General features: G+C 40.8%; 38 protein-coding genes, 1 other RNA gene and 1 pseudogene. 29 read left to right on the top strand and 11 right to left on the bottom strand.

Annotated elements, in window-relative coordinates; translation table 11 throughout:
• Nucleotides 1-70 precede the first annotated feature (70 nt).
• The 3 genes from ACLPIE_RS20385 to ampD all read right to left on the bottom strand — a co-directional run bounded on the left by ACLPIE_RS20385 (nucleotide 71) and on the right by ampD (nucleotide 1,926).
• Nucleotides 71-607 carry an ATPase, T2SS/T4P/T4SS family gene (locus ACLPIE_RS20385; protein ID WP_430263531.1) on the bottom strand — a complete coding sequence of 179 codons (537 nt, stop codon included), beginning with the start codon at nucleotides 605-607 and terminating at the stop codon, nucleotides 71-73.
• 78 nt (nucleotides 608-685) lie between these two features.
• On the bottom strand, nucleotides 686-1,111 hold the full coding sequence (ppdD, locus tag ACLPIE_RS20380; protein ID WP_430263530.1) for a prepilin peptidase-dependent pilin: 426 nt from the start codon (nucleotides 1,109-1,111) through the stop codon (nucleotides 686-688).
• Between the two features lie 272 nt (nucleotides 1,112-1,383).
• Entirely contained in the window at nucleotides 1,384-1,926 is a 543-nt protein-coding gene (gene ampD / locus ACLPIE_RS20375; protein ID WP_430263529.1) for a 1,6-anhydro-N-acetylmuramyl-L-alanine amidase AmpD, read from the bottom strand.
• 107 nt (nucleotides 1,927-2,033) lie between these two features.
• On the opposite strand from ampD, the gene nadC reads away from it, so the two are divergent.
• From nadC to ACLPIE_RS20320, 11 genes are all read left to right on the top strand, one after another.
• Nucleotides 2,034-2,936, top strand: a complete 903-nt coding sequence (gene nadC, locus ACLPIE_RS20370; RefSeq protein WP_430263528.1) for a carboxylating nicotinate-nucleotide diphosphorylase — start codon at nucleotides 2,034-2,036, stop codon at nucleotides 2,934-2,936.
• A 585-nt stretch (nucleotides 2,937-3,521) separates the two neighbouring features.
• Nucleotides 3,522-4,292, top strand: a complete 771-nt coding sequence (gene pdhR, locus ACLPIE_RS20365) for a pyruvate dehydrogenase complex transcriptional repressor PdhR (protein ID WP_430263527.1) — start codon at nucleotides 3,522-3,524, stop codon at nucleotides 4,290-4,292.
• Nucleotides 4,293-4,460: 168 nt separating this feature from the next.
• On the top strand, nucleotides 4,461-7,127 hold the full coding sequence (gene aceE / locus ACLPIE_RS20360; protein ID WP_430263526.1) for a pyruvate dehydrogenase (acetyl-transferring), homodimeric type: 2,667 nt from the start codon (nucleotides 4,461-4,463) through the stop codon (nucleotides 7,125-7,127).
• Nucleotides 7,128-7,140: 13 nt separating this feature from the next.
• Nucleotides 7,141-9,006 (top strand): pyruvate dehydrogenase complex dihydrolipoyllysine-residue acetyltransferase, encoded by a 1,866-nt coding sequence (aceF, locus tag ACLPIE_RS20355; RefSeq protein WP_430263525.1) that lies wholly within the window; start codon nucleotides 7,141-7,143, stop codon nucleotides 9,004-9,006.
• Nucleotides 9,007-9,210: 204 nt separating this feature from the next.
• Complete coding sequence (gene lpdA / locus ACLPIE_RS20350; RefSeq protein ID WP_430263524.1) at nucleotides 9,211-10,638, top strand: dihydrolipoyl dehydrogenase; 1,428 nt, start codon at nucleotides 9,211-9,213, stop codon at nucleotides 10,636-10,638.
• Nucleotides 10,639-11,453: 815 nt separating this feature from the next.
• Nucleotides 11,454-11,708, top strand: a complete 255-nt coding sequence (locus ACLPIE_RS20345) for a VOC family protein (RefSeq protein WP_430263523.1) — start codon at nucleotides 11,454-11,456, stop codon at nucleotides 11,706-11,708.
• A gap of 440 nt (nucleotides 11,709-12,148) precedes the next feature.
• A complete protein-coding gene (gene acnB / locus ACLPIE_RS20340; RefSeq protein ID WP_430263522.1) occupies nucleotides 12,149-14,746 on the top strand; it encodes a bifunctional aconitate hydratase 2/2-methylisocitrate dehydratase in 2,598 nt (865 codons plus the stop codon).
• Between the two features lie 282 nt (nucleotides 14,747-15,028).
• Nucleotides 15,029-15,394 (top strand): YacL family protein, encoded by a 366-nt coding sequence (locus ACLPIE_RS20335; protein ID WP_430263521.1) that lies wholly within the window; start codon nucleotides 15,029-15,031, stop codon nucleotides 15,392-15,394.
• A gap of 141 nt (nucleotides 15,395-15,535) precedes the next feature.
• Nucleotides 15,536-16,408, top strand: a complete 873-nt coding sequence (gene mscS / locus ACLPIE_RS20330) for a small-conductance mechanosensitive channel MscS (protein WP_430263520.1) — start codon at nucleotides 15,536-15,538, stop codon at nucleotides 16,406-16,408.
• 207 nt (nucleotides 16,409-16,615) lie between these two features.
• Nucleotides 16,616-17,251, top strand: a complete 636-nt coding sequence (gene argO, locus ACLPIE_RS20325; protein ID WP_430263519.1) for an arginine exporter ArgO — start codon at nucleotides 16,616-16,618, stop codon at nucleotides 17,249-17,251.
• 152 nt (nucleotides 17,252-17,403) lie between these two features.
• Nucleotides 17,404-18,138, top strand: a complete 735-nt coding sequence (locus ACLPIE_RS20320; protein ID WP_430263518.1) for an oxidative stress defense protein — start codon at nucleotides 17,404-17,406, stop codon at nucleotides 18,136-18,138.
• Here the strand turns inward: ACLPIE_RS20320 and ACLPIE_RS20315 are convergent.
• Nucleotides 18,135-19,049 carry a LysR family transcriptional regulator ArgP gene (locus ACLPIE_RS20315; protein ID WP_430263517.1) on the bottom strand — a complete coding sequence of 305 codons (915 nt, stop codon included), beginning with the start codon at nucleotides 19,047-19,049 and terminating at the stop codon, nucleotides 18,135-18,137. The two genes, ACLPIE_RS20320 and ACLPIE_RS20315, sit on opposite strands and share 4 nt — an antisense overlap.
• A gap of 204 nt (nucleotides 19,050-19,253) precedes the next feature.
• Here ACLPIE_RS20315 and rpiA point away from each other — a divergent pair, with 204 nt between their 5' ends.
• Entirely contained in the window at nucleotides 19,254-19,916 is a 663-nt protein-coding gene (rpiA, locus tag ACLPIE_RS20310; RefSeq protein WP_430263516.1) for a ribose-5-phosphate isomerase RpiA, read from the top strand.
• A 462-nt stretch (nucleotides 19,917-20,378) separates the two neighbouring features.
• Nucleotides 20,379-21,629 (top strand): phosphoglycerate dehydrogenase, encoded by a 1,251-nt coding sequence (gene serA / locus ACLPIE_RS20305; protein ID WP_430263515.1) that lies wholly within the window; start codon nucleotides 20,379-20,381, stop codon nucleotides 21,627-21,629.
• Between the two features lie 41 nt (nucleotides 21,630-21,670).
• Here the strand turns inward: serA and ACLPIE_RS20300 are convergent, their stop codons facing one another.
• The 3 genes from ACLPIE_RS20300 to zapA form a co-directional block, all read right to left on the bottom strand.
• Complete coding sequence (locus ACLPIE_RS20300) at nucleotides 21,671-22,261, bottom strand: 5-formyltetrahydrofolate cyclo-ligase (RefSeq protein ID WP_430263514.1); 591 nt, start codon at nucleotides 22,259-22,261, stop codon at nucleotides 21,671-21,673.
• Nucleotides 22,262-22,386: 125 nt separating this feature from the next.
• Nucleotides 22,387-22,568, bottom strand: a non-coding RNA gene (ssrS, locus tag ACLPIE_RS20295) — 6S RNA.
• 111 nt (nucleotides 22,569-22,679) lie between these two features.
• Nucleotides 22,680-23,009, bottom strand: a complete 330-nt coding sequence (gene zapA / locus ACLPIE_RS20290) for a cell division protein ZapA (protein ID WP_430263513.1) — start codon at nucleotides 23,007-23,009, stop codon at nucleotides 22,680-22,682.
• 140 nt (nucleotides 23,010-23,149) lie between these two features.
• Here zapA and ACLPIE_RS20285 point away from each other — a divergent pair, with 140 nt between their 5' ends.
• The 7 genes from ACLPIE_RS20285 (at nucleotide 23,150) to gcvP (ending at nucleotide 32,843) form a co-directional block, all read left to right on the top strand.
• Entirely contained in the window at nucleotides 23,150-23,728 is a 579-nt protein-coding gene (locus tag ACLPIE_RS20285) for a YecA/YgfB family protein (RefSeq protein WP_430263512.1), read from the top strand.
• A 131-nt stretch (nucleotides 23,729-23,859) separates the two neighbouring features.
• The gene (gene pepP, locus ACLPIE_RS20280) at nucleotides 23,860-25,182 is read left to right on the top strand and encodes a Xaa-Pro aminopeptidase (RefSeq protein ID WP_430263511.1); all 1,323 of its coding nucleotides are present in this window, start codon (nucleotides 23,860-23,862) and stop codon (nucleotides 25,180-25,182) included.
• Between the two features lie 33 nt (nucleotides 25,183-25,215).
• Nucleotides 25,216-26,394 (top strand): 2-octaprenyl-6-methoxyphenyl hydroxylase, encoded by a 1,179-nt coding sequence (gene ubiH / locus ACLPIE_RS20275; protein WP_430263510.1) that lies wholly within the window; start codon nucleotides 25,216-25,218, stop codon nucleotides 26,392-26,394.
• Nucleotides 26,395-26,420: 26 nt separating this feature from the next.
• Entirely contained in the window at nucleotides 26,421-27,650 is a 1,230-nt protein-coding gene (gene ubiI, locus ACLPIE_RS20270) for an FAD-dependent 2-octaprenylphenol hydroxylase (protein ID WP_430263509.1), read from the top strand.
• 493 nt (nucleotides 27,651-28,143) lie between these two features.
• Nucleotides 28,144-29,238, top strand: coding sequence for a glycine cleavage system aminomethyltransferase GcvT (gene gcvT / locus ACLPIE_RS20265; RefSeq protein ID WP_430263508.1), 1,095 nt, complete (start codon nucleotides 28,144-28,146; stop codon nucleotides 29,236-29,238).
• Nucleotides 29,239-29,283: 45 nt separating this feature from the next.
• Nucleotides 29,284-29,676, top strand: coding sequence for a glycine cleavage system protein GcvH (gene gcvH / locus ACLPIE_RS20260; RefSeq protein WP_430263507.1), 393 nt, complete (start codon nucleotides 29,284-29,286; stop codon nucleotides 29,674-29,676).
• A gap of 290 nt (nucleotides 29,677-29,966) precedes the next feature.
• Nucleotides 29,967-32,843 carry an aminomethyl-transferring glycine dehydrogenase gene (gene gcvP / locus ACLPIE_RS20255; RefSeq protein ID WP_430263506.1) on the top strand — a complete coding sequence of 959 codons (2,877 nt, stop codon included), beginning with the start codon at nucleotides 29,967-29,969 and terminating at the stop codon, nucleotides 32,841-32,843.
• Nucleotides 32,844-32,953: 110 nt separating this feature from the next.
• Here the strand turns inward: gcvP and ACLPIE_RS20250 are convergent, their stop codons facing one another.
• From ACLPIE_RS20250 to ygfZ, 3 genes are all read right to left on the bottom strand, one after another.
• Nucleotides 32,954-33,850: a YncE family protein gene (locus tag ACLPIE_RS20250; RefSeq protein ID WP_430263505.1), complete on the bottom strand. Its 897-nt coding sequence runs from the start codon at nucleotides 33,848-33,850 to the stop codon at nucleotides 32,954-32,956.
• Nucleotides 33,851-34,117: 267 nt separating this feature from the next.
• Entirely contained in the window at nucleotides 34,118-34,738 is a 621-nt protein-coding gene (locus ACLPIE_RS20245) for an HD domain-containing protein (RefSeq protein WP_430263504.1), read from the bottom strand.
• 12 nt (nucleotides 34,739-34,750) lie between these two features.
• Nucleotides 34,751-35,734, bottom strand: coding sequence for a tRNA-modifying protein YgfZ (ygfZ, locus tag ACLPIE_RS20240; RefSeq protein ID WP_430263503.1), 984 nt, complete (start codon nucleotides 35,732-35,734; stop codon nucleotides 34,751-34,753).
• A 249-nt stretch (nucleotides 35,735-35,983) separates the two neighbouring features.
• On the opposite strand from ygfZ, the gene sdhE reads away from it, so the two are divergent.
• Both sdhE and ACLPIE_RS20230 read left to right on the top strand, forming a co-directional pair.
• Nucleotides 35,984-36,250, top strand: a complete 267-nt coding sequence (gene sdhE, locus ACLPIE_RS20235; protein ID WP_430263502.1) for an FAD assembly factor SdhE — start codon at nucleotides 35,984-35,986, stop codon at nucleotides 36,248-36,250.
• On the top strand, nucleotides 36,231-36,641 hold the full coding sequence (locus ACLPIE_RS20230; protein WP_430263501.1) for a protein YgfX: 411 nt from the start codon (nucleotides 36,231-36,233) through the stop codon (nucleotides 36,639-36,641). Before sdhE ends, ACLPIE_RS20230 begins: the two co-directional genes overlap by 20 nt.
• A gap of 85 nt (nucleotides 36,642-36,726) precedes the next feature.
• Here the strand turns inward: ACLPIE_RS20230 and fldB are convergent, their stop codons facing one another.
• Nucleotides 36,727-37,245 (bottom strand): flavodoxin FldB, encoded by a 519-nt coding sequence (fldB, locus tag ACLPIE_RS20225; RefSeq protein WP_430263500.1) that lies wholly within the window; start codon nucleotides 37,243-37,245, stop codon nucleotides 36,727-36,729.
• 115 nt (nucleotides 37,246-37,360) lie between these two features.
• On the opposite strand from fldB, the gene xerD reads away from it, so the two are divergent.
• From xerD to ACLPIE_RS20190, 7 genes and pseudogenes are all read left to right on the top strand, one after another.
• Nucleotides 37,361-38,263 carry a site-specific tyrosine recombinase XerD gene (xerD, locus tag ACLPIE_RS20220; protein WP_430263499.1) on the top strand — a complete coding sequence of 301 codons (903 nt, stop codon included), beginning with the start codon at nucleotides 37,361-37,363 and terminating at the stop codon, nucleotides 38,261-38,263.
• A gap of 21 nt (nucleotides 38,264-38,284) precedes the next feature.
• Nucleotides 38,285-38,989: a bifunctional protein-disulfide isomerase/oxidoreductase DsbC gene (dsbC, locus tag ACLPIE_RS20215; protein WP_430263498.1), complete on the top strand. Its 705-nt coding sequence runs from the start codon at nucleotides 38,285-38,287 to the stop codon at nucleotides 38,987-38,989.
• A gap of 9 nt (nucleotides 38,990-38,998) precedes the next feature.
• On the top strand, nucleotides 38,999-40,732 hold the full coding sequence (recJ, locus tag ACLPIE_RS20210) for a single-stranded-DNA-specific exonuclease RecJ (RefSeq protein WP_430263497.1): 1,734 nt from the start codon (nucleotides 38,999-39,001) through the stop codon (nucleotides 40,730-40,732).
• 119 nt (nucleotides 40,733-40,851) lie between these two features.
• Nucleotides 40,852-41,953 (top strand): peptide chain release factor 2 gene (prfB, locus tag ACLPIE_RS20205; protein WP_430263496.1). Its coding sequence is split into 2 segments (ribosomal slippage): nucleotides 40,852-40,929 and nucleotides 40,931-41,953, totalling 1,101 coding nucleotides; the frame shifts between segments, so codons are not numbered across the junction.
• 7 nt (nucleotides 41,954-41,960) lie between these two features.
• A complete protein-coding gene (gene lysS / locus ACLPIE_RS20200; protein WP_430263495.1) occupies nucleotides 41,961-43,478 on the top strand; it encodes a lysine--tRNA ligase in 1,518 nt (505 codons plus the stop codon).
• 855 nt (nucleotides 43,479-44,333) lie between these two features.
• Nucleotides 44,334-44,921, top strand: coding sequence for a hypothetical protein (locus tag ACLPIE_RS20195; RefSeq protein ID WP_430263494.1), 588 nt, complete (start codon nucleotides 44,334-44,336; stop codon nucleotides 44,919-44,921).
• 20 nt (nucleotides 44,922-44,941) lie between these two features.
• A pseudogene (locus ACLPIE_RS20190) lies at nucleotides 44,942-46,523 on the top strand (hypothetical protein); the annotation flags it as partial.

Genomic DNA, 46,523 nt, shown 5'->3' with positions numbered 1-46,523 from the left:
TTAGATTATTGAGGATCAAAGCAAGAGGTTATCGAAATCAAGAACGATTTAAAACAGCAGTGATGTTTCACTATGGTAATTTAGATATGGGATTTTGAGTCTGACCACCATGATCGGGGAAGACCCAGTTCTGTCCATCAAAATACCACCCGAACTGCCCATCTTGTGGCCGTCTTTTTTCTGCAATGTTCATTTTTGCGAGTATTTTTATCCTAGCAATAATTTCATTGCTTATTTCGCAGGGTGGTGAGGGAATAAAATAAAGTTTCCCATCAACACGTAGCCTGATTTTAATCCCCTGTTTTGTCGGTTCAATATGTATATCTGATGAGCGTTTATGTATGGCTGTTTTTAGTAGATTATCAACAAAATCAACTGCGGGTGATGCATTGTTTAACTGTTCGAGCACTTTAGGTTGATAATCAACAGTTTCTTCTTGTACTTCATGAATTGCTTTATTGAAATAATGGTCAATTTTTTCTTTTGGCCAAATATCGTAACAAACAGGAACACTCGCGATAAACTTTAAAGTAGCAATTAAATTATCATCAGGTTTTTTTGCTGTTGCAATGGAAAGCCGCTTTTGATTGTAATCAACAATAATCATATAGTGTCTATCACATATATTTTTTAGTTCTTTAAAAATAAATTGGATTTCTTTTGATGAGTTCATGGTTTTCCTTAATTAAAAGGTAAATGTCTTTTCACATAATAATTTTAATTTTGCATTATTTTTGCTGTCGCAAATAACATTCCATTGGAATGGATTGTTATTTTCAGGAATAGTAGGTGTTAATGTGACATCAAGATTTGACAATGACTTGCTTCCGGTAAATTTAATAATGCCAGATTTCACATCTAGTTTACTGATGTATTTACCCGTTGTTCCATTTGGAATATTATCAGTGCCACTATTGCACTGTGATAAACTACCTTGATTAAAGCTACATATTTCGACGCTATTTTTATAAGGAAGTACCATTTGTAGTACATCGGTAATAGCCGCTTTTTGCATGTACCCTTGATATCCTGGGATCGCTACTGCACTGAGTATTGATATAATTGCGATGACAACCATAACTTCGATAAGAGAAAAGCCTTTCTGATTCATAATACAAACCTCCGTTGTTAAGTGAGCTTTTATCATATTTCTATTTTTTAACTAAACTTAGCTATTAACATTGTTGATACAAAGCGCTTTGTAAAATCAATTTGCAATTAAAATATATTACATATTTTTTGCGAAGGGCTTCACAGAGGTGTCGGTAATTTAAAGTATTGTTTGGATTATTTTATTAAATAGTAGAGAATTGATTTTTTAATCATAATGTAATTAAGCGCTAATAATTTATAATTTCTATTAGCGCTTAATAAATAAACTGATTATTTGTATATTTGGTTTTTATAACGTTGCCAATCAAAAAATGGGCCAGGGTCTGTTTTTCGGCCTGGGGCAATATCGCTGTGGCCAGTAATGTTGCTTTTAATTAATGGGTATTCGGTAATAAGTAATTGAGTTAAATGACTTAGGGACTGATATTGTTCTTCAGTAAATGGCTCAAAATCGGTTCCTTCAAGTTCAATACCAATAGAGAAATCATTACATTTGTCTTTACCTTGGTAGTTAGATTGGCCTGCGTGCCAAGCTCGCAAATGAAAAGGAACATATTGGATAATGCTGCCATCACGGCGGATTAGGCAGTGGGCGGAAACGCGAAGGTGTTTGATCTCGTCAAAAAATGGATGATCTTCAGGGTTCAAAGTACCTGTAAATAGCTGATTAATATAAGAACCACCGAATTGACCTGGGGGCAGGCTAATATTATGAATGACCAAAAGAGAAGGTATAGTATCTGTCGGGCGCTCATCATGATGTGGCGAAGGGATATGAGTCACATTATTTAGCCAACCATTATGTATTTTCATATCATTATCCATAGTATTCTCTTTTCTTTTTTTTGTTAACACTCGTGATTTGCAAACGAAAAGATTAGCATAGATAAGACAAAACGAGTGTATATTTGGAGCTAAAAATGGCGATACGACGTTATGATGAACAGCGAAGACGAGAAATTCTTCTTGAACGATTAGATGTTGATATCCCTTTTATGGTGGGTATCGCTTTAAAAGAGGATTTAGGTCAATCTATTGATTATAAAAAAGATATTACAGGCCAGTTGTTGAATGCAAACACACAAGCTAGTGCTCGGATTATTACTCGGGAGCATGGCGTATTCTGTGGAAAACAATGGTTAGATGAAGTATTTCGTCAACTTGGTGGTCAAGTTAAAGTTGATTGGAAAGTTCGAGATGGCGAAGCGGTTACGCCTAACCAAGTGTTATGTGAGATGAATGGTCCATCACAAGTCCTCTTGACGGGGGAGCGTACTGCTTTGAATTTTATTCAAACCCTTTCTTCCGTTTCAACCGTGACTGCTGAATATGTGAAGCAAACTTTAGGCACAAGGGCGAAATTACTTGATACGCGTAAAACTATACCAGGCTTGAGGTCAGCTTTAAAATACGCAGTATTAATGGGAGGCGGGTTTAATCATCGCTTAGGTTTGTCTGATGCATATTTAATAAAAGAGAATCATATTATATCGGCAGGTTCAGTAGAACGCGCTGTTGAATTAGCTCGCGAGGCTCACCCAGATGTTCCAATCGAAATTGAAGTTGAAAGTTTAGATGAATTATTACTGGCTTTAAAAGCACAAGCCGACATCATTATGTTAGATAATTTTACCCCAATTATGATGAAAGAGGCTGTGGTGTTAACCGCGGGGAGAGCGGCACTTGAGGTTTCAGGGAATGTCACATTAGAAACGATAAAAGAATTCGCAGAAACAGGGGTTGATTTTATTTCTGTTGGCGCATTAACCAAGCATATTAAAGCTATGGATTTATCTATGCGTTTTATTGATAGAAACGTGTAATTTGATCGAGGTTAAAAAATAGGAGCGCAAAAAGTATTTTGTTGCTCCTTAGTCACCTAACCTATGACTTTGCTTTTTCTTATTCACTCATAAATTGAAATATTGTAGTGCTATTTTGTTTTCTATATCCACGTAATTCTATGATAACAAAGTAAATTTTCATGCTTTTTTATCTATATTGATTTCAGTTAAGTTTGGTTTTGTTTCCGTAACAAAAAAACAACATATTGATAGTCTTGCATCGTAAGATATTCATTTTAATTGATTAGTTGATTTTAAAGTCTATTTTTATGAATATAAATTCATTTAATTTAATGCTTTATCGCTTCAGTTTTTAATTTTTAGCATAAAAATTCGATTTTAATGTTAAAGCAGTTTGCATTAAATTGCTTATTTGGTTATCAATTTATGCTAAATTTTAAAAAAAATTGTTAAGATTTGCAGGATTTTATGATTTAGCGCAAGGTCTTTATGGACAGATAGTGAATACTTTGTTACTTTATTAATCCATAAATAAATTGGTATTACCAATTAACACTGGGTAATACGTAATCAATAATTACTCACTCATGAATATGGCAGATTATGACTTACGGTAAAATTCGCCAACCAAAGTTATCAGATGTAATAGAGCAGCGTCTTGAACATCTTATTTTCGAAGGGACGTTACGCCCTGGCGAAAAGCTGCCTCCTGAGCGTGAACTGGCAAAACAGTTTGACGTATCTCGACCATCAGTGCGTGAAGCAATTCAAACATTAGAAGCGAAAGGGCTTCTATCTCGCCGCCAAGGCGGCGGTACGTTCGTTCAAAAAAAAATGTGGCAAAGCTTTAGCGAGCCTTTAGCTCAGCTACTTGAAGGTAATCCCGAATCTCAATTTGATCTTCTTGAAACTCGCCATGCCCTTGAAGGTATTGCTGCTTATTATGCAGCTCTTCGCGGTACAGAAGAGGATCTTGAACGAATTCGTCAAAGTTATGAATTAATTAAGACAGCGCAAGAAGAAGGTGGCCTAGAAGCGGAATCAGATGCAGTTCTGCAATATCAATTAATTGTGACTGAAGCAGCTCATAATGTTGTTTTATTGCACTTATTGCGTTGTATGATCCCGATGTTAGAGCAAAACATTCGTCAGAATTTTGAGTTCTTATACACCCGTAAAGAAATGTATAAAGCAGTTAGTGAACATAGGGCTCAAATTTTTACCGCTATAATGGCAAGAGAGCCTGAAAGAGCGCGCGAAGCTTCTCATCGTCACTTAGCCTTTATAGAGGATTTGTTGTTGGATATTAGCCGAGAGCAAACCCGCAGAGAGCGTTCTTTACGTCGATTGCAGCAACACCCTGATTTGAATTAGTAATATAGAATCTGACTGCTGCGTCTATATTACTGTGAAAGCTCTATTTGAGAGTTAAAGCGGCAACTACATTAGGGCCTATCTTCCCGCTGTTTTGTAAGTTGGAAAATAGCAGGAAGATAGGCTCCATATAAACATATAAAATAGATAACAGATAAGGAATACACCATGTCAGATATGTTAAAAAATGACGTGGATCCGATTGAAACTCGCGACTGGCTACAGGCGATTGAATCGGTCATCCGTGAAGAAGGTGTTGATCGTGCTCAGTTTATTATCGAACAGGTATTAAGCGAAGCACGTAAAGGCGGTGTAAATATTGCCGCTGGTGCATCTGGTCGTTCTGATTATATCAACACAATTGCGGTTGAAGATGAGCCAGCATACCCTGGGAACATGGATTTAGAGCGCCGTATTCGCTCAGCAATTCGCTGGAACGCAGTAATGACCGTTCTACGTGCATCTAAAAAAGACTTGGAACTGGGCGGCCATATGGCTTCTTACCAGTCATCAGCAACTTTATATGAAGTGTGTTTTAACCACTTCTTCCGCGCTCATAATAACAATGATGGCGGTGATTTAGTATTTTTCCAAGGCCATATCTCTCCAGGGATTTATGCACGTGCTTTCTTAGAAGGCCGTTTAACTGAAGAGCAAATGAATAACTTCCGTCAAGAAATTGGTGGTAATGGTCTGTCTTCTTATCCACATCCTAAATTAATGCCTGACTTCTGGCAGTTCCCAACAGTATCAATGGGTCTGGGACCAATTAATGCTATTTATCAAGCTAAGTTCCTAAAATACCTTGATAATCGTGGGTTGAAAGATACATCTGCACAGCGTGTCTATGCATTTCTTGGTGATGGTGAGATGGATGAGCCAGAATCTAAAGGTGCAATTACTATCGCAACGCGCGATAAGTTAGATAACTTAGTGTTCGTTATTAACTGTAATCTGCAACGTCTGGATGGTCCAGTTACAGGTAACGGTAAAATTGTTAACGAGTTAGAAGGTATCTTCAGTGGCGCCGGCTGGCAAGTTATTAAAGTGATGTGGGGCGATCGTTGGGACGAACTGCTGCGCAAAGATACCAGTGGCAAGCTTGTTCAACTGATGAACGAAACCCTAGATGGTGATTATCAAACCTTTAAATCACGTGATGGTGCATACGTTCGTGAGCACTTCTTTAATCGTTACCCAGAGACCGCTGCATTAGTTAAAGATATGACTGATGATGAAATTTGGGCGTTAAACCGTGGTGGTCACGATCCTAAGAAAGTGTATGCGGCATTCCAAAAAGCGAAAGAAACTAAAGGCAAACCAACTGTCATTTTAGCTCAAACCATTAAAGGTTATGGTATGGGTGAAACGGCGGAAGGTAAAAACATCGCGCACCAAGTGAAAAAAATGAACATGGATGGCGTTCGTCATTTCCGTGATCAATTCAATGTGCCTGTGGCTGATGATCAAATCGAAAAACTGCCATACATTACTTTCGAAAAAGATTCCGAAGAATACAAATATTTGCATGAGCGTCGTCAAGCTCTTGGTGGTTATCTGCCAGCTCGTCGCACTCACTTCGATGAAAAATTAGAAATTCCTGCATTGTCAGATTTCAGTCAATTACTTGAAGAGCAATCAAAAGAAATTTCAACCACTATCGCGTTTGTTCGTGCGTTAAATGTGATGTTGAAAAATAATTCTATCAAAGAGCGTTTAGTTCCAATTATCGCTGATGAAGCGCGTACTTTTGGTATGGAAGGTCTGTTCCGTCAAATTGGTATCTATAGCCCGAAAGGTCAACAGTATACTCCACAAGACCGTGAGCAAGTTGCATACTATAAAGAAGATGCAAAAGGCCAAATCCTGCAAGAAGGTATCAATGAGTTGGGTGCGGGTTCATCTTGGTTAGCGGCTGCAACTTCATACAGCACTAACAATCTGCCAATGATCCCATTCTATATCTATTACTCAATGTTTGGTTTCCAACGCATTGGTGATCTGATGTGGGCTGCGGGTGATCAGCAAGCGCGTGGTTTCTTAATTGGTGGTACTTCTGGTCGTACAACCCTCAATGGTGAAGGTTTACAACACGAAGATGGTCATAGCCATATTCAGTCACTGACAATCCCTAACTGTATTTCTTATGACCCAGCATTTGCTTATGAAGTTGCTGTCATTATGCAAAACGGTTTAGAGCGCATGTATGGTGAAAAACAAGAGAACGTGTATTACTACATCACCACGTTGAATGAAAACTATCACATGCCAGCAATGCCTGAAGGTGCAGAAGAAGGTATCCGTAAAGGTATTTACAAGTTAGCTTCTGTTGAAGGTAGTAAAGGCAAAGTTCAGCTGTTAGGTTCTGGTTCTATGATGCGCCATGTACGTGAAGCGGCTGATATTCTGTCTGCTGAGTATGGTATTGGCTCTGATGTATATAGCGTGACTTCATTCACTGAATTGGCTCGTGATGGCCAAGACTGTGAGCGTTGGAATATGCTGCATCCATCTGAAACACCACGCGTTCCATACATTGCACAAGTGATGAATGATGCGCCAGCAGTTGCTTCAACTGATTATATGAAACTGTTTGCTGAACAAGTACGTACTTATGTACCTGCAAGTGATTACCGTGTTCTGGGTACAGATGGTTTTGGCCGTTCTGATAGCCGTGAAAACCTGCGTCATCATTTCGAAGTAGATACCAGCTATGTGATCGTTGCAGCGTTAGGCGAATTGGCGAAACGTGGTGAGGTTGATGTTAAAGTCGTTGAAGAAGCGATCAAAAAATACAACATCAACCCAGAAAAAGTTAATCCACGTTTGGCATAAGAGGTAAAAATCAATGTCTATTGAAATTAAAGTGCCAGATATCGGTGCTGATGAAGTTGAAGTCACCGAAGTGATGGTTAAAGTGGGTGATAAAGTAGAAGCTGAGCAATCATTGATCACTGTTGAAGGTGATAAAGCTTCTATGGAAGTCCCATCTCCACAAGCGGGTGTGGTAAAAGAAATTAAAATTGCGGTTGGTGATAAAGTCGCAACAGGCAAACTAATCATGGTATTTGAAGCGGAGGCGGGTGCAGCAGCACCTGCTCCAGCACAAGAACCTGCTGCTCCCGTAGCAGCACCAAGTGCAGCAGAATCGAAAGATGTTGCTGTACCTGATATCGGTGGCGATGAAGTTGAAGTCACTGAGATCATGGTCAAAGTGGGCGACACTGTGACTGCTGAGCAATCTTTAATCACTGTTGAAGGTGATAAAGCCTCAATGGAAGTGCCTGCGCCATTCGCAGGTACGGTTAAAGAAATCAAAATCGCGACTGGCGACAAAGTAAAAACTGGCTCGCTTATCATGGTCTTTGAAGTGGCAGGTGCCGCACCAGCTGCGGCTCCTCTTGCACAAGCCGCTGCAACAGCGACTCCAGCAGCTTCTGCAATTAAAGATGTTAATGTTCCTGATATCGGTGGTGATGAAGTTGAAGTCACCGAAGTGATGGTGAAAGTGGGTGACTCCGTTTCTGCGGAGCAATCAATCATTACGGTTGAAGGCGATAAAGCGTCAATGGAAGTGCCTGCACCATTTGCAGGAACCGTTAAAGAAATTAAGATTGCGACTGGCGATAAAGTGAAAACTGGCTCGCTTATCATGACCTTTGAAGTGGCAGGCGCAGCACCGGCTGCGGCACCAGCAGCTCAACCGTCTGCTCCAGCGGCAGCACCAACACCAGCACCAGCGGCCTCAGCTTCAACTAAAGCTGCTGATAGCAAAAATGAATTTGTTGAAAATGATGCATACATTCATGCTACACCTGTAATTCGTCGCTTAGCGCGTGAATTTGGTGTGAACTTAGCGAAAGTGAAAGGTACAGGTCGTAAAGGCCGTATTCTGCGTGAAGACGTTCAAGCTTACGTGAAAGATGCCGTGAAACGTGCAGAAGCGCCTGCAGCAGCAGGTGGCGGCTTACCGGGTATGCTACCGTGGCCGAAAGTGGATTACAGCAAATTCGGTGAAGTTGAAGAAGTTGAGCTGGGTCGTATCCAAAAAATCTCTGGTGCTAACCTGAGCCGTAACTGGGTCATGATCCCGCATGTAACGCTGATGGAAGAAGTGGATACCACTGAAGTTGAAGAATTCCGTAAGCAACAAAATAAAGAAGCTGAAAAGAAAAAACTGGATGTGAAAATCACACCGTTAGTTTTTGTCATGAAAGCCGTTGCTCGTGCTCTGGAAGAAATGCCACGCTTTAATAGCTCTATTTCTGAAGATGCGCAGCGCTTGTTCCTGAAAAAATATATCAATATCGGTATTGCAGTAGATACACCGAATGGCTTAGTTGTTCCTGTCTTTAAAGACGTAAACAAAAAAGGCATTTTAGAGTTATCTCGCGAGCTGATGGAAGTTTCTAAGAAAGCGCGTGCAGGTAAACTGACAGCGTCTGATATGCAAGGAGGCTGCTTTACGATTTCCAGCCTTGGTGGTATCGGAACAACCAGTTTTGCACCAATCGTGAATGCTCCAGAAGTTGCCATTATGGGGCTGTCACGCTCTTCAATGAAACCTGTTTGGAATGGTAGCGAGTTTGTTCCTCGCCTGATCCTGCCAATGTCACTGTCCTTTGACCATCGCGTTATCGATGGCGCAGATGGAGCTCGCTTCATCACCCTAGTAGGGCAATTAATGAGCGATATTCGCCGTTTAGTGATGTAAATAATAAGACCGGCGAATGAGCCGGTCTGTTTTATTTAGGCTGAGGCAGAATTTTTTGCTGCTGCTACGAAAGGTTGGGAGTTACATCACGAAATGAGCCTTTTCAGGGTGTTAACAATTCTGTAAACTGCTCTCGGTGTGTACTTTCCCAGTGGAAGATCGTTTATTCAGCGGTACTGCTGGACAAAACAAAAAGAGGTCATGATGAGTACTGAAATTAAAGCCCAAGTCGTAGTGCTTGGAGCAGGCCCTGCAGGTTATTCTGCGGCTTTCCGTTGCGCTGACTTAGGTTTAGAAACTGTTTTAGTAGAACGTTATTCAACCCTTGGTGGTGTTTGTTTAAACGTTGGCTGTATCCCTTCTAAAGCTTTACTCCATGTTGCAAAAGTGATCGAAGAAGCAAAAGCTTTAGCTGAACATGGTATCGTTTTTGGTGAGCCAAAAACTGACATTTCCAAAGTTCGTTTATGGAAAGAAAAAGTGATCAATCAGCTAACAGGTGGTCTAGCTGGTATGGCGAAAGGCCGTAAAGTTAACGTGGTTAATGGCCTAGGTAAATTCACTGGTGCAAATACACTGGTTGTTGAAGGCGAAAACGGTAGCACAACTATCAACTTCGATAATGCAATCATTGCAGCGGGTTCACGTCCAATTCAATTACCATTCATTCCTCATGAAGACCCACGCATTTGGGATTCAACTGATGCGTTAGAGCTGAAAGAAGTTCCAGAGCGTCTTCTGGTTATGGGTGGGGGTATCATCGGTTTAGAAATGGGTACTGTGTATCATGCACTGGGTTCTCAAATCGATGTAGTTGAAATGTTTGACCAAGTCATCCCAGCGGCTGACAAAGATGTGGTTAAAGTATTCACTAAACAAATTAGCAAGAAATTCAACCTACTGTTAGAAACTAAAGTGACCGCAGTTGAAGCGAAAGAAGACGGTATTTATGTTTCTATGGAAGGTAAAAAAGCTTCCGCAGAACCACAACGTTATGATGCGGTATTAGTGGCTATCGGCCGTGTTCCTAACGGTAAAAACTTAGATGCAGGCAAAGCAGGCGTTGAAGTTGACGATCGCGGCTTTATCCATGTGGATAAACAAATGCGCACTAACGTGCCACACATCTTCGCTATCGGTGATATTGTTGGTCAACCAATGTTGGCTCACAAAGGTGTTCATGAAGGTCACGTTGCAGCAGAGGTTATCTCTGGTCTGAAACACTACTTTGACCCGAAAGTGATTCCATCTATCGCTTATACTGAGCCAGAAGTTGCTTGGGTTGGTTTAACTGAGAAAGAAGCGAAAGAGAAAAATATCAGCTACGAAGTTGCGACTTTCCCGTGGGCTGCATCAGGCCGTGCAATTGCATCTGACTGCTCAGAAGGTATGACTAAATTGATTTTCGACAAACAATCTAACCGTGTTATCGGTGGGGCTGTTGTCGGTGTGAACGGTGGTGAACTACTGGGCGAAATCGGCCTAGCAATTGAAATGGGCTGTGATGCTGAAGATTTAGCATTAACTATCCATGCTCACCCAACACTGTATGAATCAATCGGTATGGCTGCTGAGATTTACGAAGGTAGCATTACTGATTTGCCAAACGCTAAAGCGAAAAAGAAAAAATAATTTTCTTTAATCGCATAGATAAACAGTATCTCTAGTATGCTGTTTATCACCAAGGCGAATTGAAGCCAATGTGGAAACACGTTGGCTTTTTTTATATTTGCCTAAAAATAAAGGCAAAGCTTTATTTAATTTATTAATGCTTATTTCTAGTCATTAACTAAGCAATTTAATGTTTTTAATATAATTATTTAACTCTGAATTTTTGATGTTTTAATCAGTCGGTTAGGAAAATAAATTAACATATTTGAAAGGAACATAAATGAAATTAAAAATGGTAAAGGCTAAAATATGAAAATAGAACTGAGTTTACTGGAAGACGCTATAGTCACCATTTTCAATGAAATGAAAGAACAAGGAGTGGATAACATAGACTGAGATGCAGATTTTTATTGGAATGTACCTTCTGAATCTGTTTATGATATTTATAATGAGCCTACTTAGTTGGATATTGAGCAATTAGAAGCTGACTACGAGATATTATGTAAAGCTAAAGAAAAGGAACTACTAGTAAAATATAACTTAACGAATATATCTGTCATTCTTCGTTACTTAGCAGAAAAACATTCAAGTTAATTATATAGTTTAAGTCGGTAAGTTTTGGAGGCACAACTTACTGATTATAAAGCACACTTTAAACCAGTTTCATCCTTGATCTCGGCTTGTAACTTATTATGATAAAACAAATCTGAATCACTCATATAAATACACTCACTATCATGCAACTAAAACCAACTGCAATTTTAATTCACGTGCCTGATGTTCAAGCGGATTTGGCTTGGTACCAGTGAGCTTTTCCACAAGCAAGGGCAGAGTATTTGCCTGATTTCGATTTTACGTTACTGCATGTGGGGGACTTCACGATAGAAGTGGTGCAAGCTGATGAAAAAGTCAGCGAAGGCAAAAAAGGCACTGTACGTTATTGGCGAGTTGATAATTTTGATTTGGCTTTTGAACATTTCACTCAGTTAGGTGCAAAACGGTATCGAGAGCCGATGTTAATAGATGGTAACAACAGAATGTGCCAGCTTGAAGATCCATTTGGTAATTTAGTTGGGTTAAAAGGTCAATAAAAACAATTAAAAATTTAAAAAAAATTAAAACCAATCGCAATGATTTACCTTATCAATTAGTAATATAAATAAAACTACGATAAAAAATATAATTTGTGATTGCTGATGAAAAAAGGCACTAATTAGGGTGCTTTAAATTCCTAAATGCATTATAAAAAGTATGGTTTTATCAGTTTTTGTAATGATAAATAGTATCTTAAACTGGAAAATCACTCGTAATTAAGTGTTAAGGCATGAAGTTAGTAGATAAATGTTGCTTTCTTGTGAATGAATTAACATTACGTTTAAATTCTGCTATGCTGAGAGCCCGAAGCTGGGCATAATTTTACTGCTATTGAGATTATGCGAGCAAATTCCTCTGACCTGGCACCGGATGATAATTTTGTCAGTATGGTGCAGACAGCCGGGTATATAAATAACAAAGAAGCGAGGAGAACGTCGTGCTAGAAGAATACCGTAAGCACGTAGCCGAGCGTGCCGCTCAAGGGATTGTCCCTAAGCCATTAGATGCGTCACAAGTAGCTGCACTGGTAGAGTTACTGAAAAACCCACCCAAAGGTGAAGAAGATTTCTTGTTAGACCTGCTAACCAACCGCGTCCCCCCTGGTGTTGATGAAGCAGCGTATGTTAAAGCTGGATTTTTAGCCGCGGTCGCAAAAGGCGAAACTTCTTCCCCTCTTATCTCCCCTGAAAAAGCTATTGAACTGTTAGGCACCATGCAGGGCGGATATAACATTCATGCACTTATTGAAGCACTGGATGATACAAAACTCGCTCCTATCGCAGCAAAAGCCCTTTCCCACACGTTATTAATGTTTGATAATTTCTATGATGTAGAAGAAAAAGCGAAAGCGGGAAATGTGTATGCGAAACAAGTCATTGAATCATGGGCAGATGCGCAGTGGTTCAAAGAGCGTCCTGCATTAGCAGAAAAAATAACGGTGACGGTCTTTAAAGTCACAGGTGAAACCAATACGGATGATTTATCACCAGCACCTGATGCATGGTCTCGCCCAGATATTCCTTTACACGCATTAGCAATGCTGAAAAATGCGCGAGATGGCATTGAGCCTGATGATGCGGGTAACGTAGGTCCAATCAAACAAATCGATGCATTAAATAAAAAAGGCTTCCCACTCGCTTACGTTGGTGATGTGGTTGGTACAGGTTCTTCTCGTAAATCAGCGACTAACTCAGTGTTGTGGTTTATGGGTGACGATATCCCATTTGTACCAAATAAACGTGGTGGTGGTGTCGTATTAGGTGGCAAAATTGCGCCTATCTTCTTCAATACAATGGAAGATGCAGGGGCATTACCTATTGAAGTTGATGTTTCTAAACTAAATATGGGTGATGTCATTGATATTTATCCATTTAAAGGTGAAGTACGTAACCACGAAACCGGTGAGCTACTCGAAACATTTGAACTGAAAACGGATGTGTTAATTGATGAAGTGCGTGCAGGTGGTCGTATTCCATTAATTATCGGCCGTGGTTTAACGAGCAAGGCTCGTGAATCATTAGGTTTAGGTACGACTGATGTATTCCGTCATGCTAAATCTGTTGCACAAACCAATCGTGGTTTCTCATTAGCACAAAAAATGGTTGGTCGTGCTTGTGGTCGTCCAGGTATTCGCCCTGGCGAGTACTGTGAGCCGAAAATGACCTCTGTAGGTTCACAAGATACAACAGGGCCAATGACGCGTGATGAGCTAAAAGACTTAGCTTGCCTAGGTTTCTCTGCCGATTTAGTCATGCAGTCATTCTGCCATACGGCGGCATATCCAAAACCTGTTGACGTAACAACGCACCATACACTACCGGATTTCATCATGAACCGTGGAGGGGTTTCTCTGCGTCCAGGTGATGGGATTATCCACTCTTGGTTAAACCGCATGCTGTTACCGGATACAGTCGGTACTGGCGGTGATTCACATACGCGTTTCCCAATTGGTATTTCATTCCCTGCGGGGTCAGGTCTGGTGGCATTCGCTGCGGCAACAGGGGTAATGCCTTTGGATATGCCTGAGTCTGTATTAGTGCGTTTTAAAGGTGAGATGCAGCCGGGTATCACATTACGTGACCTTGTTCATGCTATCCCATTGTATGCAATCAAAGATGGCCTTCTGACCGTTGAGAAAAAGGGTAAGAAAAACATTTTCTCTGGTCGTATTTTAGAAATTGAAGGCTTACCAGAGCTGAAAGTTGAACAAGCGTTTGAGTTAGCGGATGCGTCCGCAGAACGTTCAGCGGCAGGTTGTACTATTAAGTTAGATAAAGCGCCAATTATTGAATACTTACAATCGAATATTGTTCTATTAAAATGGATGATATCGGAAGGTTATGGCGATCGTCGTACCATCGAACGTCGTATTAAAGGTATGGAAAATTGGTTAGCGGATCCGCAATTGCTTGAAGGCGATGCAGATGCAGAATACGCAGCTGTGATTGAAATTGACCTTAATGAAATCAAAGAGCCTATTCTGTGTGCACCAAACGATCCTGATGATGCACGCTTATTGTCTGATGTTCAAAACGAGAAAATCGATGAGGTGTTTATCGGTTCTTGTATGACTAACATCGGCCACTTCCGTGCAGCAGGTAAGTTATTGGATTCTCATAAAGGCCAATTACCAACACGTCTATGGGTTGCTCCGCCAACTAAGATGGACGCAGCACAATTAACCGAAGAAGGTTATTACAGCGTATTTGGTAAGAGTGGGGCGCGTATCGAAGTGCCAGGCTGTTCGTTATGTATGGGTAACCAAGCACGTGTTGCTGATGGTGCTACGGTCGTCTCAACGTCAACACGTAACTTCCCTAACCGTTTAGGTACTGGGGCGAACGTTTACCTCGCATCTGCTGAACTTGCTGCGGTAGCGTCACTGTTAGGTCGTTTACCAACACCGGCAGAGTATCAGCAATTTATGGATAAAGTTGACGAAACAGCTGCGGATACATATCGTTACCTGAACTTTGACCAATTATCACAATATACCGAAAAAGCGGATGGCGTGATTTTCCAAACAGCAGTTTAATGCGTTACTGCTGTTACGATAAAGACTCCTAATGTTAGGGGTCTTTTTTCTATCTATCTTATTCTTTTATCTATTCATTTTATTATCCACTTAAAGATACCCAGCAATTTTAATTAATTTCAAATCAATATTACGGCGATAAATAGACCTAATTACGTCCAATTCAGCTGTTCATCGTATTGGTTCTTCAATTTTCGTTCATTGCCTTGTAATACCACTCAACAAACCCGTTTGACTCGCGTTATACTGATTGTAATAAGGCTAAGAACAGAGGTATTGCACATGGACTACCAATTTTTCCAAGATATCACCGGAGCTATCTCCGCTAAATTCTCAATGGACCATGAGGCTATTGGATATTGGCTAAATGAAGAGGTTAAAAATGACCTTAGTCTGCTTGATACCATTGAAGAAAATTATGAAAACATTAAAGGCAGAGAAAAACAGTGGGAGCTGATTGGTCATGAATATACGCTGTTACTTGATGATGAAGAAGTTATGATCCGAGCGAACCAATTGTCATTTGAAACAGATGGCTTAGAAGAAGGTATGAGTTATTACGATAATGAAAGCGTTGCATTTTGCGGTATTGATGATTTTTTATTAATGTTAAAAGACTATCGAATTTTCATTATTGAAAATAGATAAAATATTTTTTTAGTGATTTATTTTGTATTTTAATGAATCATCGCTATTATTTACAGTACATAGCATGCCATTTAACTCTCTGTTTTAAAGTTAGATGTGGCGAGAACTGATATTGATGATGAGATCCAAAAGGACGTATATATGAATACTGATGATGTTACAGGCGCGTTGAGTGATGCAACGAGTTGGTTTGTGGCAAACCAAGATCTGTTAGTTCAGTATGCCGTAAATATCGTATCTGCCATTCTTATCCTTATTGTGGGTATGATGGTAGCTAAATGGGTAGGCCGTGGTTTACATCGTGTGATGACGATGAAAGGCATTGATGCTACAGTCAGTGACTTTTTATCTGCGATTGTGCGTTATACCATTGTTGCATTTACCTTAATTGCGGTATTGGGCAAAATTGGTGTACAAACGGCCTCTGTGATCGCCGTAATGGGTGCTGCGGGGTTAGCGGTTGGTCTAGCATTGCAAAATTCTCTCGGTAACTTTGCTGCGGGTGTATTGCTGGTGGTATTTAGGCCGTTGAAAGCGGGTGAATATGTAACTATTGGTGCAGTTGAAGGTACAGTGCAATATGTGCAGATTTTTTCAACGACCTTAAAAACTTCGGATGATCGTATTATTGTTATCCCTAATGGTAAAATCATAGCGGATAATATTATCAATACGACACGTGAGCCTAATCGCCGTCAGGACATTATCGTGGGTGTGGCTTATGATTCTGATATTGATGTGGTAAAAAAAGTCTTAGGTGATATTGTTGCAGCAGATGCTCGAATTCAGCATGACAAAGGAGTTACTATCCGTCTGCATGATATGGCTCCATCTTCATTAAATTATTTAGTTCGCTTCTGGACAACAAATGGGGATGCATTGCCTGTGTATTGGGATCTTTTGGAAGAGTTTAAACGTGCACTAGACAAGCACAACATTGGTATTCCATTCCCTCAAATGGATGTGCATCTTCACCAACAAAATGTATCTATCAAGTCAAATTCTGTAGAATAATATTTCTTTATCTTAAAAAGATGCGTCTATTTATAGATAGGCGCTTCTTTCATTTTTATTGTCTCATCCTCCCTAACTGGTAGTTTTAATACTCTAAACCTGTCTATAAGCCCGTCTTATGACCTATTAGAGTTAATCATTTCCACTAATAATATTTTATCATTAATATCTATGCATGATGATTGAATAATTAATTGGAATTTATGCATGTTTACGATTTATTTACAGGGGGCGCTATTAGGTGCCGCCATGATATTACCTTTAGGGCCGCAAAATGCTTTCGTATTGCAACAGGGGAGCAGAAAACAATTTCACCTGATGAGTGCATTATTATGCGCATTAAGTGATACTGTTTTAATCATTGCAGGTGTGTTCGGTGGCAGTGCATTACTCAGTCAGTCAGAAGCATTAATGCAATTAATTACATGGGCGGGTGTCGCGTTTCTTTTATGGTATGGCTATGGTGCATTTCGTACCGCGCTTAGCGCTGATGAGATTGTTATTCAGACAGAGCGCCGAGTGATTAGCAGATGGAAAGTGATTGTCACCTTGTTTGCCGTTACATGGCTAAATCCACATGTGTATTTAGATACTTTTGTTGTATTAGGGAGTATTGGTGGTCAATTAGAAGGTCAGCTACGTCCTTGGTTTACCGCAGGGGCTTTGACCGCATCCTTTGTCTGGTTTTTTGCATTGGCGATCTTAGCGGCATGGTTCTCACCAGTACTGAATAAGCCACGTTCTCAACGTTTAATTAACGTATTTGTTGGTTGTGTTATGTGGTTTATTGCAATTCAATTAGCGATACAAGGACTCAAGGGATTAGGTTTTTTGCCTGAATGACAATGTAATCTCAACTGAGAATAAATCCTTTTAATTTCTTATTATTCTTATCTGAACCTTTTGTTTGATGTGATACTGTTAAAGAGTATTGAAGGATAGTTTGTTATGAATAATCCTTTTTTTAGCAATTAATCATATTGTTGGGAGGTTCTGTGAAATTAAAATCTTTAGTTCTCGCTGCTATGGTGGCAGGTGCCGCGGTTCCAACCATGTCATTGGCTGACTCATTACCCAATGCGCCGCACATTACCACATCTGGAAATGCAATTGTGAAAGCAGTCCCTGATATGGCAACATTGACTATTTTGGTTCAAGTAACGGCAAAAGATGCGGCATCAGCTAAAGCTGGTGTAGATAAACGAGTTGCAGAATATTTCGAGTTTTTGAAAAAAAATGGTATTGAAAAGGAAGACATCAATGCTGCGAATGTTCGCACTCAACCAAAATATGATTATAGCAGTGTGAAGCAAAAATCAACGATTGAAGGTTATACAGCAACACGTTCTGTCGAAGTTAAAGTGAAAAAGTTGGATCAACTGAATACGTTGTTAGACGGTGCTTTAGCAGCAGGGCTTAATGAAATTAACTCAGTACAATTTGGCGTCGTTAATCCACAACAATACCGTGATGAAGCCCGCGCGCAAGCCATTCAAAATGCGACGGAACAAGCAAATGCATTAGCAAAAGGGTTTAATGTACAGTTAGGGCCTGTGTATAGTATTAATTATAATGCACCCGCAGCTGTGCCGTATCCTATGGCAATGAGAGCGTATGGCGGCAAAATAAAAGCGGCTGTTGCTCAAGATCTCAACATTGATGAGACCTATGAACAACAGAGTATTGATTTTAACGACCAAGTGGATGTGGTATTCGAACTGAAACGTTAGTTTTCAGATAGGATTTCCTCTTCTTGTTTTAGCATCTGGCGCCCCATTTTTAATAGGGCGTCAGTGACTTTCTTCATGGTGCGGCTTTCAGGTGCAAAGCGGTGCCAATACAACATGCGTCGTTGGCATAAGCCTGGCGTCAAATCAACGAGTTCACCATTCTCTAATTCGTCCGCTATCTGCAAGTGTGGGATCATGCAGCAAGTGGAGCCTTGTTTTGCCAGCTGCACGAAAGCTTCCGAAGAATTCACAATATGGCAAGGGACACTTCCCGGAGATAGGCCGAAGTTTTGCTGAACGAAAGCTTGGTGCATATCATCTAAATGGTCGAATGCAACGGCCGGGGCTTTAAGCAAAGAAGAGCGAGTAACGCCATCAGGGAAATATTTAGCGGCAAACCCCGGAGAAGCAACGAAAATATAGTCGAGTGCGCCGAGTTTATCGACTAAACAGCCGGGCAATGCTTGAGGTTGAATACTGATAGCGCCGACTACTTCACCACGTCGTAAGCGTTCTTGGGTTCGAGTTTCATCTTCAACTTGAATATTTAAACGAATAGGGCTATTGCCTAAAACAGGGTTTAAGGCAGGGAGAAACCATGTGGCTAAGCTGTCTGCGTTGACGGCAAGGGAAAGTAGCAAGGGAGTTGACCCACTATTCTCATCACCCAGCCATTGTTCTTCTAACAATTCTACTTGATGAAGCAGCGCTAACAGCTTTTGTCCTTGTTCAGTCGGATGGGGCGGAACAGTACGTACAAGTAAAGGTTGCCCAAACAAGTTTTCTAACTGCTTTATGCGTTGTGAAACTGCGGACTGTGTTATGCAAAGTTTTTGAGCTGCACGCTCAAAGCCACGTTCACGAATGACGGCATCCAGTGCTTGCAACGCGCGATAATCAGGGCGCTTCATCAAAAAGATCTCCTTGTTGTTATTCTATTGAGCACTATGCCATATTTTTAATCATAACACTTGAAAATATTATTATTGCGATGGCAAATCCTAAGAACGACCACACAAATGCAGTGAACAATACTGCAACTTATTTAATGTCCGGTATATACTAGATATTCATCACCTTAATCACGACTCAATTAAATAGCAAAAGGCATGAGCATGACTCAGGACGAATTAAAAAAAGCGGTAGGTTGGGCAGCGCTGGATTACGTTAAACCAGGCACTATTGTTGGTGTTGGAACCGGTTCAACGGCTTCCCATTTCATCGATGCATTAGCCACAATGAAAGGCCAAATAGAAGGTGCGGTTTCTAGCTCAGAGGCGTCAACGAAAAAACTGAAATCACTTGGTATCCCTGTATTTGACTGTAATGACGTTGATTCACTTGATGTGTATGTGGATGGTGCGGATGAAGTCGATCACCATATGAACATGATTAAAGGTGGCGGTGCTGCGTTAACGCGTGAAAAAATTGTTTCGGCAATTGCCAAAACCTTTGTTTGTATCGTCGATCAATCAAAATTAGTCGATGTTTTAGGGAAGTTTCCTCTTCCTGTCGAAGTTATCCCGATGGCGCGCAGCTATGTAGCGCGTGAGTTAGTAAAATTAGGTGGAACACCTGAATATCGCCAAAATGTGGTGACTGATAATGGCAATGTTATCTTAGATGTCCATAATTTAACTATTTTAGACCCCGTTGCATTAGAAAATACCATTAATGGCATTGCTGGTGTGGTGACCGTTGGCCTATTTGCTAATCGTGGTGCTGATGTTGTGCTGATGGGAACGTCTGACGAAGGTGTCAAAACGATCACGTTATAATTAAATATTGTAACGAGCAGAGAAATTCAGGTTACCTATAAGCCAGTAGATGAAATATCTACTGGCTATTTGTCAGTCCGATTTAGAGAGTTGAACGTAGTTGCCTCAAAGGTAGAAGTTAAATTGATTAACCAGTTTTATAAATATCGTTAATTTAAAATTTATTTTTGTTTTTTTTATATCCCGTTATTTTGGTGATATATGTCACACTAATGAGCATTGCACAGGAAAAATCCTTATTTTGTATTATAGCTCCTGATTTTCTGCCATTTAACTTCTTTTTCTTCACACTTTTTAGCATTCAGCAAGCAAACGGTTGTATTGATACTGCGCTATTTTTTGCTATGTTGGTATACGTTTCATAGTTCAAGGTTGTCGGATTGCAGGTGCCTTGAAGTATGGTAAGCAAATAGACGAGTTCATCTGTCATAAATTAAAGTACGTTCACGATAGGGTAGGGAAATGGTCAAGGTATCTTTGCAAAAAGACAAAATAAAATTTTTACTGCTAGAAGGTGTTCACCAAAGTGCGGTTGATAACCTGAAAGCAGCGGGTTATACCAATATTGAATATCATAAAAGTGCGTTATCCGACGAAGAATTAAAAGAAGCGATTAAAGATGCACGTTTTGTAGGTATCCGTTCCCGTACTCACCTTTCTGAAGAAATTTTCGCTGCGGCAGAGAAACTCGTTGCAGTGGGTTGTTTTTGTATTGGGACTAATCAGGTTGATTTAGATGCTGCGGCAAAACGTGGTATCCCTGTATTTAATGCACCATTTTCGAATACTCGTTCCGTTGCAGAAATGGTATTAGGCCAATTATTACTTTTACTGCGCCGTATTCCTGAAGCGAATATGCAAGCCCATCGTGGTATTTGGGAAAAACAAGCTAAAGGTTGTTTTGAAGCACGTGGTAAGCGTCTTGGTATTGTTGGATATGGGCATATTGGGACTCAGTTAGGGATCTTAGCTGAAGGCATTGGTATGAATGTATTCTTCTATGATATTGAAAACAAATTACCTTTAGGAAATGCAACTCAAGTTCGTTCTTTAACTGAACTCCTGAATATGAGTGATGTTGTTAGCTTGCACGTACCAGAAACACCGAGTACGAAGAACATGTTTGCTAAAGAGCAATTTGACCGCATGAAGCCGGGCGCTATTTTTATTAATGCTTCACGTGGTACTGTGGTTGATATTCCGTCATTAGCCGCAGCACTTGAAAGCAAACATTTATCTGGCGCGGCAGTTGATGTATTCCCAACTGAGCCGGCATCAAATAATGATCCAAATGATCCATTTGTGTCTGAGCTAATCAAATTCGACAATGTGATTTTAACACCACACATTGGTGGTTCAACAGAAGAAGCTCAAGAAAACATAGGGTTAGAAGTTGCAAGTAAACTGGCAAAATATTCAGACAATGGTTCAACATTATCAGCGGTTAACTTTCCAGAAGTTTCGCTGCCTGTACATACTGAAGATACTAACCGTTTCTTGCATATTCATGAAAACCGTCCGGGTATTCTTAATAGTATCAACCATGTATTCACTGAAAATAACATTAATGTGGTAGGCCAGTACTTACGTACTTCAGGCAATGTGGGGTATGTGGTCATTGATGTATTAATGCAAACACCAAACCAAACAGATGCAGCATTAGTGAAATTAAAAGAACTGCCAGGCACCATTCGTGCCCGCTTGTTGTTCTAATTCACTGTTACTATTCTAATTTTGCATGGCGCAGGTATTGATTACCAGCGCCATATTTTTTGTGGGGTAATAATTTCAGGTAACGGAATATCCCAATGTGCCACAGGAAGTTTGTCAACCTGTTGGCAGTCATGAGCAAACCCGATGGGATAAAACCCCATTTGTTGCCAATTCATGAGAGTTCTATCGTAAAAACCACCACCCATTCCTAGTCTCTGTCCTTGAGTATCAAAAGCGACCAGAGGGATAAGCATAACATCAAGTTGCTCAGGAGGAAGAACATCACGAACATCTAATGGAGGCTCATCAATATTAAAGCGATTTTTTACGAGTTGAGAGTCAGGACGGTAATGGAGAAACAGCAAATGGTGCGCGCAAGCAGGGTGTAAAACAGGAAGATAGACGTTCTTACCCAAGTTCCATAATGCATGAATTAGCGGTTTAGTATCGATTTCTCCATCGAAGGAAAGAAACAGTGCAATGTGTTTGGCTTGAATAATTTTAGGGTGCTGTAAGGCATTTCGCATGGCTTGCTGAGCTGCATTTTTTTGGTCTTCATCACTTAATTCGCGGCGGGTTTGGCGAATCAATCGGCGTATTTTTTGGCGCTGTGTTGAAAGTGTGTCTTGCATATAAATAACCTACAGTAAGCGGCGATAGGAAATAGCAATATTCAACTAGTATATAATAAGGCTATAAATAATGTAGGTAAATCATAGGAGGACTACTGATTGAAAATAAAGAAAGAATTAAATTGGGGGTCTCCAAGATGCCGTTGTAGGCTGTAACCCTTGAACCCTTGGTTCAAGGTGAACGCAGTTTTGCAGCCTTTAGGCTTCCTGAACGAATCAGGTATGCTCACCAGCGCAATAACCACATTCTGTTTGGTAGAAATATCGGCTCAGGGGACTCGCCCACTCACGCACATCTCAGAGAAATTTGGTTTGGTAACTTGTTGCTACTCAGTAATTTCATTGTACGAAACTAGATCTAAAATGCAACCTTAATTTTGTATATATTTTTATACTAATGTCTGATTAATAAGCTAATTTACTCTAAGGGCAATACTTGCCTCTCAGTAATTTTCACCTGATCATGCAACGCTTGCTCTATAGTATGTTGCAACATTTTTATCTTTTCTTCCATATTATATGCATAATCACGCGTTTTTGTTTTTTCTTGTGCTAATTCGTGACAGACGTTCAATGCAACGATAAAAATAAGTTGTTCCATATTAGTGACACCGCTTCTATCTTTCAAATTTTGTAAGCGCTGTTCTAATTCTTTAGCCGACTCAAGAAGGGCTTCTTTTTGTTCTGCAGGGCAGTTGACTCGCATTGAGCGCCCAAAAATTTGAATGTCGACAGGTTGTGCGGACATGATACCTCCATACTGAATAATACTCGCCATAAATACCATCATATTTGGCGCAATGAATAGATAAGACAAAAGCATACTGGTCTAGCGGCTACCCTTGATGGTAGCATATCACGAATCATAAGCTAACATGACGAATTCAGATGTCTATACAAAAATCTTTACCAAACTATGAAACACTGGACAAACTGTTACAACAGCACTCAATAGCACTTACCGCGGCTGAAATCCATGGTTTAATAACAGGATTGATCTGTGGTGGTAGCCGTGACCATAGCTGGCAAACACTTGTCCATGACCTTGCTAACGATGGTTTAGCATTTCCTCAAACTCTTGCACAGCCGATGCGTGATTTATTTGATATCACGTTTGAGTCTCTAGATGACAGTGAATTTGCATTTACTATGTTGTTTCCTGACGAAAATGCTTCTGTTTTTGACCATGCAGATGCATTAGCAGGCTGGGTTAATCACTTTTTATTGGGGATTGGTGTTGCTCAACCAAAGCTTGCTGATAAAAAAGAGATTGCTGAAGTGATTACCGATTTACGTAATATTGGTATGCTTGGTTATGATGAAGATGAAGACCAAGAAGAACTTGAGCAGGCTTTAGAGGAAGTTATTGAGTACGTTAGAGTAGCGGTGCAGCTGTGTTATATCGCTTTAGTCGAGCCAAATAAGGCCCCCACAGCGGTTGAGAATAATAAACCTATTCTTCATTAGTCGCTAATTTCTATCATCGAGTAGGGGATTTAGAGCTGGTATATCCAGCTTTAAGTTATTATCGCCAGTAAATATTGTTCACTAGCGCAATATTAGCAACGTAATAATTCAGATAATAAGGCAAAAACGGTATGAATAAACAGGAATTTATTTCTCGTCGTAACGCATTATTGGCACAAATGCAGTCAGGTAGTGCAGCAATTATTTTTTCTGCGCCACCAGCACAGCGCAATGCGGATTGTGAGTATCCTTATCGTCAACATAGTGATTTCCTTTATCTGACTGGGTTTAGTGAGCCAGAAGCAGTTTTAATACTTATCAAGAGTGATGAAAAACACAGCCATACGGTATTGTTTAATCGTGTTCGTGATTTAACGGCTGAAATTTGGTTTGGTCGCCGTCTTGGGCAAGAAGCAGCCCCTGAGAAATTGGGTATTGATAAAGCGCTACCGTTTGATGAAATAGAAGAACAGCTATACCAGTTACTTAACGGTTTGGATGTGGTTTACCACGCCCAAGGTGAGTTCGAATATGCGGATAAACTGGTTTTTGGTGCACTAGATATTTTACGTAAAGGCAGTCGTCGTAACTTGCGTGCCCCTCAGGCGGTGGTGGATTGGCGCCCAATGGTTCATGAAATGCGTTTATTTAAGTCGGAAGCGGAAATCAATACGATGCGGGAGGCTGGCCGGATATCAGCCCTTGCTCATATCCGTGCAATGGAAACTTGCCGACCTAATATGTACGAATACCAGTTATGTGGCGAGCTAGAACACGAATTTACCCGTCATGGAGCTCGTTTTCCTTCTTATAATTCAATTGTCGGGAGTGGTGAAAACGCCTGTATTTTGCATTACACCGAAAATGAATGCCAAATGAAAGAGGGGGAGCTAGTGCTCATCGATGCGGGCGCTGAGTTAGATGGTTACGCAGGGGATATTACACGTACATTCCCTGTGAATGGAAAATTTAGCCAAGCGCAACGAGAGATCTACGATATTGTGCTTAAGGCCTTAAATACCGCACTAGAGTTATACCGTCCGGGCACAAGTATTCACGAAGTCACTCGTCAAATCATTCGTATTAAAACGGAAGGTCTAGTAGCGCTAGGAATTTTACAAGGCGATGTGGATCAATTGATCGAAAACAAAGCATATCAAGCTTTCTTTATGCATGGTTTAAGTCATTGGTTGGGGTTAGATGTACACGATGTTGGTTTTTATGGTACTGACCGAGACCGTGTATTGGAGCCGGGTATGGTACTTACTATCGAGCCTGGTTTATATATTGCGCCGGATGCTGATGTGCCTCCTCAATACCGTGGCATTGGCATACGTATTGAAGATGATATTGTGATCACTGAAAACGGCAATGAAAACTTAACGGATTTAGTGGTAAAAGACGCCGATGACATAGAAGCGTTAATGCAACAGGCAAAACAGCGTTTAGGTTAGAAAATAGTCTTTAATAAAGGTAATGAACAGCGCATGAATGTGATCATCGTAGGGGGAGGAATGGCAGGTGCAACATTGGCACTGGCAATTTCATCTCTTAGCCAAGGAAAGTTATCGGTTTCATTAATCGAGGCCTCTTTACCTGAAGGTAAACACCCCGGATTTGATGCGCGTGCGATAGCGTTAGCTCATGGAACTTGCCAGTCCCTATCAAAAATAGGTATTTGGCAAGCTTTTACGGACTGTGTTACGCCCATTAATCATGTGCATGTTTCTGACCGAGGACATGCGGGTTTTGTCAATATTGATGCACAGGATTATCATATCGCGGCTTTGGGTCATGTGATTGAATTGCACGAAGCTGGGGCTCGCTTATTTTCGCTGCTACGTAAAGCGCCGGGGGTGACTTTATATTGCCCCGCCAAAGTTGAAAATGTTCAACGAATGCAAGACGCTGTGACGGTCACATTAGATAGTGGCGATACAGTGACAGGTGAATTGCTGATTGCGGCTGATGGCAGCCATTCCGCGATTGGCAATGCGTGTAATATGCTATGGCAACAAGATGATTACGGCCAAGTTGCGATTATCGCCAACGTTAAAACGGCAATTGACCCTCAAGGCCAAGCCTTTGAACGTTTTACTGAATTTGGCCCTCTAGCATTGTTACCCATGTCACAAGGGCGTAGCTCTTTAGTATGGTGCCATCATCAAGAACAGGCAAAAGACATCACGGCTTGGGATGATGAAACGTTTATTAGCAAGTTACAGCAAGCATTTGGCTGGCGATTGGGGAAAATTGTGATGGCGGGTAAACGCCATTGTTACCCCTTAGTGTTACGTAAAGCATTAAACCCAGTTAGTCACCGCGTTGTGTTAGTTGGTAATGCAGCACAAACTCTGCACCCTATTGCTGGGCAAGGTTTTAATTTGGGAATACGTGATGTAATGCAATTGGCTAAAATAGTGGTCGATGCACATACAAAACATTTGGATATTGGTAGCTATTCATTATTAAGCCAGTATCAACAAGTGCGTGCGCCAGATAGAGATAAAACTATCACTATGACGGATGGGTTAGTTCATTTATTCGCCAATCGTTGTATTCCCCTCATTGTGGGCCGTAATTTAGGCCTAATGGCAATGGAAATGTTGCCACCAGTCCGTGATGTTTTGGCGCGCCAAACATTGGGTTGGGTTACACACCAATAACCACGAAATAAAGAGGAACAAATAATATGCAATCATTTGATGTGGTTATCGCCGGTGGTGGTATGGTGGGGCTTGCCCTTGCCTGTGGTCTTGAAGGTAGCGGTCTTCGCGTAGCCGTTGTAGAAAATCACCCCCCTAAAGTCCCATTTTCAGCTACGGAACCCTATGCATTAAGGGTATCCGCCATTAATGCGGCCAGTGAAAAATTACTTACATACTTAGATGTTTGGCCATCGATTAAAGGTATGCGAGCTTCTGCTTATCACGGTATGGAAGTATGGGATAACAATAGCTTTGGTCGCATAACGTTTTCGGCACAAGAACAAAATTTAACGCATTTAGGCCATATTGTTGAAAATAATGTGGTGCGTGATGCTCTGTGGCAAAAAGCCTCACAATTAAGAGACGTCACTTTGTTGGCTCCCGCGACAATCAAGAAAGTTGTATGGGGTGAAAACGATGTTTTTATCACTTTAGATGATGAAAATATGTTAACAGCAAGGTTAGTCGTTGGTGCGGATGGGGCGAATTCGTGGCTGCGCAGCCATGCAGATATTCCATTAACCTTTTGGGATTATGAACATACCGCTTTGGTCGCCACCATCCGTACTGAGAAACTTCATGAAGGTGTTGCTCGACAAGCCTTTAATGGCGAAGGCATTTTGGCCTTTTTACCATTAAGCGACCCACATCTATGTTCAATCGTTTGGTCGCAAGATGCCACAGAAGCTGCGCGTCGCCAAGTGTTAGATAAAACTGACTTTAATAAAGAGCTTGCCGTGGCTTTTGATTTACACCTTGGTCTTTGCCAAGTGGAAAGTGACAGAATGACTATCCCATTAACAGGACGCTATGCACGGCAGTTTGCTGCACAGCGTTTAGCGCTGTTAGGAGATGCGGCTCACACCATTCATCCACTAGCAGGGCAAGGGGTGAACCTTGGTTTTATGGATGTGGCTATGTTAATGGGAGAAATTAAACGCTTACATCGTGAGGGTAAGGATTTTGGTCAATACCTCTATTTGCGTGACTATGAGCGTAGTCGTAAACATAGCGCTGCATTAATGCTCGCGGGAATGCAAGGTTTTCGTGAACTGTTTGATGGCAATAATCCAGCCAAGAAATTGCTACGCGATATTGGGCTAGTATTAGCCGATAGCTTACCGGGTGTTAAACCGCAATTGCTCAATCATGCTATGGGTTTATTTGATATGCCTAAATGGCTAGAACAGCTTCAATTGGAAGACGCACTCTAAGCGCCTATCTCCAAGGGCACAACATTAATTGTGCCCTTTTCCTGCCTTTATTTAGCGCCCTAAAATTTTAACCATTTCGTTATTTACTCTGCGAGATATTGGATGTTTTATTTTGTATTCTCTGACTGAGAAAAACTAATCACATTCACTTTTCGCATTAGTTTTTTTTATATTAATGGGTTGAATGTTTTTTATTATTTCATTGGGGTGGGTGATCGCGTGGCGATGTTTTACTCTATTTGCTCTCAAATGTTGGGGTTTTGAGTGATCATTCTCAATTATTTAACAAAAAGCACTGGAAAAGTCAGAGCGTAATCAGTAATACAGAAGGACAGTCGCCCTATTTTTTTTTATAGAATCGAACCGCGAACAGTGGTAGTTTTTTAAGTAAGTTATCGTTTGCGTCCGGTTAAAAATACCCGCGGATTAATCGTAAAAGGGGATTTTTACTGCGCAATCACCCTGTCATATTAATAATGTAAAGAGGGTATTCATGGTCAAGCAAACAACGTTATATGATGAACACATAGCCTGTGGTGCAAAAATGGTGGATTTTCATGGATGGATGATGCCGTTGCATTATGGCTCTCAAATTAATGAGCATAATTTCGTCAGAACTGATGCGGGTGTGTTTGATGTTTCCCATATGACTATTGTCGATCTACATGGTGAAGGCTGCCGTGATTTCCTGCGTTATCTTCTTGCTAATGATATCAATAAACTTACCGAGAAAGGCAAAGCTTTATACACAGGAATGCTAAATGCTTCAGGTGGCGTTATTGATGACCTGATTGTTTATTACCTTGAAGATGATTTTTATCGCCTTGTCGTGAACTCTGCAACGCGTGATAAAGATATTTCATGGATTGAGCAGCACGCCTCCGGTTATATCGTTGAAATTCGTGTTCGCGATGACTTAGCATTATTGGCCGTACAAGGCCCCCAATCTCAGCAAAAAGTGCATTCACTGTTAAGCGCAGAACAAAATAAAGCGATTGATGGCATGAAGCCTTTTTATGGCGTTCAAACTGGCGATTTGTTTATTGCCACCACGGGTTACACAGGTGAGAAAGGGTATGAAATTGCGATGCCAAAACAACAAGTTGTTGGTTTCTGGCATCAGTTATTAAAAGCAGGTGTTCACCCAGCAGGGCTTGGGGCGCGTGATACATTGCGCTTAGAAGCCGGCATGAATCTATATGGTCAAGATATGGATGAAAGTATTTCCCCTCTTGCTGCCAATATGGGCTGGACAATTGCTTGGAAGCCTGAAGAACGTCAATTTATTGGGCGGGAAGCATTAGAGAAATTACGCGAGCAAGGAACTGAAAAACTTGTCGGTATTGTAATGCGTGATAAGGGTATACTGCGTGCAGGGCAAGTTGTGCGCTTTACGGATGAATTGGGTAAACTGCAAGAAGGTGTGATCACTAGCGGTTCTTTCTCACCAACCCTTGGATTCAGTATTGCGCTAGCACGTGTCCCGAATGGAATTCAAGATAAAGCGATTGTTGAAATACGTCACCGAGAAATGCCAGTGGAAGTGGTTAAACCAGGCTTTGTCCGTGAAGGTCACAGCTTAATATAATTGGGGCTTCCCCGATGAGTAAATTTAAAAACTGAGAGGCTAATAATGAGCAATACACCAAAAGAATTACTGTATACCCGTGAACATGAATGGCTACGTGATGAAGGTAATGGTGAGTTTACCGTGGGTATCACTGAACATGCGCAAGAAACATTAGGCGATATGGTATTTGTTGATTTACCAGAGGTAGGAACCGTGGTGAGTGCAGGGGATGACTGCGCAGTGGTTGAATCGGTGAAAGCGGCTTCTGACATTTATGCGCCGTTAAGTGGTGAAATTGTCGCTGTTAACAGTGAATTAAGTGATTCCCCTGAGCTCGTGAATGAGCAACCTTATCAAGAAGGTTGGATTTTCCGTATCAAGGCATCGGATACCGCAGAGCTGGCAGATTTAATTGATGCGGCGGGTTATATCTCAATGATTGAAGCCGAAGAATAAAATCCTAGTCATATTTCTTCTTGTGGCGGTGTTGGCTTCGCGCATTCGCCCTAGTCACATACTGGCCGTATGCTCCTAGGGGCTCATTCGTTTGCCGCCTAGCCACAAGATGAACTATTTAAAGGATTGATAAAATATAATTAGTAAGAAACAAGAAACAAGAAACAAGAAACAAGAAACAAGAAACAAGAAACAAGAAACAACATCATTGATTTTTAGCGTTATCTCACAAGTTCCGTAACAACCGCCCTACAACTTATGCATAGCAGACAAAGGATGGGAACACAGATATGTCGATGTCACTGAGTCAATTAGAAAACCGTTCAGAATTTATTTCACGCCACATCGGTTCATCAGAACAACAAATAAAAACCATGTTAGACACCGTGGGTGCAACGTCATTAGATGCTTTGATGGACAAAATTGTTCCTAAAGCCATTTTACTTGCAGAGCCACCAAGAGTTGGTGGTGGAGCTACTGAACAAGAAGCTTTGGCGGAACTAAAAGCGATAGCCTCACTGAATAAGCGCTATAAAAGCTATATTGGTATGGGGTATGCCCCTGCGGTGCTTCCGCCTGTTATTTTACGAAACCTATTAGAAAATCCTGGCTGGTATACGGCTTATACGCCATATCAACCGGAAGTTTCTCAAGGCCGCTTAGAATCATTACTTAATTTTCAGCAGTTAACTATCGACCTGACTGGCTTAGAACTTGCCTCTGCATCGTTATTGGATGAGGCGACAGCCGCCGCTGAGGCGATGGCGATGGCAAAACGGATAAGCAAACTAAAAAATGCAGAGCGTTTTTTTGTTGCTGATGATGTTCATCCACAAACGCTTGATGTGGTAAAAACACGTGCGGGCACCTTTGGTTTTGAAGTGATTGTCGATAGCGCAGAAAAAGTCCTTGAACATGAAGGAATATTTGGTGCGTTGCTACAACAAGTAGGGACAACCGGGAACATCCACGATTACAGTGAGCTCTTTGCCGATTTAAAACAGCGCCAAATTATTAGTTGTGTTGCTGCCGATATGATGGCACTTGTGTTGTTGGCTGCGCCGGGTAAACAGGGCGCGGATATTGTATTTGGTTCAGCTCAACGCTTTGGCGTGCCCATGGGTTACGGTGGCCCACATGCGGCGTTCTTTGCTTGTCGCGATGAGTTTAAGCGTGCGATGCCGGGGCGCCTGATTGGGGTTTCACGGGATGCTGCCGGTAACACTGCTTTGCGTATGGCAATGCAAACACGCGAACAACATATTCGTCGGGAAAAAGCGAATTCGAATATTTGTACTTCACAAGTGTTGTTAGCCAATATTGCGGCCATGTATGCGGTTTATCATGGGCCACAAGGACTGAAAATAATTGCTGAACGTATCCATCGCTTCAGTTCTATTTTTGCTAAAGCATTAGCCGATGCAGGTTTCGCATCCCGCCATAAAACTTGGTTTGATACGCTCTGTATTGAAGTCGCTGATAAAACCGCAGTTTTAGCGCGAGCCGAGAAAGCCAAAATCAATTTACGTACAGATATCCACGGTGCGGTTGTTGTGACGTTTAGTGAAATAACGACTCGGCAAGATCTCAATGAATTGTTTGCGGTGGTAACGGGGGTTGAAACGAAACTGGATTTCGAAAAGTTAGACCAATCTGTCTCGATTTCAGAGCAAGCAATCCCAGCAGCAATGCAGAGAAACGAGGAAATTTTAGCTCATCCAAACTTTCATCGTTACCATAGCGAAACTGAAATGATGCGCTATATGCACAGCCTTGAGCGTAAAGATCTCGCACTCAACCAAGCCATGATCCCATTAGGGTCGTGCACGATGAAATTGAATGCCGCAGCGGAGATGCTACCCATTACGTGGCCAGAATTTGGTGAAATGCACCCATTCTGCCCACCTGAACAAGCCCAAGGCTATCATCAAATGATTGAGCAACTATCCCACTGGTTAGTACAATTAACGGGCTATGATGCCGTTTGTATGCAGCCTAACTCAGGAGCTCAAGGTGAATATGCGGGATTATTAGCTATTCGTCGTTACCATGAAAGCCGTCATGAAGGGGAGCGAAATATTTGCCTGATCCCGGCATCTGCACACGGTACGAACCCAGCTTCAGCGCATATGGCGGGTATGGAAGTGGTGGTCGTTCGTTGTGATGACGAGGGGAATATCGACTTAGCTGATTTACGTGAAAAAGCGCAACAGCATAGCGAAGTACTTTCTTGTGTTATGGTGACTTATCCATCGACACATGGGGTATACGAAGAAAGCATTCGCGAGGTTTGTGAAATCATTCATCAATATGGCGGCCAAGTTTACCTTGATGGTGCAAATATGAATGCTCAGGTTGGGTTAACGACGCCGGGCTTTATTGGTGCTGATGTGTCTCACCTGAATTTACATAAAACATTTTGTATTCCTCACGGTGGTGGTGGTCCAGGTATGGGGCCTATTGGCGTGAAAAAACACTTAGCGCCGTTTGTTCCTGGGCATAGCGTTGTTGAGCAAGAAATGCTGACTGATCAAGGCGCTGTTTCTGCTGCGCCATTTGGTAGTGCGTCTATCTTACCGATTAGCTGGATGTACATTCGCATGATGGGCTCTTATGGACTGCGCAAAGCGAGCCAAGTGGCGATTTTGAATGCGAACTATATTGCTAAGCGCCTTTCAAGCCGTTATGAAATTTTGTATACCGGTCAAGATGGTTATGTGGCTCACGAATGTATTGTTGACCTGCGTCCAATTAAAAAAGACACTGGCATTAGTGAGCTTGATATTGCTAAGCGTTTGATTGATTACGGTTTTCATGCGCCAACCATGTCTTTCCCAGTGGCGGGGACTTTAATGATAGAACCCACAGAGTCGGAAAGTATCACTGAAATCAATCGTTTCATTGATGCAATGCTAGCAATACGGGATGAAATTGACCAAGTGGTTAAAGGGGTATGGCCTCTGGACGACAACCCGCTAGTCAATGCACCCCACGTACAAACGGAATTAGCGCAAGAGTGGCCGCATAGTTATAGCCGTGAGTTGGCCGTGTTCCCAACGGCTCAAACGAAAGCTAATAAATATTGGCCAGCGGTTAAACGCCTTGATGATGTGTATGGCGATCGCCATTTGCACTGTTCATGTGTGCCAATTGAAGATTATATGTAAGATAAAAAGTAGCATTTGAAGTACTAAAATACTTTCATTTAGTGATTTGATAAGGCCTGATTCTGTGTTGAAGGGAATCAGGCCTTTTATTTAATGTATTAACTGACTGATTAGCTGGAATATTGAGTGATCCCCGTATAGCTTTCACCTTGATGAATTTTATCGACTTCACCCGTTGGCAGAGTGACTTGATAAACACCGCCATTTAGGTCAGAAACATACATTAACTGAGCAGATTTATCATAAGTAAGGCCAATAGTTTCTTTAAAACCACGACTGATGACTTTATGATTCTCTAGGCCATGAGCCGTCACATCTGCACAATTTAAACTATTACCATCCGGTTCTGCGCCTCTATCTGTCCAATATAAAATATTGGCTTCTTCATCAAGTAAGAGGTCAATGGGTTCAGGTAAGTTATTGAGCAGTAATTCAATATCTGTTCGACTAGCGGGGGATTGATGCGTTATAGGAACAAGCGGCATTCTGAATAATCGGCCTACGTTTCCTTTTGGCGCTCCTTTTTGTGTCCAGTAAATCCAATTATTTGGGATATCTAATGTGATGCCGACACATTGGTCTAATATATCAACATTGTCTTTTTCATTTCTAGGTCTTGCAAGGTGAGTTTGTATATCGGAGCCATCTATTCGGCAGGATGAAATTTTTCCGCCTTCTCGGTCACACCAATACAATCTTTGATTATTTAAATCTATTTGTAATTGCTTTGGCGTTCTAATTTCTCCATTACCTACTAGCATCTTTCGGCCACTGCCATCAAAGTTCATTACATTGATGGAACCGTCATCAGCCTCATAATCCTCTCCCATATTACTCCAATAAATTAATCGGTGTGTATGATCAACAGCAATGCCGTCGGGGGTCCCACCAAGGTTTTCGATAAGGTGAGTCATTTTATGGGTTGATTTATTGAATTGAGTAATGGCAGAAGAGTGAACATCAAGTAATAACAAATAAGGGTATGAATTATCATGGCTTTTTGACATGTATCACCTCATTGAAATAAATTAATTAGGGTAGTTCATATAATGTCTATCTAAAATATAATAAATGATTAGGAAATTATTGATATATTTTAAATATAATTAAATGTTTGATGTTTTACATGTCGGGAAATAAGAAAAGTATAGAAATTGCTTTCGCGTCTATTTTTATTTTCTAATATGTTACGAAGAAAATAATAACGGCTGGTTGAAGATACGCTGAAAATAACTCTTTTTACGAGTGATTTTCAGCGTTTTATAGCATTCAGATTACAGCAACCAACCTTTTTGCTGGGCAAGTTCTAATTGTACTTTCAACTGTTGATAAAATTCAGGGAGAATTTGTTTAATGTAATCACATTTACTGAGCACTTGTTCAAGACGGATGTGATTTTCAACCCAGCTTTGTCCTTGATTATGCAAATTCATCAGCATAGGCATAGCCCTATCGATTGCATTTGCATAGACAGACTCAGGCGTTTCTAATGCATCATACTCATTCCACAATGCTAAAAGAGTCTCAGCCTGCGGGCTAGGTAATAAGTTAAAGATACGATTAGCCGCTTTAACCTCTTCTTCATGGACAGCATCGCGAGCTGCATTATCAAACACCAGCACATCACCTGCGTCAATTTCGACAATATCGTGGACTAAAGCGAGTTTAATCGCATGTTCGATATTTATCTCTTTGACATAAGGGGCAAAACTCATGGCTGCAACGGCAAATTGCCAGCTATGTTCTGCGGTATTTTCCTGACGTTCACGATTAAGTAATTTATTTTTGCGATAAACACTTTTGAGCTTATCTAGCTCCATTAAAAATTGGACAACTTCGGTAAAAGCCCCAAAATTTACCACCTCAACGGGCTTGTTACCTAATGCAGATGACATAAAAAACCTCAATTAATTTTCTTCTAATGAATAAGGGAGCGGAGTAATGGTTAAATGGCTTTGTTCATCACCCATAACCCGAAAAACGCTATCAGCGTCCATATCGTTATTCATAATGATTTGGACATAAAGCTCCCCATTACCTAAACGGATAGCTGCTAAAACGGTTCCTGTACGACGCCATTTATCCCCCAGTTGCCATTCAAGGCCTTCACCAATTAGAGGAATAGTGGAGCCAGTGCCTTTTAATATGTACATGGCGCGTTTGTTGGCGCCGCGGAATTTGGCGCGAGCGACCATTTCTTGACCTGTATAACAGCCTTTCTTAAAACTAATACCATCGGGAAGTGCTTGTAAATTAGTTGCTTGCGGTAAGTGTTGCGCACTGTTTTCTTGATCAATAACCGCAAACCCCGCTTCGATATCCAGCGCTAGCCACTGGTTATCGTCGACTAAAGTAGCGCCAAGGGATTGCACCATTTTTTGTGCAGTTTCATCCGTTGTGATAATTAAAAAACGCTCTGTAGGTAATGAAAAATGCAATAATGTGGAACCGTCATCAGTGACAACTTGGTTTTGTGCATCGGGTAAGGTTGAGAACTGTGCAGCTAAAGCCTCTCTTGCTCCTTTGCCTGCGACGCCGAGCAATTTAAGCTCAGGTTTCTTTTCAAAGGTGACTTTGGAAAAAACCGCGTACTTTTTCAGCTCAGCGAGTTGGTTATCAGCAACACTACGCCTTAAAATATAAGAAAAACCATCTAAATGATGGAATAAACGTAGGTCACTCCACATTTTGCCTTTTGGGTCACAGTGAGCCGTTAAGGCGTGAGATTGCGTTAACGTTGTGATATCCGCTGTGACTTGACCTTGTAAGTATTTTTCGGCATCGATACCGTGAAGATGAATTAATTCCCAGTTTTCCAGTGAAATCAAAACGAGTGGTAAAGACTGAGATTCAAGGGGAAATTGTTGTGTACTATCAATGTGGGTAGTCATGATTTCACCTGTTGTTCTTTGATAGATAAAGGTGCTTAATGGTAAAAGAGCTAGATAACATTGCAAGTAGTTATTATGCTGCATCTGCCATTATCTAAGATTTTTTTATCATCTGTTTGTAGAAAAACGGTATTTTACTACTAAAATTACAACAATGTAGTCTATGGCATGTTTTCTCGGCGGATAATCTGTTAGAGTATTGAAAATAATCAATCTTATCAGTTAACTGCAACAAAAGGTCGTAGTGAAATGGATATTGAGAACAAAGCGCGAATTCATTGGGCTTGCCGCCGTGGTATGCGTGAGCTAGATATTTCAATCATGCCGTTTTTTGAATATGAGTACGATAGTCTGACGCCCCATGATAAACAGGTGTTTGTTAACCTGTTAGAATGTGCTGATCCAGATCTATTCAACTGGTTAATGAATCACGGTCGTCCTGAGGATGATGAGCTGTTTCGTATGATTAAACTGATTCAGGAAAAAAATAAAAACCGTGGTCCTGTGGAAATCTAATCTATCCATTTCATGGAATACACAATTTTTCTCAACCTGTGTTCATGGGGCTGTGGGCATATTTTTGCTTGTTGCACCGTGGGCACCGGATAACTCGATGGTCTGGCTGCCGTTATTGGTTGTTGTGGTGGCTAGTTGGGCGAGGAGCCAGAAAAATATAAGTAAAATTAAAGGTGTTGCAGTATTGGTTAATGGTAACAAAGTGCAATGGAAAAAGAATGAATGGAGTATCGTCAAGGCACCTTGGCTTAGCCACTATGGTATATTACTGACATTAGGCGCTTTACAAGGAAAACCGCAGAAGATCCATTTATGGATAGCGAAAGATGCACTGTCTGAGGAAAACTGGCGAAACCTGAACCAACTATTACTGCAATACCCCGATATTTAAGGCTACTACTATATTTAAGGCTAGCACCATACGAAGTGCGGTAGCCTTAAATAGCATTAGTGATGAGAGTGGCACGTTTAGCGTTTTACAAAGCGGCTTCAATTTCTTCCAAAATTTGCACGCACCATTTCGCAATACGCTCATCGGTTTGCTCAAATTGGTGAACTTCATCCAATGCTAAGCCAACAAACATATTCCCCTCTTCATTAAGCGGTTTCGGACTGTCAAATTCATAGCCATCTGTTGGCCAAAAGCCGATAAAATTCACGCCAGTGGGTTTCAATTGATGATAAAGCATACCAAGTGCATCTAAAAACCATTCGCTATAGTCTATCTGGTCACCCAAACCATACATGGCGACAATCTTACCTGCTAAGTTAAGATTGGGAAGCGCTTCCCAAATTTCTAGCCAATCTTCCTGTATTTCACCAAAATCCCATGTAGGTATACCCAAAATTAGAACATCATACTGCTCCATTTCAGCTGGCGGCGTATCATTAACGTTATGCAGTGTGACAAAATCATCGCCAAGAATATCACGTATTTTTTCTGCAACCATTTCGGTGTAGCAGGTACTAGAACCGTAAAAAAGACCTATTTTCATATATTACTACTATGTCCCGCTTTGGTTTTCATCACAAGAAAGGTATTGTAACAGAAGCGGCCACATTCAGGCATAATAGAATCGTGTGGTATTACCTAAAGGAAGCTCATCTGTCGTGGAAACAAAACACCTTAATCCATTAATCGAACAATTTCTTGATACAATTTGGCTTGAACAAGACCTTGCCGAAAACACCTTAGCATCATACCGTAATGATCTTCAGTCATTAGATAAATGGCTTGATGCACAACAATTGCATTTGGAAAGTGTTCAATCAATTGATTTGCAGTCTTTTTTGGCTGAACGCATTGATGGTGGTTATAAAGCGGCCAGCTCTGCTCGCTTGTTAAGTACAATGCGACGGTTATTTCAATATTTATATCGTGAAAAAATACGTCTTGATGACCCCTCAGCAGTCATTGCGGCGCCAAAAATCCCACAGCGGCTACCAAAAGATTTAAGTGAACGGCAAGTGGACGATTTATTAAATGCACCTGCAACCGAAGACGCACTTGAGCTGCGAGATAAAGCCATGTTAGAAGTTTTGTATGCCTGTGGATTGCGGGTATCAGAGTTGGTAGGCTTAACCTTTTCTGATATTAGTTTACGTCAAGGCGTTATTCGTGTTGTCGGGAAAGGGGATAAAGAAAGATTGATCCCCTTGGGAGAAGAGGCAATATATTGGCTTGAGAAATATATTGATGAAGGCCGCCCCGATTTATTGAAGGGCAAAGCGAGTGATATATTATTTCCAAGTAAGCGCGGCACAAAAATGACCCGGCAAACTTTTTGGCATCGAATAAAATATTATGCGGTATTGGCTCATATAGATACTGAGCTACTTTCACCTCACGTACTTAGGCACGCATTTGCAACCCACCTACTAAATCATGGGGCTGATTTGCGCGTGGTGCAGATGTTGTTAGGCCACAGTGACCTATCGACGACTCAAATTTATACTCATGTTGCAACTGAACGGTTACGTATATTACATGAGCAACATCACCCAAGGGGGTGATGTATGATTAAAGGATTATTTATGAAACACAAATTGTTACTATTGGCTGCTGCGTGTGTTGCTACTTTTACGACTACAGTTTATGGCGCAACGGAAGAAAAAGTTATCCGTGATACGTTAAAAAAATACGATATGCATGTGGAAGCAATTAAGCCTTCTCCCATTGTTGGGCTGAATGTCGTTGAAACCACAACCGGTATTGTTTATATGACCGATGATGGTAAGTATTTATTGCAAGGGCCAATTTATGACATGAGTGGTAAAAAGCCTGTCAATATCAGTAATCAACCACTAATGAAAAAAGTCGAAGCATTGAAAAATGAAATGATTATTTTCAAAGCGCCGCAAGAAAAATATGTGATTACTGTTTTTACTGATATTAGCTGTGGTTATTGTAAAAAGCTTCATGAGTCTGTTGGTGAATTAAACGCTAAAGGGGTTACCGTGCGTTATTTGGCATATCCGCGTCAAGGTGCTGATAGCGACGTAGGTAAAAAAATGGCCTCAATATGGTGTAATGGATTGCCTCAAAAAGCACTGACTCAAGCATTTAGAGGGGAAGAGGTCGCTATGATTGACGGTTGTAAAATAGACTTAAGCAAACATATGGATGTCGGTAATTTATTTAAAATAACAGGGACACCAGCTATTGTTTTCGCAGATGGCGAAATGTTATCAGGCTTCCCTAAACCAGATGTACTTATTCAATTACTTGAACAAAAATAGTTAATCATTGTGAATGTTGAAACCTTTTTACAGCAAAGAAATCAAGTTGACTCGAGCGCAGAGCTCCCAGGTATTCCTGAGCTTTTGCAGCGGATTTATATACACAGAGGCATAACTGATATTACCCAATTAGAGCGTAAAACCTCTAATTTATTAGATTATCGGGCATTATCGGGTATTGATGAGGCCCTGCGTCTGCTTTATCGTGCATTAATAAACCATGAAGCGATCACAATTGTTGGTGATTTTGATGCGGATGGCGCAACGAGTACAGCACTCGCCATTCGAGCTTTGAAAGCGATGGGGTATGCGAATCTTAATTATATTGTTCCGAACCGTTTTGAAAATGGTTATGGTTTAACGCCCTTGGTTGTGGATGAAGCACACAAACGAGGAACGCAATTAATTATTACAGTGGATAATGGTATCTCATCCCACGAAGGGGTAGCGATAGCTAACCAGTATGGGATCAACGTGATTATTACTGATCACCATTTACCCGGTGAAACGTTACCTGAAGCTGATGCCATTATTAACCCAAACTTGAGGCAATGCCATTTCGCATCAAAATCACTTGCGGGTGTTGGTGTAACTTTTTATTTAATGTCTGCGTTGCGAGCACATTTACGGCAACAACAGTGGTTTACCCAACAAGGTCTCGGTGAACCTAATCTAGCGGAGTACCTTGATTTAGTTGCTTTAGGAACTGTGGCTGACGTTGTTCCTCTTGATACCAATAACCGTATTTTGGTTCATCAAGGCTTAAAACGAGTGAGAGCAGGGCGTTGCTGTGCAGGTATTAAAGCTTTAGTTGAAGTCTCTAAACGGGATCTCTCTAGGTTGGTGGCCAACGACTTTGGGTTCGCCTTAGGTCCAAGGCTAAATGCTGCGGGTCGGCTAGATGATATGTCAGTGAGCATTGAGTTACTACTAACGGATGATATGGCCTATGCACGGGTACTCGCGAATGAATTAGATGGGCTAAACCAAACTCGTCGAGATATTGAAGCTGGAATGCAGCAAGAAGCTTCGGTGCTATTTAACCAATTTGACTATGGTGAAAAACAACTACCAAATGGTTTAGCAATTTATCACCCCGAATGGCATCAAGGTGTTGTCGGGATACTGGCTTCTAGGATCAAAGAGCAATATCACCGTCCAGTTATTGCATTTGCCCCCGCAGGTGATGGAGTATTAAAAGGCTCAGGGCGCTCTATACAAGGGGTGCATATGCGTGATGCGCTTGAACGGTTGAATACCCTACAGCCGGGATTAATGCAAAAGTTCGGTGGTCATGCGATGGCAGCAGGTTTGACCCTCGAAACAGATAAATTTGATGCTTTCAAATATCATTTTGAGCTTTTGATGGGGGAACTCATTCAGCCCGAGCAGCTTGCGGGAGTGGTATGGAGTGATGGTGAGTTATCACGCAATGAGTTTTGCTTAGAAACCGCTGAGCTATTGCGAGAAAGTGGCCCTTGGGGGCAATCATTCCCTGAACCTGTATTTGATGGATATTTCCAGCTATTACAGCAACGACTCGTCGGCGAGCGCCATCTTAAATTGATGCTAGAACCGGTTAATGGCGGCCCGATGTTAGATGCTATCATGTTTAATATCGATGTTCGACGTTGGCCTGATAACAGCATAAAAAAAGCTAAGATTGCATTTAAATTGGATGTAAATGAATATCGTGGACAAAAGAATGTGCAGTTAATGGTAGAACATATTTGGCCTGATTAGCCTTGAGTCAGTGACTGCGATAACCGCGATATGTGGCTATAAACCTGAGATAAATTCCGTTATACTAAACGGTTTGTAAATAGAAATTTTATTTTTGACTAACCATAAGATATTGAAAAATGACGTTTGAAATAAACCCAGTAAAAAGTAAGATTCAGGACCTGTCTGAACGGACAGTGGTTCTGAGGGGGTATCTTTGACTATGATGCCAAGAAAGAACGCTTAGAGGAAGTTAACGCGGAGCTTGAGCAACCAGATGTCTGGAATGAACCTGAAAGGGCTCAAGCACTTGGTAAAGAACGTTCGTCTCTTGAAGCTATTGTAGAAACAATTGACCAGATGACTCAGGGCCTTGAGGATGTTGAAGGTTTATTAGAGTTAGCGGTTGAAGCTGACGACGAAGATACGTTTAATGAAGCAGGTGCTGAGTTAGAGTTACTGCAAGGTAAGTTAGAGCAGCTGGAATTTCGTCGTATGTTTTCCGGCGAATACGATAGTGCCGATTGCTATATTGACTTACAAGCGGGTTCCGGTGGTACAGAAGCGCAAGATTGGGCAAGTATGCTATTGCGCATGTATTTGCGTTGGGCAGAGTCAAAGGGCTTTAAAACCGAAATTATCGAAGAGTCTGATGGTGATGTTGCTGGTTTAAAATCAGCAACAGTCAAAATTATAGGTGACTATGCCTACGGGTGGTTAAGAACGGAAACAGGCGTTCACCGTTTAGTTCGCAAGAGTCCGTTTGACTCAGGCGGGCGTCGTCATACTTCTTTTAGTTCGGCGTTTATTTATCCTGAAGTTGATGATGATATTGATATCGAAATCAATCCAGCGGATTTGCGTATTGATGTATACCGTGCATCTGGTGCTGGTGGACAGCACGTTAATAAAACAGAATCTGCGGTTCGTATTACACATATTCCAACGAATATTGTGACTCAATGCCAAAATGACCGTTCGCAGCATAAAAACAAAGACCAAGCGATGCGCCAGTTAAAAGCGAAGTTATACGAACTGGAAATGCAGAAGAAAAATGCAGATAAGCAAGCGATGGAAGAAAACAAGTCTGATATTGGCTGGGGAAGCCAAATTCGTTCTTACGTCCTTGATGATGCAAGAATAAAAGATTTACGCACTGGTGTGGAAACGCGTAACACGCAAGCCGTACTGGATGGTGATTTGGATAAATTCATTGAAGCTAGCTTAAAAGCTGGCCTGTGAGGAAAAAATGTCTCAGGAACAACAAGGTGCTGAACAAGCTCCTGATTTGAATAATGAACTTAAAGCCCGTAAAGAAAAACTAGCGGCATTGCGTGAAAAGGGGATTCCATTCCCAAATGATTTTCGTCGTGAAAATATTTCTGACAAAATTCATGCTCAATATGATGATAAAACATCAGAGGAGCTTGAAGACTTAAATATTGAAGTGTCGATAGCTGGTCGTATGATGACTCGCCGTATTATGGGGAAAGCGTCATTTGCTACGTTACAAGACGTTGGTGGACGTATTCAAATTTACGTGTCTCGTGATGACTTAGCCGAAGGCATTTACAACGAGCAATTTAAAAAATGGGACTTAGGTGACATTTTAGGTGCGAAAGGCCGTTTATTTAAAACCAAAACGGGGGAATTGACGGTTCATTGCCATGAAGTGCGTTTATTAACTAAAGCGTTACGCCCATTACCAGACAAATTTCATGGTTTATCAGACCAAGAAACGCGCTATCGCCAACGTTACCTTGACTTGATTGCTAACGACGAATCACGCCACACATTCATCATTCGTTCTAAGATCCTTGCTGAAGTTCGTAACTTCATGGTAGGTAACGGCTTTATGGAAGTAGAAACGCCGATGATGCAAGTGATCCCAGGCGGAGCCTCTGCTCGTCCGTTTATTACTCACCATAATGCGTTAGATATTGATATGTATTTGCGTATAGCACCAGAACTGTATCTGAAAAGACTCGTGGTGGGTGGTTTCGAGCGCGTTTTTGAAATTAACCGTAACTTCCGTAATGAGGGGTTATCTCCGCGTCATAATCCAGAGTTCACCATGATGGAACTCTATATGGCTTATGCTGATTACCGTGACCTGATAGTGTTGACTGAAGATCTTTTCCGCACACTGACGCAAAAAGTGCTAGGAAATACTGTAGTTCAGTATGGCGAACAACAGTTCGATTTTGGTAAGCCATTTACCAAAATGACTATGAAAGAAGCTATTTGTAAATATCGCCCAGAAACCAATGTGGCAGATCTGGATGATATGGATAAAGCAGTGGCAATTGCTCAGTCTATTGGTATTAAGATTGAGAAAAGCTGGGGCTTGGGTCGTGTGCAGTGTGAAATTTTCGAAGAGGTTGCTGAAAGTCACTTGATTCAGCCTACCTTTATTACGGAATATCCGGCTGAAGTTTCTCCATTAGCACGTCGTAACGATGACAACCCATTTATTACTGACCGTTTTGAGTTTTTCATTGGTGGTCGTGAAATTGGCAACGGTTTCTCTGAGTTAAACGATGCTGAAGATCAAGCTGAGCGTTTCGCTGAGCAAGTTCGTCAAAAGGATGAAGGCGATGATGAAGCTATGTTCTATGATGAAGATTATGTGACTGCATTAGAGCATGGTTTACCTCCAACAGCAGGTCTGGGTATTGGTATTGACCGTATGGTGATGTTGTTCACTAACAGTCATACTATTCGTGATGTTATTTTGTTCCCTGCATTACGCCCAAGTAAAGCTTGATTGTTATATATGCCTGGTTAACGCCGGGCATTTTATTTAATCCCGTCGTATTTACTCTTTTATACTTTATTTAAGCTTGTCATATTCGTTATCAAATAATTGTGATTTTCCTTTTATATTGAAAGGATATGCCCAAGTGTGGACATTTAATGGCTACGCTTTGCCTAATTATGACGGGTGATTTATATAATAAAGTAGAAAATTGATTTGAGTTACGAATTGTATCAATTTAATATAAGTAATTCTGACAGATAGTTGATATGATCAGCGTTTCAAAATAATGGGTTATTGATATGTTTTTGATACAATAGCTTGATGAAACAAGGGATTAATTAGTAAAATAACAGGCTTATCAGTCTAGGTCTTTTGTTGTACACTTTATTAGTGTTTTGCTGTTGTTGACTATGCTAAGACGTTTCATAATGTGTTATCTATAATAAAATAAAAATAGATTTTTTTTGTAATTTGAGTTGCTGTTTAATTTGTTAGAAAGTGTTACAAAGAAATACTTGATATTAAGTTTGACCTAAGATGTTATTAGTTAGTTGAGTTTATAGGTGAGTTTTCGATTAAAATAACCTTTGACTAACATCATATAATTAAAAGATTCATCAAAGGTGTTAAGTTACCACTTATATGGAGTATTAATGTTGGAGTATTAATGAGAGTAAGCTCATAAAAATAACAAAAATGTAGCGATAAAAATACTTCGAAACTAAAATTAATTTAATCATAAATTTATGAGATGACTCTATTTCTACATGCAGGCTTATAGAAAATAGCTAGTTTTTAGCTTACACTAGGTTTCTTGGACATCATTATAATAGCGAAGAAAAGATTTGGTAAGGTAACCATATGTTTTTAAAAAATAAACTCAATGCTGCATCTTTGCTTATAGCAGCTACAGCCCTTCTTTCTGGCTGTACATTTGGCTCAGACACATACAATACAGCAACACCGAACACCCCAAGTAATAAACAGGTAGTCGATACCAATACAACTCAAGCAGTGGCACAAACTACAGTTGGTGTATCTTCAGAACAGGCTGATAATTCTTATCCTGAATCTCAGGCCGATAATTCTTATCCTGAATCTCAAAAAGTACTAAATAGTGCTATCAGTCGCACACCAATAGCTTCTACAAGTTATGGTCAAAAAAGTGGTGCGGGTCAGCAAGCATTTGCTCACCTAGATACTTGTGTTAAAGAACTAAATGCACTGAAAACACTTTCACCTAAAGATTACAATCGTTTAGTTGGTTCATTTAAAGAAGTTAGCGAGATTAACAGCTTATATCGGCAAATTGAAAGTACCGCTAGCCCTGACACAATCGAATTACTACAAATGGCGATAGAATCTAAAACTAAAGTATTGTGTGCTAAAGTTCGCTATAACTCAGTATTGTCTACCGAATCAACATTGAAGAAAATTAGTGGATTATGAGAATAAACCTTAGGCTTTGTGTGTCGCTGGCACTTGTTACGACATTTTTTAGTCATGCTCCTAAAGCAGAAAGCTTTAATAATGTTATTGATGATTTTGATACCTACCTTCAATTAGAAAAAGAGGGTAGGGTACAAGAGCAACAATTTCCAGTTAATACACAAGACCAAGGTTATGATATCTTCTCTTCGCTATCCACAGTACCTGAGCCAAAAGAAAAACGGCGCTCTGCGGCGAGTAATAATGGGAGCAAAGGCAAAACTGTAAGGAATAAAAAAACAACTGCTGCATCTAAAACTAAAGCTGATGCAGCGAAAGTTGAGCCAGTAGCACCAGAAAAAATGGCTGCTCCTGAAGTTTGCGCAGTGGCAATCGAAAATGGAGTAGCTCCAGTTCTTCTGTCGTCTTACCCTTATTTTTTCCAAAGTAACCAATGGGACCCTGCATATCTTGCAAAAGATTTTGCTAAATATCAGTTGGTACTCGATCCTCTGGGACTGTATTCGTCAAAATTTGCTAAGCCAGCAGGCATCAATACATCCGCTTATCTTGAGCAACTAGCCAGCCTTATTCAACGTCAGCAATTAACCAATTTATACAAATTTGGAATTGCACAAGGAGTGGGGCAATTAATTGCTTATAACTCTCTATTGAATGATGACCAATTAGTTTCAGAACTAATTAATCATAATAAGAGTATCGCTCAGTTGACCCATATAATTACTGAGAAACAATTTGAGATTGATAAACTGAATGATGAAATTCTTAAAAATAAAGAACAAATCGAACAGTTACAGACAGTATTAAATTCATCAAATGATCAATCTTTAATTGATACTTTAAATACTAAATTAGCTGAAGCGCAAAAAGCGGTTGAGCAAAAACAAAATAGTCTTGAGCAACTAAGCCAAGAAAACCAGCAAACGCAAGAAACAATCGCACAGCTAGAAAAACAATTGAATGAAAGTGTGACTGCGCAATCGAGTCTTAAACAACAATTAGCTGAAAAAGAACAGCTATTTATTGCTGCGAATTTGAAAATTGAACAGCTCACCGCCGATATTGCTAAACTGGAGCTAGATGCGAAAAATCAATTACAACTGGCGGGTAATGCTGATGAGCAAGTAAAGTTAGTTACGGCTGAATTGTTGAAGCAAAAAGAGTTACTAAAGGAAAAAGAAGGTGAGTTAGCGACAGCCAAAAGCCAAAAAGATGACGTCCAATCAGCTTTGATAGCTCAGCAAGATAACGCCAAACAATTAGAACAACAAAACAAACAGTTACAAGCTCAATTAGTTGAAAACGCAAAATTAGCTGAAAAAATTCAAGCCACGCTCGCAGAAAAAACGCTTCAGGCAGAACAAAAGACTGAGCTAGAAACCGTATTGAAAGAAGCGCAAAAACAGCTAAAAGCGCAGCAAAGTACCCAGGATACGCTTGCGAAACAATTAGCTGAAAGTGAAAAACAGCAAACACAGTTGCAAGCACGTTTGAAACAAAACGAGCAAGAGTATGCGACGGCGCAAGCGCAGTTGAAACAAGCCAATGCGGACTTGCAAAAACTGCAAGCCAACATGGAAAAACAAACGGCCTTGATGAGTC

This window comes from Providencia sp. Me31A, assembly GCF_050487165.1.
Lineage (GTDB): Bacteria > Pseudomonadota > Gammaproteobacteria > Enterobacterales > Enterobacteriaceae > Providencia.
This window is presented reverse-complemented; position numbering and strand designations above follow the sequence as displayed.

What these genes read in the sequence shown, in the direction of transcription:
- ACLPIE_RS20385 (WP_430263531.1), bottom strand. Translation starts at nt 607, where the DNA reads ATGATTATTGTTGATTACAATCAAAAGCGGCTTTCCATTGCAACAGCA.
- ppdD (WP_430263530.1), bottom strand. Translation starts at nt 1,111, where the DNA reads ATGAATCAGAAAGGCTTTTCTCTTATCGAAGTTATGGTTGTCATCGCA.
- ampD (WP_430263529.1), bottom strand. Translation starts at nt 1,926, where the DNA reads ATGAAAATACATAATGGTTGGCTAAATAATGTGACTCATATCCCTTCG.
- nadC (WP_430263528.1), top strand. Translation starts at nt 2,034, where the DNA reads ATGGCGATACGACGTTATGATGAACAGCGAAGACGAGAAATTCTTCTT.
- pdhR (WP_430263527.1), top strand. Translation starts at nt 3,522, where the DNA reads ATGACTTACGGTAAAATTCGCCAACCAAAGTTATCAGATGTAATAGAG.
- aceE (WP_430263526.1), top strand. Translation starts at nt 4,461, where the DNA reads ATGTCAGATATGTTAAAAAATGACGTGGATCCGATTGAAACTCGCGAC.
- aceF (WP_430263525.1), top strand. Translation starts at nt 7,141, where the DNA reads ATGTCTATTGAAATTAAAGTGCCAGATATCGGTGCTGATGAAGTTGAA.
- lpdA (WP_430263524.1), top strand. Translation starts at nt 9,211, where the DNA reads ATGAGTACTGAAATTAAAGCCCAAGTCGTAGTGCTTGGAGCAGGCCCT.
- ACLPIE_RS20335 (WP_430263521.1), top strand. Translation starts at nt 15,029, where the DNA reads ATGGACTACCAATTTTTCCAAGATATCACCGGAGCTATCTCCGCTAAA.
- mscS (WP_430263520.1), top strand. Translation starts at nt 15,536, where the DNA reads ATGAATACTGATGATGTTACAGGCGCGTTGAGTGATGCAACGAGTTGG.
- argO (WP_430263519.1), top strand. Translation starts at nt 16,616, where the DNA reads ATGTTTACGATTTATTTACAGGGGGCGCTATTAGGTGCCGCCATGATA.
- ACLPIE_RS20315 (WP_430263517.1), bottom strand. Translation starts at nt 19,049, where the DNA reads ATGAAGCGCCCTGATTATCGCGCGTTGCAAGCACTGGATGCCGTCATT.
- rpiA (WP_430263516.1), top strand. Translation starts at nt 19,254, where the DNA reads ATGACTCAGGACGAATTAAAAAAAGCGGTAGGTTGGGCAGCGCTGGAT.
- serA (WP_430263515.1), top strand. Translation starts at nt 20,379, where the DNA reads ATGGTCAAGGTATCTTTGCAAAAAGACAAAATAAAATTTTTACTGCTA.
- ACLPIE_RS20300 (WP_430263514.1), bottom strand. Translation starts at nt 22,261, where the DNA reads ATGCAAGACACACTTTCAACACAGCGCCAAAAAATACGCCGATTGATT.
- zapA (WP_430263513.1), bottom strand. Translation starts at nt 23,009, where the DNA reads ATGTCCGCACAACCTGTCGACATTCAAATTTTTGGGCGCTCAATGCGA.
- ACLPIE_RS20285 (WP_430263512.1), top strand. Translation starts at nt 23,150, where the DNA reads ATGTCTATACAAAAATCTTTACCAAACTATGAAACACTGGACAAACTG.
- pepP (WP_430263511.1), top strand. Translation starts at nt 23,860, where the DNA reads ATGAATAAACAGGAATTTATTTCTCGTCGTAACGCATTATTGGCACAA.
- ubiH (WP_430263510.1), top strand. Translation starts at nt 25,216, where the DNA reads ATGAATGTGATCATCGTAGGGGGAGGAATGGCAGGTGCAACATTGGCA.
- ubiI (WP_430263509.1), top strand. Translation starts at nt 26,421, where the DNA reads ATGCAATCATTTGATGTGGTTATCGCCGGTGGTGGTATGGTGGGGCTT.
- gcvT (WP_430263508.1), top strand. Translation starts at nt 28,144, where the DNA reads ATGGTCAAGCAAACAACGTTATATGATGAACACATAGCCTGTGGTGCA.
- gcvH (WP_430263507.1), top strand. Translation starts at nt 29,284, where the DNA reads ATGAGCAATACACCAAAAGAATTACTGTATACCCGTGAACATGAATGG.
- gcvP (WP_430263506.1), top strand. Translation starts at nt 29,967, where the DNA reads ATGTCGATGTCACTGAGTCAATTAGAAAACCGTTCAGAATTTATTTCA.
- ACLPIE_RS20250 (WP_430263505.1), bottom strand. Translation starts at nt 33,850, where the DNA reads ATGTCAAAAAGCCATGATAATTCATACCCTTATTTGTTATTACTTGAT.
- ACLPIE_RS20245 (WP_430263504.1), bottom strand. Translation starts at nt 34,738, where the DNA reads ATGTCATCTGCATTAGGTAACAAGCCCGTTGAGGTGGTAAATTTTGGG.
- ygfZ (WP_430263503.1), bottom strand. Translation starts at nt 35,734, where the DNA reads ATGACTACCCACATTGATAGTACACAACAATTTCCCCTTGAATCTCAG.
- sdhE (WP_430263502.1), top strand. Translation starts at nt 35,984, where the DNA reads ATGGATATTGAGAACAAAGCGCGAATTCATTGGGCTTGCCGCCGTGGT.
- fldB (WP_430263500.1), bottom strand. Translation starts at nt 37,245, where the DNA reads ATGAAAATAGGTCTTTTTTACGGTTCTAGTACCTGCTACACCGAAATG.
- dsbC (WP_430263498.1), top strand. Translation starts at nt 38,285, where the DNA reads ATGAAACACAAATTGTTACTATTGGCTGCTGCGTGTGTTGCTACTTTT.
- lysS (WP_430263495.1), top strand. Translation starts at nt 41,961, where the DNA reads ATGTCTCAGGAACAACAAGGTGCTGAACAAGCTCCTGATTTGAATAAT.
- ACLPIE_RS20195 (WP_430263494.1), top strand. Translation starts at nt 44,334, where the DNA reads ATGTTTTTAAAAAATAAACTCAATGCTGCATCTTTGCTTATAGCAGCT.